This window comes from Candidatus Dadabacteria bacterium, from assembly GCA_026705445.1.
In the GTDB taxonomy this organism is placed as follows: Bacteria; Desulfobacterota_D; UBA1144; order Nemesobacterales; family Nemesobacteraceae; genus Nemesobacter.
Map to the genome: position 1 here is coordinate 1 of JAPPAR010000041.1, position 56,890 is coordinate 56,890.

Annotated in this window: 58 protein-coding genes (1 of these 58 cut by a window edge); 44 read left to right on the forward strand and 14 right to left on the reverse strand. The window is 49.3% G+C overall.

The window, feature by feature from the left end; translation table 11 throughout:
- Nucleotides 1–231 precede the first annotated feature (231 nt).
- Nucleotides 232–1,479: a replication-associated recombination protein A gene (locus OXG75_07695; GenBank protein ID MCY3625853.1), complete on the forward strand. Its 1,248-nt coding sequence runs from the start codon at nt 232–234 to the stop codon at nt 1,477–1,479.
- A gap of 8 nt (nt 1,480–1,487) precedes the next feature.
- Here the strand turns inward: OXG75_07695 and gloA are convergent, their stop codons facing one another.
- A complete protein-coding gene (gene gloA, locus OXG75_07700) occupies nt 1,488–1,871 on the reverse strand; it encodes a lactoylglutathione lyase (GenBank protein MCY3625854.1) in 384 nt (127 codons plus the stop codon).
- Nucleotides 1,872–1,960: 89 nt separating this feature from the next.
- Between gloA and OXG75_07705 the strand changes: the two genes are divergently transcribed.
- From OXG75_07705 to OXG75_07770, 14 genes are all read left to right on the forward strand, one after another.
- Nucleotides 1,961–2,101 (forward strand): hypothetical protein, encoded by a 141-nt coding sequence (locus tag OXG75_07705; protein MCY3625855.1) that lies wholly within the window; start codon nt 1,961–1,963, stop codon nt 2,099–2,101.
- Nucleotides 2,102–2,105: 4 nt separating this feature from the next.
- On the forward strand, nt 2,106–3,161 hold the full coding sequence (locus OXG75_07710) for an NAD-dependent epimerase/dehydratase family protein (GenBank protein ID MCY3625856.1): 1,056 nt from the start codon (nt 2,106–2,108) through the stop codon (nt 3,159–3,161).
- Between the two features lies 1 nt (nt 3,162).
- Nucleotides 3,163–3,885, forward strand: coding sequence for an ABC transporter ATP-binding protein (locus OXG75_07715; GenBank protein MCY3625857.1), 723 nt, complete (start codon nt 3,163–3,165; stop codon nt 3,883–3,885).
- Nucleotides 3,882–4,580: a heme exporter protein CcmB gene (locus OXG75_07720; GenBank protein ID MCY3625858.1), complete on the forward strand. Its 699-nt coding sequence runs from the start codon at nt 3,882–3,884 to the stop codon at nt 4,578–4,580. The genes OXG75_07715 and OXG75_07720 overlap by 4 nt, the downstream gene beginning before the upstream one ends.
- A gap of 18 nt (nt 4,581–4,598) precedes the next feature.
- A complete protein-coding gene (gene ccsA, locus OXG75_07725; protein ID MCY3625859.1) occupies nt 4,599–5,258 on the forward strand; it encodes a cytochrome c biogenesis protein CcsA in 660 nt (219 codons plus the stop codon).
- Between the two features lie 6 nt (nt 5,259–5,264).
- Nucleotides 5,265–5,399 (forward strand): hypothetical protein, encoded by a 135-nt coding sequence (locus OXG75_07730; protein ID MCY3625860.1) that lies wholly within the window; start codon nt 5,265–5,267, stop codon nt 5,397–5,399.
- Entirely contained in the window at nt 5,396–5,806 is a 411-nt protein-coding gene (locus OXG75_07735; protein ID MCY3625861.1) for a cytochrome c maturation protein CcmE, read from the forward strand. The genes OXG75_07730 and OXG75_07735 overlap by 4 nt, the downstream gene beginning before the upstream one ends.
- A 2-nt stretch (nt 5,807–5,808) precedes the next feature.
- Nucleotides 5,809–7,767, forward strand: coding sequence for a heme lyase CcmF/NrfE family subunit (locus tag OXG75_07740; protein MCY3625862.1), 1,959 nt, complete (start codon nt 5,809–5,811; stop codon nt 7,765–7,767).
- The gene (locus OXG75_07745; GenBank protein ID MCY3625863.1) at nt 7,764–8,057 is read left to right on the forward strand and encodes a hypothetical protein; all 294 of its coding nucleotides are present in this window, start codon (nt 7,764–7,766) and stop codon (nt 8,055–8,057) included. Before OXG75_07740 ends, OXG75_07745 begins: the two co-directional genes overlap by 4 nt.
- Nucleotides 8,058–8,188: 131 nt before the next feature.
- Entirely contained in the window at nt 8,189–8,419 is a 231-nt protein-coding gene (locus tag OXG75_07750) for a type II toxin-antitoxin system RelE/ParE family toxin (protein MCY3625864.1), read from the forward strand.
- Between the two features lie 4 nt (nt 8,420–8,423).
- Nucleotides 8,424–8,750 (forward strand): helix-turn-helix transcriptional regulator, encoded by a 327-nt coding sequence (locus OXG75_07755; GenBank protein MCY3625865.1) that lies wholly within the window; start codon nt 8,424–8,426, stop codon nt 8,748–8,750.
- 74 nt (nt 8,751–8,824) lie between these two features.
- Nucleotides 8,825–10,111: a cytochrome c gene (locus OXG75_07760; protein ID MCY3625866.1), complete on the forward strand. Its 1,287-nt coding sequence runs from the start codon at nt 8,825–8,827 to the stop codon at nt 10,109–10,111.
- 68 nt (nt 10,112–10,179) lie between these two features.
- The gene (locus OXG75_07765) at nt 10,180–11,325 is read left to right on the forward strand and encodes an MFS transporter (protein ID MCY3625867.1); all 1,146 of its coding nucleotides are present in this window, start codon (nt 10,180–10,182) and stop codon (nt 11,323–11,325) included.
- The gene (locus OXG75_07770; GenBank protein ID MCY3625868.1) at nt 11,322–11,714 is read left to right on the forward strand and encodes a PaaI family thioesterase; all 393 of its coding nucleotides are present in this window, start codon (nt 11,322–11,324) and stop codon (nt 11,712–11,714) included. The genes OXG75_07765 and OXG75_07770 overlap by 4 nt, the downstream gene beginning before the upstream one ends.
- A gap of 6 nt (nt 11,715–11,720) precedes the next feature.
- On the opposite strand, the gene OXG75_07775 is transcribed toward OXG75_07770, so the two are convergent.
- Both OXG75_07775 and cobA read right to left on the reverse strand, forming a co-directional pair.
- A complete protein-coding gene (locus OXG75_07775) occupies nt 11,721–12,455 on the reverse strand; it encodes a 16S rRNA (uracil(1498)-N(3))-methyltransferase (protein ID MCY3625869.1) in 735 nt (244 codons plus the stop codon).
- Nucleotides 12,456–12,473: 18 nt separating this feature from the next.
- Nucleotides 12,474–13,985, reverse strand: coding sequence for a uroporphyrinogen-III C-methyltransferase (gene cobA, locus OXG75_07780; protein MCY3625870.1), 1,512 nt, complete (start codon nt 13,983–13,985; stop codon nt 12,474–12,476).
- Nucleotides 13,986–14,223: 238 nt separating this feature from the next.
- Between cobA and uvrB the strand changes: the two genes are divergently transcribed.
- The 11 genes from uvrB (at nt 14,224) to miaA (ending at nt 26,706) form a co-directional block, all read left to right on the forward strand.
- The gene (gene uvrB / locus OXG75_07785; GenBank protein ID MCY3625871.1) at nt 14,224–16,242 is read left to right on the forward strand and encodes an excinuclease ABC subunit UvrB; all 2,019 of its coding nucleotides are present in this window, start codon (nt 14,224–14,226) and stop codon (nt 16,240–16,242) included.
- Between the two features lie 118 nt (nt 16,243–16,360).
- On the forward strand, nt 16,361–16,849 hold the full coding sequence (locus OXG75_07790) for a ribosome maturation factor RimP (GenBank protein ID MCY3625872.1): 489 nt from the start codon (nt 16,361–16,363) through the stop codon (nt 16,847–16,849).
- Nucleotides 16,846–18,201, forward strand: a complete 1,356-nt coding sequence (gene nusA / locus OXG75_07795) for a transcription termination factor NusA (GenBank protein MCY3625873.1) — start codon at nt 16,846–16,848, stop codon at nt 18,199–18,201. The genes OXG75_07790 and nusA overlap by 4 nt, the downstream gene beginning before the upstream one ends.
- A 48-nt stretch (nt 18,202–18,249) precedes the next feature.
- Entirely contained in the window at nt 18,250–20,796 is a 2,547-nt protein-coding gene (infB, locus tag OXG75_07800) for a translation initiation factor IF-2 (GenBank protein ID MCY3625874.1), read from the forward strand.
- A 14-nt stretch (nt 20,797–20,810) separates the two neighbouring features.
- Nucleotides 20,811–21,101, forward strand: a complete 291-nt coding sequence (locus OXG75_07805) for a DUF503 domain-containing protein (GenBank protein ID MCY3625875.1) — start codon at nt 20,811–20,813, stop codon at nt 21,099–21,101.
- Nucleotides 21,102–21,111: 10 nt separating this feature from the next.
- On the forward strand, nt 21,112–21,465 hold the full coding sequence (gene rbfA, locus OXG75_07810) for a 30S ribosome-binding factor RbfA (protein MCY3625876.1): 354 nt from the start codon (nt 21,112–21,114) through the stop codon (nt 21,463–21,465).
- Nucleotides 21,458–22,420 carry a bifunctional oligoribonuclease/PAP phosphatase NrnA gene (locus OXG75_07815; protein MCY3625877.1) on the forward strand — a complete coding sequence of 321 codons (963 nt, stop codon included), beginning with the start codon at nt 21,458–21,460 and terminating at the stop codon, nt 22,418–22,420. The genes rbfA and OXG75_07815 overlap by 8 nt, the downstream gene beginning before the upstream one ends.
- Complete coding sequence (gene truB / locus OXG75_07820) at nt 22,420–23,331, forward strand: tRNA pseudouridine(55) synthase TruB (GenBank protein MCY3625878.1); 912 nt, start codon at nt 22,420–22,422, stop codon at nt 23,329–23,331. The genes OXG75_07815 and truB overlap by 1 nt, the downstream gene beginning before the upstream one ends.
- A 29-nt stretch (nt 23,332–23,360) precedes the next feature.
- Entirely contained in the window at nt 23,361–23,630 is a 270-nt protein-coding gene (gene rpsO, locus OXG75_07825; protein MCY3625879.1) for a 30S ribosomal protein S15, read from the forward strand.
- A 46-nt stretch (nt 23,631–23,676) separates the two neighbouring features.
- Entirely contained in the window at nt 23,677–25,764 is a 2,088-nt protein-coding gene (gene pnp, locus OXG75_07830; GenBank protein MCY3625880.1) for a polyribonucleotide nucleotidyltransferase, read from the forward strand.
- Nucleotides 25,765–25,773: 9 nt separating this feature from the next.
- Nucleotides 25,774–26,706 carry a tRNA (adenosine(37)-N6)-dimethylallyltransferase MiaA gene (miaA, locus tag OXG75_07835; protein MCY3625881.1) on the forward strand — a complete coding sequence of 311 codons (933 nt, stop codon included), beginning with the start codon at nt 25,774–25,776 and terminating at the stop codon, nt 26,704–26,706.
- Nucleotides 26,707–26,709: 3 nt separating this feature from the next.
- Here the strand turns inward: miaA and OXG75_07840 are convergent, their stop codons facing one another.
- From OXG75_07840 to OXG75_07855, 4 genes are all read right to left on the reverse strand, one after another.
- Nucleotides 26,710–28,008: a type II toxin-antitoxin system HipA family toxin gene (locus OXG75_07840; protein ID MCY3625882.1), complete on the reverse strand. Its 1,299-nt coding sequence runs from the start codon at nt 28,006–28,008 to the stop codon at nt 26,710–26,712.
- Complete coding sequence (locus OXG75_07845; protein MCY3625883.1) at nt 28,005–28,352, reverse strand: XRE family transcriptional regulator; 348 nt, start codon at nt 28,350–28,352, stop codon at nt 28,005–28,007. Before OXG75_07845 ends, OXG75_07840 begins: the two co-directional genes overlap by 4 nt.
- A gap of 131 nt (nt 28,353–28,483) precedes the next feature.
- Nucleotides 28,484–28,882: a cytochrome c-type biogenesis protein CcmH gene (locus tag OXG75_07850; protein MCY3625884.1), complete on the reverse strand. Its 399-nt coding sequence runs from the start codon at nt 28,880–28,882 to the stop codon at nt 28,484–28,486.
- Nucleotides 28,879–29,442, reverse strand: coding sequence for a TlpA disulfide reductase family protein (locus OXG75_07855; protein ID MCY3625885.1), 564 nt, complete (start codon nt 29,440–29,442; stop codon nt 28,879–28,881). Before OXG75_07855 ends, OXG75_07850 begins: the two co-directional genes overlap by 4 nt.
- Before the next feature lie 82 nt (nt 29,443–29,524).
- Between OXG75_07855 and OXG75_07860 the strand changes: the two genes are divergently transcribed.
- Together OXG75_07860 and OXG75_07865 are read left to right on the forward strand one after the other, a co-directional pair.
- Nucleotides 29,525–31,759, forward strand: coding sequence for a bifunctional alpha,alpha-trehalose-phosphate synthase (UDP-forming)/trehalose-phosphatase (locus OXG75_07860; protein MCY3625886.1), 2,235 nt, complete (start codon nt 29,525–29,527; stop codon nt 31,757–31,759).
- The gene (locus OXG75_07865) at nt 31,759–32,751 is read left to right on the forward strand and encodes an aldo/keto reductase (GenBank protein MCY3625887.1); all 993 of its coding nucleotides are present in this window, start codon (nt 31,759–31,761) and stop codon (nt 32,749–32,751) included. Before OXG75_07860 ends, OXG75_07865 begins: the two co-directional genes overlap by 1 nt.
- Here the strand turns inward: OXG75_07865 and OXG75_07870 are convergent.
- The 3 genes from OXG75_07870 to OXG75_07880 all read right to left on the reverse strand — a co-directional run bounded on the left by OXG75_07870 (nt 32,748) and on the right by OXG75_07880 (nt 35,092).
- Nucleotides 32,748–33,449 carry an HAD family phosphatase gene (locus OXG75_07870; GenBank protein ID MCY3625888.1) on the reverse strand — a complete coding sequence of 234 codons (702 nt, stop codon included), beginning with the start codon at nt 33,447–33,449 and terminating at the stop codon, nt 32,748–32,750. The two genes, OXG75_07865 and OXG75_07870, sit on opposite strands and share 4 nt — an antisense overlap.
- A gap of 56 nt (nt 33,450–33,505) precedes the next feature.
- Nucleotides 33,506–34,795 (reverse strand): malate dehydrogenase, encoded by a 1,290-nt coding sequence (locus tag OXG75_07875; GenBank protein ID MCY3625889.1) that lies wholly within the window; start codon nt 34,793–34,795, stop codon nt 33,506–33,508.
- Between the two features lie 84 nt (nt 34,796–34,879).
- Nucleotides 34,880–35,092 (reverse strand): zinc ribbon domain-containing protein, encoded by a 213-nt coding sequence (locus OXG75_07880; GenBank protein ID MCY3625890.1) that lies wholly within the window; start codon nt 35,090–35,092, stop codon nt 34,880–34,882.
- A 291-nt stretch (nt 35,093–35,383) separates the two neighbouring features.
- Here OXG75_07880 and OXG75_07885 point away from each other — a divergent pair, with 291 nt between their 5' ends.
- Nucleotides 35,384–36,214 carry an SAM-dependent methyltransferase gene (locus tag OXG75_07885; protein ID MCY3625891.1) on the forward strand — a complete coding sequence of 277 codons (831 nt, stop codon included), beginning with the start codon at nt 35,384–35,386 and terminating at the stop codon, nt 36,212–36,214.
- A 220-nt stretch (nt 36,215–36,434) separates the two neighbouring features.
- Nucleotides 36,435–36,704 carry a type II toxin-antitoxin system PrlF family antitoxin gene (locus OXG75_07890; GenBank protein MCY3625892.1) on the forward strand — a complete coding sequence of 90 codons (270 nt, stop codon included), beginning with the start codon at nt 36,435–36,437 and terminating at the stop codon, nt 36,702–36,704.
- A 110-nt stretch (nt 36,705–36,814) separates the two neighbouring features.
- Here the strand turns inward: OXG75_07890 and OXG75_07895 are convergent, their stop codons facing one another.
- The 4 genes from OXG75_07895 to OXG75_07910 all read right to left on the reverse strand — a co-directional run bounded on the left by OXG75_07895 (nt 36,815) and on the right by OXG75_07910 (nt 39,698).
- Nucleotides 36,815–37,570: a cytochrome c biogenesis protein CcdA gene (locus OXG75_07895; protein ID MCY3625893.1), complete on the reverse strand. Its 756-nt coding sequence runs from the start codon at nt 37,568–37,570 to the stop codon at nt 36,815–36,817.
- On the reverse strand, nt 37,567–38,280 hold the full coding sequence (locus OXG75_07900) for a TIGR04282 family arsenosugar biosynthesis glycosyltransferase (protein ID MCY3625894.1): 714 nt from the start codon (nt 38,278–38,280) through the stop codon (nt 37,567–37,569). The genes OXG75_07895 and OXG75_07900 overlap by 4 nt, the downstream gene beginning before the upstream one ends.
- 17 nt (nt 38,281–38,297) lie before the next feature.
- Nucleotides 38,298–39,299, reverse strand: a complete 1,002-nt coding sequence (arsS, locus tag OXG75_07905) for an arsenosugar biosynthesis radical SAM protein ArsS (protein ID MCY3625895.1) — start codon at nt 39,297–39,299, stop codon at nt 38,298–38,300.
- A gap of 63 nt (nt 39,300–39,362) precedes the next feature.
- A complete protein-coding gene (locus OXG75_07910; GenBank protein ID MCY3625896.1) occupies nt 39,363–39,698 on the reverse strand; it encodes an arsenosugar biosynthesis-associated peroxidase-like protein in 336 nt (111 codons plus the stop codon).
- 95 nt (nt 39,699–39,793) lie between these two features.
- On the opposite strand from OXG75_07910, the gene OXG75_07915 reads away from it, so the two are divergent.
- From OXG75_07915 to OXG75_07980, 14 genes are all read left to right on the forward strand, one after another.
- Nucleotides 39,794–40,465 (forward strand): HAD family phosphatase, encoded by a 672-nt coding sequence (locus OXG75_07915; GenBank protein ID MCY3625897.1) that lies wholly within the window; start codon nt 39,794–39,796, stop codon nt 40,463–40,465.
- Between the two features lie 155 nt (nt 40,466–40,620).
- The gene (gene katG, locus OXG75_07920; GenBank protein ID MCY3625898.1) at nt 40,621–42,825 is read left to right on the forward strand and encodes a catalase/peroxidase HPI; all 2,205 of its coding nucleotides are present in this window, start codon (nt 40,621–40,623) and stop codon (nt 42,823–42,825) included.
- A 101-nt stretch (nt 42,826–42,926) separates the two neighbouring features.
- Entirely contained in the window at nt 42,927–43,568 is a 642-nt protein-coding gene (gene gmk / locus OXG75_07925) for a guanylate kinase (protein ID MCY3625899.1), read from the forward strand.
- Between the two features lie 15 nt (nt 43,569–43,583).
- A complete protein-coding gene (locus tag OXG75_07930) occupies nt 43,584–45,764 on the forward strand; it encodes a bifunctional (p)ppGpp synthetase/guanosine-3',5'-bis(diphosphate) 3'-pyrophosphohydrolase (GenBank protein MCY3625900.1) in 2,181 nt (726 codons plus the stop codon).
- A 33-nt stretch (nt 45,765–45,797) separates the two neighbouring features.
- The gene (gene lepB / locus OXG75_07935; GenBank protein ID MCY3625901.1) at nt 45,798–46,748 is read left to right on the forward strand and encodes a signal peptidase I; all 951 of its coding nucleotides are present in this window, start codon (nt 45,798–45,800) and stop codon (nt 46,746–46,748) included.
- 126 nt (nt 46,749–46,874) lie between these two features.
- On the forward strand, nt 46,875–47,417 hold the full coding sequence (gene pyrR / locus OXG75_07940) for a bifunctional pyr operon transcriptional regulator/uracil phosphoribosyltransferase PyrR (GenBank protein MCY3625902.1): 543 nt from the start codon (nt 46,875–46,877) through the stop codon (nt 47,415–47,417).
- On the forward strand, nt 47,407–48,333 hold the full coding sequence (locus OXG75_07945; protein MCY3625903.1) for an aspartate carbamoyltransferase catalytic subunit: 927 nt from the start codon (nt 47,407–47,409) through the stop codon (nt 48,331–48,333). Before pyrR ends, OXG75_07945 begins: the two co-directional genes overlap by 11 nt.
- Complete coding sequence (locus tag OXG75_07950) at nt 48,334–49,614, forward strand: dihydroorotase (protein MCY3625904.1); 1,281 nt, start codon at nt 48,334–48,336, stop codon at nt 49,612–49,614.
- 87 nt (nt 49,615–49,701) lie between these two features.
- Nucleotides 49,702–50,760, forward strand: coding sequence for a tetratricopeptide repeat-containing serine protease family protein (locus OXG75_07955; GenBank protein MCY3625905.1), 1,059 nt, complete (start codon nt 49,702–49,704; stop codon nt 50,758–50,760).
- Between the two features lie 130 nt (nt 50,761–50,890).
- Nucleotides 50,891–52,351: a lysine--tRNA ligase gene (gene lysS / locus OXG75_07960; GenBank protein ID MCY3625906.1), complete on the forward strand. Its 1,461-nt coding sequence runs from the start codon at nt 50,891–50,893 to the stop codon at nt 52,349–52,351.
- A gap of 1 nt (nt 52,352) precedes the next feature.
- Nucleotides 52,353–53,648: an FtsX-like permease family protein gene (locus OXG75_07965; GenBank protein MCY3625907.1), complete on the forward strand. Its 1,296-nt coding sequence runs from the start codon at nt 52,353–52,355 to the stop codon at nt 53,646–53,648.
- A complete protein-coding gene (locus tag OXG75_07970; protein MCY3625908.1) occupies nt 53,641–54,324 on the forward strand; it encodes an ABC transporter ATP-binding protein in 684 nt (227 codons plus the stop codon). Before OXG75_07965 ends, OXG75_07970 begins: the two co-directional genes overlap by 8 nt.
- Nucleotides 54,314–56,638 (forward strand): outer membrane protein assembly factor BamA, encoded by a 2,325-nt coding sequence (gene bamA / locus OXG75_07975; GenBank protein ID MCY3625909.1) that lies wholly within the window; start codon nt 54,314–54,316, stop codon nt 56,636–56,638. Before OXG75_07970 ends, bamA begins: the two co-directional genes overlap by 11 nt.
- Nucleotides 56,639–56,674: 36 nt before the next feature.
- Nucleotides 56,675–56,890: the beginning of an OmpH family outer membrane protein gene (locus tag OXG75_07980; protein MCY3625910.1), read on the forward strand. The gene runs 294 nt beyond the window's last position; only the first 216 of its 510 coding nucleotides appear in the window; the start codon lies at nt 56,675–56,677; its stop codon lies beyond the right edge, outside the window.

The window sequence follows — 56,890 nt, forward strand, 5'->3', positions numbered from 1 at the left end:
AAAAAAGAAATTCGCTATATACATAAAATTTAAGCTTGTAAAAGACAGGAAGTCCAAACGGCCTTTTTTTCCAAAACGGCGGAAAGAAGCACGAGCTTTCCAGATTGATTTATAAGTTTCAAAGCTTAATCTTTATACCAGAGTGCTAACTGAAAACAGGAGACGGACTTGAACCCTGATGACCCAGGTCTTTTCAGACCTAAAAAAGAATCTCTTCCTCTCCCCGAGAGAATGAGACCCGAGAGCATGCAAGAGATGGTAGGCCAAGAGCATCTGATAGGACCGCAGGGGCTTGTTACGAAAACGCTTGAGGCTGGGGGAGTGCATTCCATGATATTCTGGGGTCCCCCTGGGACGGGCAAAACGACTCTTTCAAGGCTTATCGCGGGCAGGGCTGGTGCCAGGTTCATACAGATAAATGCGATTTCTTCCGGAGTCAGGGAACTTAGGGATATTGTCGCGGACGCAAGAGACGCTCTTTACTCCGGGCGGAAAACCGTGCTTTTCATTGACGAGATACACAGATTCAACAAGGCACAGCAGGCGGCGCTTCTCAAGAGCGTCGAAGAAGGGGTCTTAGTGCTTATAGGTGCTACCACTGAAAATCCTTCGTTTGAAGTCATAAGCCCTCTTCTTTCCCGCTGTCAGGTTTATGTTCTTGATCCGCTTTCGGCACAGGATCTTGAACTCATACTCGAAAAAGCCTTCTCCGAGGAAAAACTTCTTGAGGATGCCGATATCTCGACTGAGGCTCGTGGCGAACTCATCGCTCTTTGCGGTGGAGACGCCAGGGTGATGCTGAACGCGCTTGAAATCGCCTCTTCCCTTGTTCGTTCAAAGAAACTCTCTCGGATTGACACTGATCTCGTGAGAGAGATTTTCCAGAAAACAGGCCTTCTCTATGACAGGGCGGGGGAGGAACATTACAATACGATTTCCGCTTTTATAAAAAGTGTGAGGGGAAGTGATCCCGACGCGGCGGTTTACTACTTGGCGAGAATGCTTGAAGCTGGGGAGGACCCGAAGTTCATCGCAAGACGTCTTGTGATACTTGCTTCAGAGGATATTGGAAACGCCGAACCTTACGCGCTTACCCTCGCGACCGACTGCTTCACGGCGGTTAATTACGTGGGGATGCCTGAGAGCAGAATAATCCTTTCTCAGGTTACGACCTATCTTGCCAGTTGTCCCAAGAGCAACGCTGCTTACAGGGCGATAAAGAAGGCTGAAAGCGATGTGAGAAAAAATCCGGGCCTCCAGATTCCGCTTCACCTGAGAAACGCCCCCACGAAACTTATGAAAGATCTCGGTTACAAAAAAGGCTACAAGTACGCCCACGACTACGAAGATCATTTTGTCGAAGACGATTTTCTTCCCGAGGAGATAAAAGACAGCGTTTACTACGAACCCACCGACAAGGGGAGAGAGGCAAATCTCAAGAAGTATCTGGAAGCGAGGTGGAAGAAGAGAAAAAAGTGATCGGGGGATCAGTCTTTTCTTTCTATGAGTTCGATTTTGTACGAATCGGGGTCCTCAACGAAAGCTATCACGGTGGTTCCGTGTTTCATGGGCCCCGGAGCTCTGGTTACCCGTCCGCCGGCCTGTTCTATCTTTTCGCATGTCGCATAAATGTCCTCTACTCCAAACGCCATGTGTCCGTAACCCCCTCCATGGTCGTATTGCGAAGTATCCCAGTTATGTGTGAGTTCTAGGAAAGGTTCCGTGTCGCCACCGTAACCCAGAAAAGCTAGCGTGAAGCGGCCTTCGGGATAATCGGTTTTCCTATGAAACTTAAGACCAATGACATCGGTATAAAACGCGACTGACTTTTCAAGATCGCCGACCCTTATCATTGTGTGAAGATATTTCATGCGTCTGCCCGCCTGGTTTGTCCGATTTTGCTTATCAATTATTATACTCTGTGATCTCCTGAGCGGTAAAGAGACTGCAGGGGTGTGATATGACCAAAAAGAAGCTAGAAAAACCGAAAACCAGAAAGCCTGTTTCAACGCGACCCGGCAAAGCCATACCTTCGAAAAAAGACGTCGAGGAGAAGAAAAGATTCAGGAAAGCGGACTGGGAAAAGGAAATCAAAAAATAAACTTATGGGAACCTCCGAAAACGTAAAAGCGGGGATAACCGGGGCGACGGGTTTTATCGGTGGCAAGCTTGCTGAAAAACTTGCAGACGAGGGTTTTTCGATAAAATGCCTGGTAAGAGAAACAAGCGATACCGAAAAGTTGCGTTCTCTGCGTGCGGAACTTATCCACGGGGACCTTTGCGACTCCAGTTCGCTTCAAGCTTTTCCGCAAGAGTGCGATTACGTTTTTCATCTTGCTTCCAAGGTTTCTGACTGGGGACCAAGGGATGATTTTTTCAGGCAGAACGTAGAGGCGACGAGAATCCTTCTTGACTCTTCACGCGAGGCGGGGGTTAAAAGGTTTGTTTATATGAGCTCCTCTACCGTAATCTGGAATGCCTCTTTTCTTGGGACTGTAGACCTCAAGGATATAGATGAAACCTATCCCTACCCAAAAAGCCACCATAATTTCTATAATGAAACCAAGGCCTTATCCGAAAAACTTGTGAGAGAATATAACGGACGGGGAGGCATGGAAACAGTTATATTAAGACCGTCAAACGTCTGGGGAGCCGGCGACACGGTCATACTTCCGAGAATAGCCGACGCCTGTCTCAAGGGGCTTCTGGTTAACATGGGTTTTAACAAAAAAATCGTCTCTCCATGCCATGTGCTTAATCTTGTTCACGCCGCGGTGCTCTCGGTCCTCTCTCCTGCCGGGGCGGGCAACATATACTTTGTAAACGACGGGGCGCGTATCGATAACCGCCGTTTTGTCTCCGATCAGCTCGCGTCAATAGGAATTGAGTGGAAGCCGGGGGTCACGGTACCGTACACTCTGGGGTATGCGGTTGCGTTCGTTCTTGAGAAAATCTTTGAACTCAGAAGATCGGAGACCCCGCCTGTCCTTACCCGCTTTGGCGTTTCCGCTCTATCGAAGAGCAGAACCTACAGCATAGAGAAGGCAAGAAGGGATCTGGGTTATGAGCCGGTGTGCGGTTACGAGACGGGAATGCAGGGGCTTGCGGAGTGGATTTCAGAGATCGGCGGTTATGAAAAAATCCTTGGAAAAGGAAAATGATATGCAACCCGCTGTATACGCGATAGAAACCAAGAGACTTGAAAAGCAGTTCGGGTTTTTCCCTGTGCTGATGGGAATTGATCTTACCGTTGAACAGGGCGGATTCCTCACCATTTTCGGTCCCAATGGCGCCGGTAAGTCCACCTTGCTTTCCATTCTTTCGACATTCATCAAACCCGGCGGGGGAGAGGCCTTTGTAGCCGGTTTTGACGTTTCCAAGGAAAAACAGCAGATAAGAAAACTTATAGGGTTCATCTCCCATAACACGATGCTTTATGAAAACCTTACCGCCTGGGAAAACCTCGAGTTTATAGGCGCGTTCTACGACGTGCCGGATCTTAAGAGCAGGTGCTCTGATATTCTCGAGAGGGTTGAGCTCTACGCTAAGAAAGACGCGCTCGTAAGCACCCTTTCTTTCGGAACGCGCCAGCGCCTCGCTATCGCCAGAACGCTTCTTCACGACCCGCAGATACTTTTTCTGGATGAGCCGTACAGCGGCCTTGATTACGGCGGAGCTGCCATCCTTACCTCGATTCTAGGTTCAATGAAAGCGGATAAAACCGTAGTTATGACAACCCATAATGTCTACGAGGGGCTTTTGCTGTGCGACAAGGTGGCAATTCTCGATCAGGGAGAGGTGGTCTATGTATCCGCGCAGAAACCCGCTCGCGAGGAATTTCAGGATATCTACATGTCTTGCGTCAGAAGTGGTGACGGGCAATGAGAAATATATTGCTTATATTCAGAAAGGATTTTCTGGTGGAGTGGCGTTCGAAGCAGATATTTCCGACGATGTTCGTATTTTCGCTTCTGCTTCTCCTGGTTTTTAACGTTGCTTTTGAATTCCGCTCGGATGTTGATTCCCGGGCAGTCTCGGCCGTTATATGGATAACTTTTATTTTTTCTGGACTCTTGGCCCTTGGAAGATCCTTTTCGCTTGAAAAGGAAAATAATGCCTTCGCGTTTCTTCTTCTGACTCCTGTAAGCAGAAGCTACATCTATCTCGGAAAACTGCTTTCAAACACGGTTATGGTTCTGCTCTCCGAGCTCTTCATACTTCCGCTTTTTCTTCTGTTTTTTCTTTTTGATGCAGGCGGGGTTTCGCTTTCATTTACAGACACCATACTCCCATTTCTCGGGGTTATGGTTCTTGGAACGATAGGGTTTGTGTCGCTTGGCACTTTTTTTTCTTCGATGGCCCTTAATACAAAGCTTCGCGACATGATGCTTCCCCTGCTGGTTTTTCCCCTCATCATACCTGTCGTGATAACCTCGGTCGGAATATGCTCTTCAATACTGGAGGGAAGGCCTCCGGATTACTACGCTTTTTCTTTGCAGGTACTGGTTTCCTTCGATATAATCTTCATCCTTTTATGCTCTATTCTGTTTGAGTATCTTATTGAGGATAGCGGGGACTGACCCGCTTTCTTTTTAAAAATGCGAAAAATACTGTTTTTCCTGACGTTTGCGCTGATGGCTCTCGCTACCTGGATGACGCTTTTTTACGCGCCTACGGAAGTGGTTATGGGCCATGTGCAGAGAATTTTCTATTTCCACATGGGGACGGTCTGGGCCGCCACGGTGGCTTTTACGGTGGTTTTCGTGGCGAGCATATATTATCTGGTAAAGGAGACAGCGAAATGGGATACGCTTGCCTACTGCTCGGCCGAGATAGGCATGCTGCTTCTTACTCTAACGATTATCACTGGGAGCATATGGGCAAAGCCGGTCTGGGGAACCTGGTGGACATGGGACCCGCAGTTAACGACCACGTTTATTCTCTGGGTTCTTTACGCCGTTTATCTGGTTCTGCGCTCCGGTGCCGGAGGGCGCGGAAAAAAGGCTAGATACTCGGCCATATTCGCCATAATTGCCTACGTGGACCTTCCAGTGGTTTATGTCTCGGCCCGTATAAAAAGAGGCATATCGCCCGTGGTCTTCGGACCTGGGGGAGGTGGCATAGATCCCGCCATGATGCACACTCTTTTGGTCACCCTGTTGGGATTTACGCTTCTTTTCGTTTTACTCCTAGGTGAGAGAACGAGGATAATGAACATGGAAAATCAGCTTTACGCCCGGGGCGGGCGAGTGGGGTAGTCTGCGATGGAATATTTCCTCTGGTCAAGCGTAGTGGTCTGGGGCTCTCTTATCGCCTATGTGCTCTACCTGCGCGCAAAGTCGGCTTCGGTAAGGAAAAAGCTGCTCTCGGGCGGTGACGGCCCTGAAGGTGAAGGTTGAAGGGTAAACTCAAATTCATTTTGCCTCTTTTGGTGATAGTTTCCTTGATTTCCTGGCTTGTCTTCGCGGGAGTCAAGGATTCCATGGTCTACTACATAACGGTTGACGAACTGTTAGAGGACGTCCCGGACATCTACGGGCAGAAGGTAAGGGTTTCTGGAACCGTGGTTCACGGTTCAATAAAGAACGAGCTAGATGATTCGCTTCGGTTTACCATAGCGGACGGCAAGGGTGAAATCGACGTCGAGTACGACGGCATAATTCCCGATATATTCACAGACGGGGTTGAGGCGGTCGTTGAGGGTAAGTTCTCCGCCGATAACGTCTTTGAGGCGGACCTGTTGCTTGCAAAGTGCCCCACCAAGTATGAATCCGAAGAAGCCCCCTACCAGAGAAAAGAAGGTTAACAATGTCTGATCTCGGAAGTATAGCCATACTTCTTTCCTTCTTTATCACTATCTACAGTCTTGCTGCCTGCGCTGTTGCCGCGAAAACGGGGAGCTGCGCATTCGCTCAAAGCGGCGGAAACGGTCTTGTCTCGGCAGCTTTTCTTCTTCTGGTAGCGGTGGGCTGTCTTGTTTATGAGCTTGTAACGCTTGATTTTTCGCTCAGATACGTAGCGCTTAACACGAGCACCGACCTTCCGGTGATATACAGGGTGACGGCCCTTTGGGCCGGTCAGGCGGGATCCTTGCTTCTGTGGAGTTTTGTTCTTTCACTGTATGCGGCTTTCGTGGTTCTTAGAAGCAGAGAAAAGGGTGGCGACCCTTATGTAAACGTCGTTTTATGCGCCGTTTCTCTTTTCTTTCTTTTCCTCATAGCCTACGTGGAAGACCCATTTGAGAAACTGGGTGTGGCAGTTGGGGAAGGAAGGGGACTTAATCCGATTCTTCAGAACGGATACATGGCCATCCACCCGGTCACTTTGTATGTGGGATACGTGGGTATTACGGTGCCTTTTGCCTTCGGCATAGCAGCCCTGCTCAGCGGTCGCCTAGGGGATGAGTGGATAAGGAACTGTAGAAAATACGCCCTTTTCTCCTGGATGTTTCTCTCCGCGGGGCTCCTTCTCGGGGCCAGATGGGCGTATCTTGAACTCGGCTGGGGAGGATACTGGGCATGGGATCCGGTTGAGAACGCCGCATTTATGCCATGGCTGGCAGGGACCGCGTTTCTTCACTCCGTCATGATTCAGGAGAGGAAGGCGATGCTTAAGAAATGGAACATGGTTCTGCTTATAATCACCTTTTTTCTCTCCATATTCGGCACCTTCATAACCAGAAGCGGCATAGTGTCCTCGGTTCACTCCTTTGCCCGCTCGGACATAGGTCCGCTTTTTCTTGGCTTCATGGTTTTCATACTGCTTTTTTCCTTTGCTCTTCTCATCTACAGGTCAAAAGAACTCAAAAGCGAGGAGAGGTTTGATTCCCCTCTTTCAAGGGAAAGCGCCTTTCTGTTTAACAATCTTCTTTTTCTGGCGGCGGCCTTCTCCGTTTTTCTGGGAACGATTTTCCCTGTACTCTCGGAGGCTTTCATTGGGAAGAAAATCCTTGTCGGCCCTCCTTACTTCAACGCCGTAGGGGTGCCTATCGGGCTTGTTCTTATCCTGCTGATGGGAATAGGTCCGCTTATATCCTGGAAAAAGGCTTCGACGGCAAACCTCAAGAGAAATTTCGTTTTCCCCGCGGTGGTTTTTCTGGTGGTTCTCCTGGCGCTTCTTGTCTTCGGTCTCAGGGAACCTGTGGCGCTTTTAAGTTTTGCACTCTGCGGGTTTGTTGCTGCGACGGTGTTTTTGGAATATTTCAGGGGTATCAGGGTGCGAAGCGGCAGGGGGGAGAACCCGGTTTCGGCCTTTTTTAATCTCATCTCAAGGAACCGCAGACGCTACGGCGGATATATCGTTCATCTGGGAGTTGTACTGCTGGTAGCGGGAATCACGGCTTCTTCGCTTTTCGTTACTCAGAAGGAGGTTGTCTTGGAAAAGGGAGATTCCTTTTCCCTAGGAAGGTACGATCTGGTTTTCCATGGGGTGCGCTTTATTTCAAATGACGCCAAGGATGGATTTTCAGCGGAACTTTCAATCCGCAACAACGGTAAAAGCGTCGCGACCATGTATCCAGAAAAAAACATCTACAAGTACGAGGGAAACAGGGAGATAAATCAGGAAACCGAGGTCGCGCTTCGCTCCACTTTCAGAGACGATCTTTATCTCATACTCTCAGAGGTCGATGGGAGCGGAAAGGCGAACATAAGGGCTTTGCTTAACCCGATGGTTAACTGGATATGGGCTGGAGGTTTTGTTATCGTCCTTGGAGCGATTGTCACCATGTGGCCTGAGAGGCAAAGAAAGAAGGAGTTCGGCGCGTGAGTGAATACATAATTTCTCTTCTGCTCGTGGTGCTGGTCTCGGTTTTTACCGTTTACCCTCTTTTTCTGGGTCGCAGGAAGCCGGGCGTAGCAGATAGTCCCGAGGTTAACCGACTTGAACAGCTTTACGAGAAAAGAGACCTTTATTACTCTTCTATAAAAGACATAGAGCTTGACCGTGATATGGGCAAGCTCAGCGAGCAGGACTACGCCGAGCTTACCTCAAGGTACAAGGAAAAAGCGGCGGCTGTTACAAAACAGATATCGGAACTCCAATCGAGAGTATTTTGAGAATATCGAAAATTACATACCTCGAGAGTGGGTTAGAGACTGGCGTCAGTTGGAAATAAGTGTAAGAAATGCCTGATTCGATAAGCAAGAGTCTGAGAGGAAACGCTAGTCAATTTTTTGTTGCTGGGGAACTGTGTCGAAGGGGTTTGGGGTCCAGAGTCTTGGAGGTTGTCTCACGACACGACGGTGATACCTATCGGGCGGTGTATACAGTACGGTTTAAGGTGGCGGTCTATGTCCTGCATGTCTTCCAAAAGAAGGCCAAGCGGGGTGCCGAGACGCCAAAACATGATATTGATTTGATCAAGAGCAGACTGAAGGTAGCGGAGCAGCATTACAAGGAAACATATGAAGGAGGCTAGACCGATGGAGACAGAAGAGAAGGTTGAACGTGGAAGCGGTAATGTATTTGCGGATCTGGGCCATCCAGAAGCCGAGGTTCATCTTCTAAAGGCAGAACTCGTTACCCGAATTGACGAGATTATTCGCCGTCGCAAACTGAAGCAGGTCGATGCAGCGAAATTGCTGGGGCTGTCTCAACCTGATGTCTCCCGGCTCCTGCGAGGGAACTTTCGCGATTACTCAGTGGAGCGGCTCTTACGCCTCTTGACAGTGCTGGGACGGGATGTGGAAATTGTCATTCGAGAACCCCGTTCAAAACGACAAGGCAGACTTAGCATTGGAGCATTCTAGATCCAATACTGTTTTGTGAGCGGAACTTTATTTATTCCCATTAAGTCCCAGAAACCAGAGTGAATAAAGCGACAATGAAAAAAGTGTTTACATTTTCCCTTTCCGTTTCCATATTTTTTCTTTTTTTCCTTGTTCTTCAGCAGATTTCCGTTTCCGCACAGGTGTTATCTTCCGGTGAGGAAATTTTCATCCAAGGGAAATGCGTAAGATGCCATACGATTGGAAAAGGAAGGTTCGTGGGTCCCGATCTTCTGGGTGTAGGGGAGAGGTACTCAAGAGATGATTTGATCAGATGGGCCAAGGATCCGGAGAGCCTTTACTCTGAAAAAAAGAAAAAACCGATAAACGAGGGCTACCCTCCGATGCCACCCATGAATCTCTCAGAAAGCGACGCACAGAGAGTTGCCGATTACCTGCTGGAGTACACGCCTCCCCCGGGCCTCTCTGAAAGTGGAACGATAATGGGTCAGGTAAGGAACATCACTACACAGAAGCCGCAAGAGGGCCAGGATGTCGTTTTGATCTCGTACATGGGAGACAGGAAGGAAGAGCGGCATTTCGCCAAATCGGATTCGCTGGGCAGATTTTCTTTTCCCTCGCTGCGGTGGGACAGAAGCTATGAGATCGCGCTTTTTCACCAGGGAGTTCAGTATGTTTCGGGGAAAATGGTTTTTCTTCCGGGGAAGGATGAAATCACACTCGATCTCCCTGTCTACGATACCACGAGTTCTGACGAGAACATCTCCCTACTGTCGTTAAACGTGATTATCTACCCGAATGACGAGGGCTCCAAGGTGAATGTAACTTCCCTTCACGCCTTTGAGAACTCGGGCGACACCGTTTTTACGGGGGAGCAGACGGATTCGGATACTACGACGCTTGTCTTTCCGATTCCCGAAAATGCGGTGGACGTTACTTTTTCAGACGGTGTCAATCCGGAGGCCGTTGTAAGGAAAGAAGAAAAGCTTTACAGCAGACTTCCTTTTCTTCCGGGGATGAAGAGGGTTGCCCTTGGTTATTCTCTCCCTCTTTCGCAAATCGGGGAGAATTTCTCGATAGGCTTTGACTATGAGGTCGGCGACCTTGCGGTGTTTGCAAGAAAAACGGAGCTTGGAATCCGACTTGAGCGGCCCCAAGCGGTTGCGGAAGAGGTCATGATTCATGACGAGGCGTTTTTGAAATACGTCCTGTCTGGCGTAAAACCTGGCGGCATAGTTTTAGTCGTTTCCAATACTTCCTTTCTTATGAGCAACCTGAGCAGATATCTGCCCGTGGCACTCTTCTTTGTTTTTGCCGCAGTGGGAATCATGTATTTTCTCTACGGCAAGAACAGGTTTTCAAGTATGAATTCAGAAAAATAAAGACGGTTTCAGACTGGAGGATTTCTTTCTTTTAAAAAATGAGCGACCCGCAGAAAAATCCACCGCCCTTGCTTAACAGAAGCTTTGTGCTTGTAACTTTTCTCGGGTGCCTGTATTTCTTTAACTTCCATTCGTTTCTCCTTCTTCCCATTAGAATTTCCGAGCTTGGAGGAACCGAGAAGATCGTGGGGTTCGTGATGGGCATCGCGGGGCTAAGCACCCTTTTTCTTACACCTTACGCCGGTCACATAACAGACAGGTATGGAAAAAAGCTGTTTGTGCTGCTGGGGTTCGCGCTGCTCGCCGCTTCGACGTTTCCGCTGGCCTTCCTAGACAGGGTCGATTACCTCTACTACGTTATTAGGATAGTTCACGGTTGCTCCTTCTCCCTTTTCTTTGTAGCGGCGGGGGCGCTTACGGTTGATGTCTCAAGCGAGCAGAGAAGGGCTCAGGCGCTCGGCATATACGGTGTCTTCACGATAATAAACTATGCTATTGCCCCTTACGTAGGCTCCATCCTGATAAAGAATTTCGGTTTTGATTTCTTTGTTTTTTTCCTTACAGTTACCGCGCTTTTGGGTTTTTTAGTCTCCTTTATGATCCGGGAGGGAAAGAAAGCGCCGACGCCAAAAGACGGGGGACGAAGCTATGCGGACTGTCTTCGGGACAGAGCTACCTTTGTGTCCTCCGCAACGCTCTTTATATGCGGGGCGGCGTTTATAACGACGTTTAACTTCGTCTCCATCTTCTCTCTTTCGATAAACATAGAGAACTTTCACGTTTATTTTCTTTCCTACACCCTCTCGGTGCTTGCGATCAGGGTGTTCCTCGGCTGGGTTCCCGACAGGTACGGGAAGTGGAGAGTAGCTTCTCCCTTTGTTTTCTTTCTGGGGCTGAGTGTCTTCATGCTGAGTTTTGCGCACGAGGTAAAGCTTCTTGCTCTCTGCGGAATCATATTCGGCTGCGCGCACGGATTTGTGTATCCTTCAATATATTCGATCATAATAGAATCGAATCCCAAGGAGGCCAGGGCAAAAGCTTTTGCCATAAGCAGTGTCTCGTTCACGGGCGGCGGAATGTTGGGGTCTTTTGTTTTCGGAGTCGTGGCGGAGCTTTTCGGATTCAGGACGATGTTTGTTTCAATAGCTCTTATGGTATTTCTAGGTTTCTTATTTTTCACCCGAAGCTCAGTCTTGAGGGAGCGCAAAATATGAGCAGACAACCAATCAGACTTCCTTCCGGTCACCCGGAGATCTTCGACACGATGAAAATAGATATCCTGCGCATGGAAAACGGGGAGTCAGAGCTTTCCATGCCGTTTCTTGAGGAATATACGCAGCACTACGGAATGCTTCATGGCGGTGTCATTTTCACCTTGGCGGACGCGGCCTGCGGAGTCGCGGTTGCCAGTGTTGCAAAAGAGGGGAAAAAGTTCCTCACGTCCGGAATGAACATAAACTACATCGAGCCCATCAGGGAGGGTGTTACGATTTGTCGCGCCAAGGTGCTCAGGCAAGGGAGAATAATGCCCGTTGAGAGCGAGGTCTGGAATTCGGGTGTTTGCGCGGCAAAGGCCACTGCCATTTATACCTTAGTTGATTGATCCCGGTTAGATATCTCCGTAGCGGGACTGCAAAAGTGCCAAGCTTACCACCGAAGCTGTTTCCGCCCTCAGTATTCTTTCTCCAAGCCCGAGCACCGTATAACCTTTTTCCTTTGCCAGGGCGATTTCCTGTTCCGAAAAACCTCCCTCGGGGCCTATGAAGAGATTTATCGTTCTTACGGATTTCCCGCGAGAACTCATGTGATCTCTGAGCAGTTCGCCTTGGTTTTCGTAAAGTATTATTTTCATCTCGCTTTCGTTTCTTATTTCAAGGGACCCCCGAAGATCAACCGGTTCTGAAACCGCAGGCGGTACAGTTCTTCCACATTGCTTTGTTGATTCCAGCGCTATCTTGTTCCATCTGTCCACCTTGGCGGTCGATCTCACTTGGGTTCTCTCGGAAATTACCGGGAAAATCCCCGATACCCCCAGCTGGGTCGCCTGACTGATTACCGTGTCCATCCTGTTCCCCTTGAGAATTGCCTGAAAGAGATTCAGTTCCAGCTTCGATTCCGTTTGCAGCCGGAGGGTGCTGTCAACTTTAACCGCGATGGTTCCAGAAGAGATATCCATTATCACTCCTTCATACTCAATGGATTCGGTGTCAAAGACCGTTATGCGGTCCCCGGCCGCCAGCCTCAGCACTTTCGTTATATGCGTGTAGTCGCTCTCGGATATTTTTCCGCGAAGGGTTCCGTCATCTTCTATGGATGGCTCTTTTCTGATCGGAAATCTCGGCATTTCAAGGTGCCTGCCTTCTTATGAGAGATAAAAGTCCAGGATTTTTTCTTTAAGGCCTAGGGTCGTATGGATGTCAGCGGTTACCACCGGGGTAAAACCGTGGCCGAGTAGCGTCGCGGCCGTTACGGGTCCTATGCAGGCAAACCCGGTTTTGGCGAAAAGTTCCGGGTTTTCTCCAAGAAGCGAGAAGAAATTCGTTACGGTCGAGGAGCTTGTGAACGTTACGAGGTCTATCTCCGCGCCGGAGAGTCTCATTTTCATCAGGTCAAGTTCTTCCTTTGTATAGTCTGGAACAAGAGTTTCATAAACGCAGAGCACCTCCACCGTGGCTCCCATCGCCCGTAGCGTTTCAGGGAGAAGCTCCCTTGCCACAAGTGCCCTTGGGATAAGTATTTTCTTGCCGTCGAGGTTTAGCTTCTCCGCAAGCGAAATTATTCCCTCGGCCTTATAGACCGCGGGCATGTAATCCGTCGTAAGGTTGTATTTTAGCAGTTCTTCCGACGTTTTCTCTCCTATGGCTATTGTCTTCTTGCCTTTTAGATCTCGCGAGTCCTTTCCATGAGAGGCAAGCACCTCAAAATAGTTGCTGACTCCGTTTACGCTTGTGAACACCAGAAAGTCGTAGTCTTCAAGGCTCCGTACCGAAAGTAGTTGCTCTCCGGTATCCCTTATGGGCTTTATTTCGATCGTGGGGAATTCAATGGTCTTTGCTCCGCAGGAGCCAAGAAGCTCTGCGAACTCGGATGAAGCTTCTTTTTCTCTTGTTACCATTACGGTTTTTCCGAAAAGAGGTTTCTTTTCATACCACCCTATTGCTTCTGCCAGCCCAGCTACTTCTCCGACCACTATGGTGGCCGGGGTCTGCACGTCAAGGACTCTGGTTTTTTCCGCTATGTCGGAAATGGTTCCCACGACGGATTTCTGTTCGGGCAGCGTGCCGCAGGATATGACTGCGACGGGAGTAGACGGTTCCTTTCCGAGCTCAAGCAGTTTTTTCATTATGCTCTCGATGTTGTTTAGTCCCATGAGAAATACCAGTGTTTCTATCTGAGCCGGATCGTAGTCAAAACCCTCTCCCTGATGATGTCCGGTGAAGACTGCGAAAGAAGAATTGAATTGCCTGTGAGTAATGGGAATTCCTCCGTAAGCCGGCACCGCGGTAACGGAGCTTACTCCCGGGACGATCTCGATATCGATGCCGTTCTGAACTATCGCCTCGGCTTCCTCTCCACCCCTTCCGAAAACAAAAGGGTCGCCCCCTTTTAGTCTGGCCACCGTCTTTCCCTCTTTTGCCTTGCTTACGAGAAGCTCATTTATCTCTTCTTGGGATATATGGGCCCGTCCCATTGTCTTGCCTGCAAAAAGAAGTTCCGCGTCGGGACGGCAGAATTTAAGAATCTGGGGATTTACCAGAGAGTCATAGATTACCACCTGTGCTTCCCCGAGCAGTTTCTTTCCCTTTAGGGTAAGAAGTCCCGCATCGCCGGGACCTGCACCGATCAGATAAACCCTGCCTTTTTTTTCGCTCATGGAACCGTGGATTGCTGGGTAGAGACCCCGGAGAAATTCACCTGTCCGTTTCTTTGTACATTACACCTGAGGTGAAAAACGGTGTCGCAACGCCGCTTTTCGCCTGTTCTCTGCTCCAAAATTATATTATTTCTCATGGGTTGGCTCCTGTAAAATCACCGAAAGACTGTTTCTGCGACTATGGTTGAGCCTTTGCGTGTTTATGATGGCCGTACGGGTGGTTAAAATAGTCTCCGAAATGGATTCCGGGAAATCTCTGTTTAACCTCAAAAGCCCCTTTGAACCCAAGGGAGATCAGCCCCGGGCCATCTCCGCATTGGGTAAAGGGCTGAAGCTAGGATGCAAGGATCAGGTTCTCCTTGGAGTTACCGGAAGCGGCAAGACCTTTACCGTAGCCCAGGTTATCCGTGACGCCGGACGTCCCACGCTGATACTTGTTCACAACAAGACACTGGCTGCGCAGATATACGCCGAACTGCGCGATTTTTTCCCCGAAAACGAAGTTCACTATTTCGTGAGCTACTACGACTACTATCAGCCCGAAGCCTATATCCCCGAGACCGATACGTACATAGAGAAAGACGCATCGATAAACGAATACATAGACCGCATGCGCCACGCCGCCACCAAGGCCCTTTTCAGACGAAGGGATGTGATAATCGTTTCAAGCGTTTCGGCTATCTACGGAATCGGGGCTCCCAAGGTTTATTACGGCATGCTTACCGAGATCGAAGTGGGGATGGAGCTTTCAAGAAATGGTTTTGCCCTCAGGCTTGAGGAGGTGCGTTACGAAAGAAAGATCGACGAGCTTGACAGGGGCACCTACAGGGTTAGGGGGGACGTAGTGGACGTGTTTCCCTCGCATGAGGAATCGACCGCGCTCAGAGTCGAGTTTTTCGGAGACTCAATAGAGACGATACGCGCTATAGACCCTCTAAGCGGCAAGGCCGCCGGGGAGGTCCGGGAAGTCTCCATTTTCCCGGGTTCTCATTACGTGGCCCCCAAGAGTGTTGTTGAGCAGGCGGTCGAGAACATAGACAGGGAGCTTGAGGCCAGGCTTGCTGAACTCAAGGAGAGGGGAATGGAACTTGAGGCCGGCCGGCTTGAGGAAAGGACCAGGTTTGATCTTGAGTTGCTGGATACGATGGGTTTTTGTCCCGGCATCGAGAATTATTCAAGATACATTTCCGGACGGCGCCCCGGAGAGCCTCCCTACACGCTTCTTGATTATTTCCCCGAAGATTTTCTATGCGTGATTGATGAAAGTCACCAGATGATTCCGCAGCTTCGGGGCATGTACCTCGGTGACAGAAGCAGGAAGCTCTCTCTGGTTGAAAATGGTTTCCGGCTTCCTTCGGCGTTTGATAATCGCCCGCTTAATTTTGAGGAGTTCGAAGCCAAGATTGGACAGGTGATATACGTTTCGGCTACCCCAGGGCCTTACGAACTCGCAGCGGCCCGCAGTAACGTCGTTGAGCAGATCATACGGCCGACGGGCCTTGCCGATCCCTTAATTGAAACCCGCACCGCCCAGAACCAGGTGGACGATCTGTTTGATGAACTAAGAAAAGTGGCTGCCGGAGGGCAGAGGGCCCTCGTTACGACGCTTACAAAGAAGATGGCAGAAGACCTTACGGACTATTATCGGGAGCTCGGCCTGCGGATTGAATACCTGCATTCGGAGATTGACACGCTCGAGAGAATAAAGATCGTAAGGGACTTAAGAGCCGCAAGATTTGACGTTCTGATCGGAATAAATCTTCTTCGGGAAGGACTCGACATACCCGAGGTTTCCCTTGTTGCAGTGCTTGATGCCGACAAAGAAGGATACCTTCGCTCGGAAACGTCGCTTGTTCAGGTTTTCGGCCGGGCAGCGAGAAATGTTTCTGGCAGGGTGATTCTCTACGCAGACACCATGACGGGGTCTATGCGCGCCGCCATGGCGGAAACCCGCAGAAGAAGAAATATCCAGATGGAGTACAACGCTGAAAACAATATAGTTCCGAGAAGCATCGAAAAAAACATAACCGACGTACTGGGTTCCATATACGAGTCTGACTACCTCGAGATTTCCGGTACGGAGGAGGAAGATCTCCTCGATATCCCCCCGAACAAGATCCCGGGAACTATAGCCAAGCTCTCGAGGGAGATGAAGTCCGCCGCGAAGAAGCTTGAATTCGAGAAGGCGGCCGAATTCAGAAACAGGATAAGAAAACTCCAGGAGCTTGAGCTCAAATACGCCGAAGGGGTCGCGTGACAATCGGGTATTTTCTTGCCGATTTTTTTGTTTTATGTAGAATTTAAACCGCTTTGGAAAGAGTGGGTCTTTACCCGCTCTTTTTTGTTGAAGGGTATGAAAGACACGGAGAAATTTTGTGGAAAAGGCTAACGGTAAGCTTGAAAAAGCGGTTCTGGAGGTTCTTCACCCGATTGTCGAGGAAAACTCCTGCGAGCTTGTGGATATAAAGTATCTGAGGGAAAGAGGTGGCAGGGTCTTGAGGGTATTTCTTGACAAGGAGGGCGGGGTCACCGTTGATGACTGCGCTAACGTGAGCAGAGAGCTCGGTGTGGTTCTGGATGCCTACGACATAATGCCGCAGCATTCTTACACGCTTGAGGTATCTTCTCCCGGTCTCAGGAGGCCTCTTAACAGGCAAAGCGACTACGAGAGGTTCAAGGGAAGGAAAGTGAAGATAAAGACCACGGATCCGGTCGATGACAGAAAGATTTTTTCTGGAACGCTTCTCGGAATGGAAGGGGAAATGATTCTGGTGGAAGTTGATGGCCGTTCCTACAGCGTGCCTTTCGGCTCCGTCAGCAGGGCGAACTTGGAAATTGATTTTGGGAAAGGAGCGAGAAAATGATTACGGAACTGACGAGAGTTATAGATTCCGTAGGGAAAGACAAGGGCATTGACAGGGAACGCATAATAAGTGCGGTTGAGGAAGCGGTTCTGTCCGCTGCCGAGAAGCTTCTCAAGTCAAAGAATCAGGACAAGGAACTCGACGTTTACTATAACCCCGATGAGGGAGAGGTAGAGCTTTTCGAGTACAAGGAGGTTGTGGAAACCGTAACCGACCCCGAAATTGAGATTTCCCTCGCGGAAGCGTCCGAACTCGATCCCGAAACTGAACTTGGAGACATGATAGGCGTTAAGATAAGCCCCGAATACACTAGAATTGCCATTCACAACGCCAAGCAGAAGGTCCTTCAGAAACTCAAGGAGGCCGAAGGCAAGGTTATATACGAGGAATTTATCGGCAGGAAAGGAACCATAATCGGCGGCATAGTGAGAAGGGTTGACAGAAGGCACATAATAGTTGATCTCGGAAGGGTTGAGGCTGTTCTGCCCCCGGAACAGCAGGTACCGAGAGAATACTACAAGATGAAGGAGAGAATACGAGCGGTGCTTCTGGATATAAAGGAGTCGCCTAGGGGCGAACCTAGACTTATCCTTTCAAGAGCTCATGTGAGTTTCGTAATGAGGCTTTTTGAGTCGGAAGTCCCTGAAATCGCCGAGAATATAGTGGAGATAAAAGCTATCTCGAGAGACCCCGGGGGAAGAACGAAAATAGCCGTGACGTCAAACGATTCGGATGTGGACGCGGTTGGTGCCTGCGTGGGAATGAGGGGTTCTAGGGTTCAGAGCATCATCCAGGAACTCAGGGGCGAGAAGGTAGATATAGTTCCCTGGTCAGAAGATCCCGCCCGCTACGTCTGCAACGCTCTCTCTCCGGCTGTTGTCAACAAGGTTGTAATTGACGAGAACAGCCGCTCTATGGAGGTCATAGTTGATGATGACCAGCTTTCTCTCGCTATCGGGAGGAAGGGACAGAACGTAAGGCTGGCGTCGCAGCTTACCGAGTGGAAGATAGATATAAAAACTGAGTCCAGAGTCAAGCAGGAACAGCAGGAAGTGCTCTCCCTTCTTACAAGCTTACCGTCTGTAAGCGAGGTTACAGCAAGTCTGCTTTATAATGACGGATTTTACTCCCTTGAACACATAGCTTTTTGCGAACCGGATGTGCTCATGAAGGTTGGAAGTCTCAACGAGGACGAGGTTTCCACGCTTCAGAAAGCGGCCCGCGTGGCGCTTATGGAAAAACTTGAGGAGATGCCTGTTGAGAGCGGAACCGAAGAGGCTTCAGACGCGGAAGAGGTTAATATATCATCGCCGACCGGCACAGAGGTACAGGATTCGCGAACAGACAAGTAGCAAAAACCGCCAACCCGCATCTATGGGAGGGCGGGTTTTTTGGGAAATATGCCTAAAGTCAGGATACATCAGATAGCCAAAGAGCTGGGAATAACCAGCAAAGAGGTAGTGGAGCAGAGCGTAAAGCTTGGAATGAAAGTTACAAGTCACCAAAACGTAGTCTCGGAAACAGATGCCGAGAGAATAAAAAAGGCGCTTATTAGCGTCCCGGAGGAGAATTCTTCAGAAACGGCGGAAAAGCAGAAGGAAACCGTAAAGGTTTTCAAGTCTGAGACGGGCGACTTTGTCGAAAGAAGAAGCGGCTCGAGAGTTATCAGGAGAAGAAAGAAGGTTGTAAAACCGGAGCCAGAGCCCGTGGAAGCAGAAGCCGTTCCGGCTGCCGGGGAACCTGCGGAAATCAAGCCGGAGCCCGAAATTCCTGTCCCGTCCGAGCCCGCAGAAGCGGAAGCAGTCCAGGTTCCAAGCGCCGAGAGCGAAGCGATACCCGAGGAGGCGCCCGAAGCCGAGGTCGAGGTTCCACAGGTAGATGATCTTGAACTTAAGCCGGAACCATCTTCCGAACCTGGAAAGGTCATTAAGGGAGTGGAAGATGAGGAAAAACCAAAGCAGAAGAAAAAAGCTAAAAAGAGCAAGCCCCTAAAAGAGGAAATACATGATGAAGAGACCTTGGAGCAGCTCAAAAGAGCGTTTCGGACCAAGGTTCCCAGCAGAAAGGAATATGTAATACAGAACAAAAAGCCCAAACTGAGGCAGAATTTTGACGGACCCGGGAAAAACAGGGGAGCCTACCCGGCAGATGGACAGGACGGAAGAGTTGTTCCGATTTCCCCCGCCCACACATCGAAAAGAAACATCAAGGTCGGCGAAACGATAGTGGTTTCCGAACTTGCGAAGATGATGAGCGTAAAAGCGGCGGAAGTCGTTAAAAAACTTATGACCATGGGTACGGGCGCTACGATCAACCAGTCAATTGACAGCGATACCGCCGAACTTCTTGCCGATGAGTTCGGTTTTAACCTAACCGTTGAGAGATTTGTCGAAGAGGACCTGCTTTTTGATCAGGATGAGTCGCAAGATGCGGAGAAAATGCCGCGCCCGCCGGTCGTTACGGTCATGGGACATGTTGATCACGGAAAGACCACACTCCTTGACTCTATAAGGGAAACCAATGTTGTCGCGGGAGAGGCCGGTGGAATAACGCAGCACATAGGCGCCTACGCAGTGAACATAAAGGATTCAACCATAGTTTTCGTGGATACGCCCGGGCACGAGGCGTTTACTTCAATGAGGGCTCGCGGCGCGAGTATAACGGACATAGTGATCCTGGTAGTGGCGGCGGATGACGGAGTAATGCCCCAGACGGTTGAAGCGGTTAACCATGCGAAAGCGGCCGGAGTTCCGATTATAGTAGCCATAAATAAAGTCGACAAGGAAGGTGCCGATGTCGAAAAAATCAGGAGAGAGCTCTCCGAGATAGATCTCATATCGGAACAGTGGGGAGGAGACACTCTTTTTGCCGAGGTTTCAGCGAAAAAGAAAAAGGGTCTAAGTGAACTCCTCGAGCTTGTCCTGCTCCAGGCCGATATACTTGAACTCAAGGCGTCGCCCGATAAAAAAGCAAATGGTGTGGTGGTAGAAGCGGAGCTTGACAAGGGCAGGGGAGCGGTCTCCACTGTCATAGTCAAGGAGGGGACTCTTCGGGTCGGAGATTGCGTTGTATCAGGCGTTCACAGCGGAAAAATAAGGGCCCTTACCGATGACAGGGGCAAAGCGGTAAAAAGCGTCGGTCCTTCAATGCCCGTTAAGATCATGGGTCTCTCGGGAGTTGCCGAAGCCGGGGAAAAATTCCATGCAGTGAAGGATGAGAAGACGGCCAAGGAGATAACTTCTCACCGTCTGGAAAAGATCAGGTCCCGCAAGGTGATCACCACTCCGAAACTTTCGCTCGAAGACCTTTTCAGCTCTATTGAAAACGAGGAAGCGAAGGAACTTTCGCTCATCATAAAGGCAGATACCCAGGGATCGGTTGAGGCTCTCAGGGAATCTTTGGAAAAACTCTCTACGGAGAAGTGCAGGGTAAAGATCGTTCACTCCGGAGCCGGAGGCATAAACGAAACGGATGTGGTTCTTGCAAGCGCCTCAAACGCGGTGGTGATAGGGTTTAACGTCCGCCCGGATGCGAACGCGCTTAGGATTTCTGAGAAGGAAGGTGTCTCTCTTGAACTTCATTCAATAATTTACGATGTGGTAAGCCGCGTAAAAAGTGCGATGGAGGGACTTCTGGAGCCCATTCGCAAGGAAGTCGTGGTGGCCCACATGGACGTAAAGGAGCTTTTCCACGTGTCAAGGGTGGGGACTATCGCGGGATGCATGGTTTCTGACGGCAGGGTAAGCAGGGACAACAGCATCAGAGTGGTTCGGGACGGCACGGTTGTCTTTGACGGCAAAGTAAGTTCTCTTAGACGCTTTAAAGAGGACGTCAAGGAGGTCCAATCGGGCTACGAATGCGGTATAACGATAGAGAATTTCAACGACGTGAAACAGGGAGATGTCTTCGAACTCTACAAGCTTGAGGAGATAAAGCAGGAGCTTTGATATCTGGATTTTAAATGGTAGTGGGCATAGCCAGGTTTGAACTCTACATGTCGGGCAACAGGTCTTTGAAAGATAAAAGACGCCTGGTAAAAAGCCTTGTGGAAAGGACGAGGTCGAAGTTCCCGAGCCTCTCGCTGACTGAAGTTGATTCGCTGGACCTAAAGGACAAGGCCACCATAGGGCTTGGTTATGTTTCCAACGATGCTTCCTTGGTAAATTCCGTTCTGGACAAGGTGACTTCTTATATAGAGAGCACGGGGAATTTCCGCATGGGTGAAAAAGAAATGGAGATCATCCATTTCTAAATTAACGAAGATGTCTCACAGCTACAAAAGATCCGCGAGGATATCCGATCTTCTCATAAAGGAAATATCTGAGATGCTGGTACGCGGCAAGATCAAGGACCCCAGGGTATCGTCGGCAAGCATAACTGCCGTGAGAGTCACAGACGACATGGGCTACGCGAAGGTCTTTTTTACCTCTTTTGATGAACGCTCCGACACCCAGGAGATGCTTGAGGGATTAAGGAACGCTACAGGCTACATAAGAAGCACCCTTTCCAGGAGATTGAGAATAAAGAAGATTCCCAACATAGAATTCGAGTACGACACTTTGGTGGAAAAGCGGGCGAGAATTGACGAACTCATAAAGGACCTCTCGGATGGATGAGCTCGATAACATCCTTAACCTAATAAGGGAAAACCAAAGCTTTCTTGTCGTTTCCCACGAGAATCCGGATTGCGACGCTCTGGGTTCAACCATAGCCATGGCGCTGGTTCTTCACGAGCTTGAAAAGGATGTGATCATGTACAACGCAGACGGGGTTCCTGAATACCTGCGATTTCTTCCCGAATGCTCCGGCATTATCGATTCTCTTGAAGGCGTCACCAGCCCAGTGGATGTAGTTATGCTCCTTGACTGTGCTGATGTTTCGCGCCCCGGAAAAGAATTTGAAAATTTTATCCTGGAAAACGGTTTCACGTTTGCGTTTGTGGACCACCACGCAACCAACAGCACGGGTTCCGAGTACTGCTTTGTGGATGAAACCGCATCTTCTACTGGGGTTATTCTCTACAGGATGATAAAGCGGCTCGGGATTCCCATCAGCCCGAACGTTGCGGAATGCCTTTTTTCCACCATAGTCGGGGACACCGGTTCGTTCCGGTATTCAAACACCTGTTCTGAGACGTTCACGATCGCCGCTGATCTGGTCAACTGCGGAGCCGATCCCGAAAAGATCTCAAGATTCATTTATGATAACGAACCTCTTAGAAAGGTCATGCTTAGAACCTTGGCAATGAACACCCTTGAGGTAACCGGGAAAATCGCTTTTCTTCACGTATCGAGCGAGATGTTCCAGCAGACCGGCACCGAAAAGGAGCATACAGAGGGCCTTGTAAGCATGGCGAGGGCAATTGAAGGGATTGAGGTCGCGGTTTTTCTGAGGCAGGAATCCGCCATCGGCTGGAAAGTGAGCCTCAGGTCCAAGGAGTATGTGGACGTGGCGCAGATCGCCAGACGTTACGGCGGGGGAGGGCACCGCAAGGCGGCCGGATGCGTGGTTTCCGCGCCCCTCGCTACCGTTAAACGCAGACTTCGAAGTTCAATCCAGGAAGCGATGTGATGAATGGAGTTATGATTCTCGATAAGCCCAAGGGTTATACCTCCGCTCAGGTTCTTAACAGGGTGAAAAAAGTTCTGGGGGCAAAAAAGGCGGGTCATACGGGTACCCTGGATCCGTTCGCGACGGGGGTATTGCCCGTGTGTTTTAATCAGGCGACAAAAGCCATTCCTTACCTCGGAGATGATATAAAGGAATACGAGGCCGAGATGATCCTGGGCGTGTCAACCGATACCATGGACGAGACCGGTGCTGTTACCGGCCGGGCGGATGCGGAACATCTGGACAGGGATGATATTGAAGAGGTCATTGAAGGATTTGCGGGGGAGATAATGCAGGTCCCCCCAATGTATTCCGCCGCCAAGGTCTCAGGTACGAAGCTCTACGCCCTTGCAAGAGCCGGGAAGGAAGTTGAAAGGAAACCGAAAAGAGTCACCATAGAGGAAATAAGGCTTCTTAATTTTTCTTACCCTAAAGCGACTTTTTACGTGAAGTGTTCTCGAGGAACCTACGTAAGGGTGATTGCTTCCGATGCCGGGAGGAAACTGGGCTGCGGAGCTCATCTTTCCGAACTGAGAAGACTCAGAAGCGGTCCATTCACGCTCGGCGAGGCCAGCAGTATTGAAGATGTGGAATCCGGAAATTACAGCATTCTTCCCTTGGAGGATGTTCTCGGTGGCTATCCGAGAGTTCATTTGGAAGAGGATCTGTGCGAGAGCGTGCGCAACGGAATTCCTCTTTGCCGGGGAGTTCTTTCGGGCGTGGAATTGCCCGAATTCAAAAATGGGGATATAATCACCGTATTTTGCCGGAGAAAGATTCTTTCCATCTGCGAGGCGAGAACTGACTCGGATGAATTTGAGTATATGGGAGATAAGGATATAGTGTTCCGGCATTTAAGAGTGTTTAACTGATCAGGCAAGGGTCTAGGAGGAAGTAATTTATGTCTTTGCAGAAAGAAGAAAAGGCGCGGATCATAAAGGAGTTTCAAACGCATGAGAACGACGTTGGTTCGGCCGAGGTTCAGATAGGGATTCTGAACGGAAAGATACAGGAACTGTCCGAACACGTGAAAAGGGCGCCCAAGGATAACCATTCAAGAAAAGGACTGGTTTCAATGGTTGCCAAGAGAAGGAAGCTGCTCAACTACGTAAAGAGGGTGAGACCGGAGGAGTACGGTAAGCTGATTGAGACCCTTGGACTAAGAAGATAAGGAAGTAATATTTGGAGGAAATGAATTGACTGAACAATTAAGAGAGATGGAAGCGGAGCTGTTCGGAGCTAAGCTGCGCCTTGAAACAGGAAGGCTTGCCAAGCAGGCAAGCGGGGCGGTGCTCGCTTCCTGCGGAGGAACTACGGTGCTTGCCACGGTTGTTGCTTCGGAAGAAAAAATAGAAGATGATTTTTTGCCGCTTACGGTTAACTATCAGGAAAAATCATTCGCAGCCGGGAAAATTCCCGGAGGTTATTTTAAGAGGGAAGGGCGTCCCAGTGAAAAGGAAATCCTTACGTCAAGGCTTATTGACAGGCCTGTAAGGCCGCTTATACCCAAGGGCTTTTCTTATTCCACCCAAGTTATAGTTACGGTTATTTCCGCTGACGGTAAAAACGCTACGGACGTTCTGTCGGTAATAGCGTCTTCAGCGGCGCTCATGGTCTCAGATATTCCGTTTGCGGGGCCCATAGCGGCTCTCACAGTCGGGAAAGTAGACGGCGAGCTTGTTATAAACCCCTCTCCCGAGCAGCTTGAGACCAGCACTATGGAGATAACTGTCGCGGGCACAGAAGATGCTATTGTGATGGTAGAGGGTGGCGCGAAGGAAGTAAGCGAGGCCGAGGTGGTCGAAGCTCTTATGGTTGCCCATGACGGGATTAAGGAAATCGCTTCTTTCCAGAACCGTTTCGTTGAAGGAATCGGGAAGGAAAAAAGAGAGGTTCCCGCTGTCGAAACGGATAATGCGCTTGAAAGCGAGGTTCGTTCATCTGCGCTCCCTTCTATTGAGCAGGGGATAGTGGCTGATTCAAAGGACGGTAGAAAGAAACTTATAAACCAATCTTATGAAGAAACGGTAAAAAAACTGATTGAGGAACGCCCGGAAGACAAATCCAAGATTGACAAGGCGTTTGATGAGTTGATCAAAGACTCAGTGAGAAGCAAGATAGTAGATGGCACGAGACCTGACGGAAGGGACTACACGACGGTAAGGCCCATATGGGGTGAAGTGGGTCTTCTTGAAAGAACCCATGGTTCGGCGCTCTTTACCCGCGGGGAAACCCAGGCCATAGTCGTCACGACCTTGGGAAGTTCATACGACGAGCAGAGAATAGACGCGCTTGAAGGCGACCAGACAAGAAGTTTCATGCTGCATTACAACTTTCCTCCCTACTCCGTCGGAGAGACGAGCTTCCGGCTGGGTCCCGGCAGAAGAGAAATAGGGCACGGTGCACTTGCCGCAAGGGCGATAAAACCCGTTTTGCCGGATAAAGAGGATTTTCCCTACACTATCAGGATCGTCTCCGAAATACTTGAATCAAACGGTTCTTCGTCGATGGCGACCGTGTGCGGTTCCTCGATGTCTCTTATGGACGCGGGCGTGCCTATAAGTGCCCCCGTGGCCGGCATAGCCATGGGACTTATAAAGGAAGGGGACAATTTCGTCGTTCTCTCTGATATTCTTGGTGATGAGGACCACCTTGGGGACATGGATTTTAAGGTGGCTGGCACCCAAGGCGGTATTACCGCCTTGCAGATGGATATTAAGATAACTGGCATAAACGAAGATGTTCTCACAACTGCACTTGCTCAGGCAAAAGATGGCAGAATGCATATTCTCGGGAAGATGGAAGAGGTAATTAGCGGACCCAAAGAAGAGCTTTCCGAATACGCTCCGAGAATCCTTACGATCCAGGTAAAGCCGGATAAGGTCAAGGTTGTTATAGGCTCTGGAGGCAAGACTATAAAGCAGATAGTTGAGGACACGGGAGCGCAGATAGATATACAGGATGATGGTCTGGTCAAGATTTTCTCCCCGGACTACGAAGCCTGCAAGAAGGCCGAGGGCATCATAAAAAGAATCGTTGAGGATATAGTCGCCGGCAAGTTATACGTCGGAGTGGTTAAGCGCATTCTGGATTTCGGAGCGATAGTCGAGCTTGGTCCGGGAAAAGACGGGCTTTTGCATATCTCCGAACTTGAAAACCGCAGGGTCGAAAAAGTAACCGATATCCTGAACGAAAAGGACGAGGTTCTTGTAAAATGCCTCGCGGTTGAGCGTGACGGCAGGGTGAGGCTCAGCAGAAAGGCCGTGCTTGACCAGAACATAGAAGACTACAGAGTTTCCGACTAACCCGCACAGTTGAGTCTTTCCCGGGAAAAACCGAAGCTGGTCGTTGTTTTGGGGCCGACTGCTTCGGGCAAGACTGAAATGGCGCTTGAAATAGCCGCCAGAACAGGCGCTTGCATACTAAGCGCCGATTCCGTTCAGGTCTACAGGCATTTCGATATAGGAAGCGCCAAACCCACCGAGGAGCAAAGGCGGGGGATTCCCCATTTCTTAATAGATGTCGCAGAGCCCGATGAGGATTTTAACGCCGGCACGTACATGAGACTTGCTCTTGACCAGATCAGGAGGCTTGTCGGGGACGGCAGGAAAATAGTTGTCGTCGGAGGAACTTTTCTTTACGTAAAGGCTCTTCTTTACGGGCTTCTCGAAGGTGTTAAGGTTGACCGGGAGTTCAGAGAGCACCTCGCGCGCGAGAGGGACGCGAAGGGAGTAGCGTCGCTTCACAAAAAACTTGAGGCGGTAGACCCGGTATCCGCCGGACGGATAAATCCGAACGATTACGTGAGAATTGAGCGGGCGCTTGAGGTTTACCACACAACAGGAGAGTGCATGTCGGATCATCACCGTCGGCACGGCTTTTCAGAACAAAGGTTCAACGCCCTTAAAATAGGCCTCCTTGGAGATCGCGAGCGACTGCGCAGCGCCATAGACGAAAGGGTTGACGCAATGATTGACCGCGGCTGGGTCGAAGAAGTAAAAGCTATAAGGGCCATGGGATACGGATCGCACTTAAAGCCTATGAAGTCCATAGGTTACAAGCGGATAAACGAATTCCTGGACGGTCGGCTTGATTTAAAGACGGCGGTTGAAAAAATAAAGACGGATACGAAAAGGTTTTCCAAAAGGCAGTCCACTTGGCTTCGCACGGATGAAGACATAAAGTGGCTTGACTCCGAAAGAGGAAATGGACCGATACTTGAGGCATGTAGAGGGTTTTTCGACTGATTTTCAGAAACTCAGCCGGTGCGTTTTCTCAATCTGCTTGGCGAAATCCGGAAAAACTCCCGCCTCTTTCGCGTACTTTGGCCATTGCGATACGATCTCTCTGACTTCATCAATAATCTCCTCCGCTTTTTTTCTGAATTTTTCGGCGGGGGCGAGCAGATCCTCGCGCGTAAAATCGTCTCGCTTTCCGTTTAGCGACATCTGGTGCGAGTTAAGCCATTTTGAGCCCGGTTTATAGCTGTAGGCAATATCAAATGCCGGGGATATCTCCCATCTGTACTTTTCGTTCAGGATAAAACCGAAATTTTTTGTATGGTCATCGTGATTCCGGGCGACGATGTTAAACACCATTCTTCTGTACATTTCCAGCGCCTGTGTCCTGTTCAGTCTCAGCGAGCGCATCAGCGAGAACAGCTCTTCGTAACTGTAATGCCCCGGCAAGTTGTAGTCAGCGTGGTCCATGGCGCACAGTGACTGATAATGAACTTTTCTGTTTCCGACCCTGTCAAACCGTTTGGTAATAAAATGAGCTCTGGGGCCGTCCATAAGCAACTCGCAGTGAGAGATTCTGATTCCGGCATCTTTTGCCATCAGGTAGTAAGCGTACTCCATGCGGCCGAACCCCTGGGGGTCGCCGAATGTTTCCCTCTTCTCTGAATGTTCGGGCACACCGTCAAATTTCAGGATGTAATGTTCAAATCCCTCAGGAAGGTCTACCTGCCCGCTCCGGATCTCCGTGCGCGCCTTATTGATTCCTATGATGGCCTTGGGCTTTGCTCCTCCAGCGGACGTGCATATTCGAAAAAGCGTGTAAAGCGCTTTGTCTGCTGCATCGTCGTTCAGCTTCCCTGATAATCCCGCTCTGCGGTCAAGTAAGTACTGGGCTGTATCAAACAGGCTGTCGAGTTCGATAACTTCAGGTGACTCCAGCCCCGTGTCTATGGACGGGAAATACTCAAACGCTCCCATGCCTCTTCTGCCCGTATAGAGCAGACGCTCCAATCCGGAGAAAGAATCTTTGTCACGACCCGCTCGGGCGAGCCACGCATCCACCAACGCATTACCGAAATCATCCGGGAGTGAATCGGCAAATGCGCCCGGCAGTCCCCTGTATGTCTCTCCGGACAAGGTGGGGAATTGATAGATTCGATCGGATAACGGCAGCTTTACGGGACTTAACTCTATTGCGGTTCTGATCCATGACGGATCATATTGAAAAGCGCACAGACCCGTATCTTTATCGTATGAAAGAGCCCCTACAGCTTGTCCCCATATTTCCACTCGTGCTACGTTGTGAGTCACCAATTCCTATCCCCTTTGAAAGTCCGGGTATTGCCAGATCTTTTCGATGCCGCTCTCTGCCTTTTTTTTCCTTGAAGTTTTAGCATCTCAATTGGACTGAAAGGCCTGTCGGGCAGCAAGTTCTCCAGGTTCTCAAGCTGTTCCAGTATCCTCATGATGCCTATAATAACCTCGAATCTGGCCTTGCCCGTAACCGCCTTGCGATAAGTTCCTTCGGAGATACCAAGTTCATAGGCGATTTCTTTTTGCGGCCTGTTAGCCTCAAGACGAATCTGCTCCAGCCTGCGTCCGAGTTCTTCGGCTATGGCGGAGTCGGTCATGGCGTAGAAATTCTTTTTGCTCATAATTCCCTGCTTCTCCTATAAACAGCAATAATATGATGTTAAAATCTATATAAAAGCTATAAACCTTATTTTACTGATGGTTAGAATTAAAGCAAGGGAGGTATCAAAAGGCAATTTGATACTGACTTTGGCTATTTCTTCTCCTCAACCCTGTATGCGCGAATGGTTCTCAGGATTATTGCCGCGCCGATAAGTACGGAAAGTACGGGCAGGAGCCATAATATGACGCTGAATCCTCTGGGCGGGGGGGACGCGAGGATGGTTTCTCCGTAGCTTGAGACGAAGTAGTCTATTATCTCTTCCTTTGAGTGGCCTTCAAGCAGCTTTGTTTTTATGACGGCCCTCATGTCTCTGGCAAGCTGTGCGTTTGATTCCGCAACGCTCTGTCCCTCGCATACTGGGCACATGAGTTCTCCCGATATTTCCGCTATTTGGTCTTCAAGCGTGTCCGCATCCGCCTGGAAGGCGATAAGAAGGGCCAGGAACAAAAAAAGCCCCGCGCTCAGGATCTTGCGAAAAAAACTGTTCACGGTTTTTCACTCCCCCGGCTCTGCCCGTTGTAAATAGTCGCGTTCTCCATATAGCTCATGATCATCTTTTCAGTAAGCGGTCCTCTGTGCTTGCCGGTTATGATTCCCTCGGGGCTTACGAAGAAAGTCTCCGGGACCCCTCCCACTCCGTAATCCAGGTGTACCCTGTTTTCCGGGTCATAAACGTTGACGAAGCTTCCCCCGAACGATTTTACGTATTCCTCGGCGCTTTTCCTGTCGTCCATTACGTTTATTCCTATGAACTCAACCTGATTGCCCGAGAGAGACATGTAAGCCCTCTCAAGTGCGGGAGCCTCCTCTCTGCATGGATGACACCAGGACGCCCAGAAATTAACAAGCAGGGTCTTTCCCCGGAAATCAGAGAGTCTTACCTTCTCGCCGCTAAACGATTTCAGCGCGAACTCGGGCGCGGGTCTTCCCACAAGCTGTGAGGGCGTTTCAATACCTCCCTTCCCCGAAAGCCCGCTCCAAAGGGTGTACGCAAGCAGGGCTATAATAAGGACGGTAAGAATCTTCGGTACCGCATTTGATATTTTCATAGAGAGAGCCTGTTCTTTCTAGCCTTAAGTTTTCTTTTGGTTATTATTCCTGCGACTGACCCGTTTATTATAATAAGTTTTCATGAAAAAACTCATAATTGTATCCAACAGATTGCCGACGACCGTTCGGGAGGAAAACGGAATGCTTTTTTTTGATCCGAGCGTGGGAGGTGTGGCTACGGGCCTCAGTTCCCTTGATACCGATTACGAAAAATGCTGGATAGGATGGCCGGGGATAGATTACGGGAGTCTGTCCGGGGAGCAGGTTTCGGAAATGGAGCGGCGGCTCGCGGAGGAAAATTTCTATCCCGTGGGTCTAAGCGCGGAAGAGGTAAAAGACTATTATCAAGGGTTTTGCAACGAAGTAATATGGCCTATCTTCCATTATTTCGTTCAATACGGAACCTATAAAAAAGAGTTCTGGGAATCATACATCAACGTGAACACCAAGTTCGCCGCTGCCATTCTCGACGTGGCCCGCGAAGGGGACTACATATGGGTCCATGATTACCATCTGATGCTTGTCCCAGACCTTGTAAAAAAGCAGCTGCCCAAATCAAGCATCGGTTTTTTTCTGCACATACCTTTTCCGTCTTCTGAGATTTTCAGGCTTATCCCGTGGTGCAGGGAAATCATACAGGGACTTACAGGGGCTGATCTCATAGGTTTTCACACTTTTGACTACGTAAGGCATTTTGCCGAAAGCGTAAGAAGGATACTTGGACACGAGCATTCTCTCGGAAGGTTTATAATCGGGGAAAGAGAGATAAGAACCGATACTTTTCCTATGGGGATCGACTACGAGAAATTCTCCTCCGCGCCGAAAAAACGAAGCATTCAGAAAAAAAAGGACGAGTTCATAGATCTTCTGGGAATCGATCAGAAGGTCATTCTCTCAATAGACCGTCTTGATTACTCAAAGGGAATTCCGGAGAGACTCAGGGCATTTGATCTTTTCCTTGAGAGAAACCCGAAGATGAGGGGCAAGGTGGTTCTTTTGCTTGTCGCGGTGCCTTCGAGAACAGAAGTTGTTCACTACAAGATACTGAAAAACGAAGTCGATAATCTGGTCGGCGCGATAAACGGTAGCTACGGAACAATCGGCTGGAACCCGATTCACTACATGTACAGATCTTTCGGTTTTGAGGATTTGATTTCCCTTTATCTGGCGGCGGACATCCTTTTCATTACTCCCCTTCGCGATGGCATGAACCTGATTGCTAAAGAGTATGTCGCGGCAAGGCAGAATAAAGCCGGTGTGCTCATACTCGGTGAGATGGCAGGAACCGCGCAGGAGTTGAGCGAAGCTATAATCATAAACCCCAATGACTTGGAGTACACTTCACGGGCACTCGAAACCGCCCTTGCCATGACTAAAACAGAGCAGAAAAGACGGATGAAGGCGATGCAGAACCGTCTCAGCAGATACGATATCAGGACATGGACGGCGGACTTCATGGAGAGACTTGATGAAACAAAGGAAAGGCAACTTAAGATGTTTGCCCGAAGATTCAGTCGGGAAATGACAGGCGAACTGATTGAAAAATACAGGGCGAGCAAAAAGTGTCTTTTCCTGCTTGATTACGACGGTTCTCTCGTTTCCTTCAAGAATAATCCGCAGGATGCGAAACCTGACCCGGAAATCTACTCCGCGCTTAAGGAACTTTCCTCGATGGAGAAAAACGAGCTTGTCATCATAAGCGGCAGAGACAGAAGGACTCTTGCCAACTGGCTCGGGGGTGTGACAGACGGTCTTGCGGCCGAACACGGTCTTTGGATAAGACGCGGAAAGTGGAAGATGTCCGATATTGCTCCGGAGGGATGGAAGGAAGAAATAAGACCCATACTGGAAATCTTCGTCGACAGGACTCCGGGGTCGCTTATCGAGGAGAAAAATTTTTCCTTGGCTTGGCACTACAGGAAGGTTGACCCGGCACTCTCAATCGTGAGAGTGGGGGAGCTTAAGGATATGCTCTCGCACATAACGGCGAATCTTGAGATCGGCGTGTTGGAAGGAAATAAGGTCGTGGAGATCAAAGGTTCTTTTATAAACAAAGGTAAGGCGGCTACTCAGTGGATAAAAGCGAAAAAATGGGACCTTATAATATCTATAGGAGACGACTGGACGGATGAGGACATTTTTGAGCAGCTTCCCGAAGATGCCTATTCCATAAAGGTTGGTTTCGGACCGTCAAAAGCCAAGTACAGGGTCCGCTCGACCACCGAGGCGAGAAACCTTCTGTTTTCGTTGATAGAGGCTACCCGAGAGATGGAGGGTTTACCTTCTGAAACCATAAAGAGCAGGAGGCGGAAATAATGGAGTTTATAGAGATTGCCGGCACGGAAATCAATTCGTCGAGAATAGGTCTTGGTACTTGGGCGATGGGAGGGTGGCTCTGGGGAGGAAGCGACAGGAAAGAATGCGTGAGAACGATATACAAGGCGTTTGACAACGGGGTGAATCTGATTGACACAGCTCCTATCTATGGCTTCGGTCTTTCAGAAGAAATTGTGGGGGAAGCGGTTTCTCAAAGCGGAATGAGAGATGAACTGATAATCGCGACGAAAGTAGGGCTTGAGTGGGATAGGGGAGGAATATTCAGAAATTCCCTCCCGGAGAGGATACGCAAGGAGATTGACGATTCCCTTAGAAGACTGCGCACCGACCGGATAGATCTTTACCAGATTCACTGGCCCGATCCCCTTGTCCCTGTTGAGGAAACCGCGCAAGCCATAGCGGAACTCATTGAAAGTGGAAAGGTAAGAGCTGTCGGAGTAAGCAACTATTCGGTTGAGCAGATGGAGATTTTCCGTTCCGTCTGCCCGCTTAACTCGAGTCAGCCTCCTTACAATCTTTTCGAAAGAGGGATCGAGGAAGACGTACTTCCCTGGTGTGAGGAGCACGGAGTTACCATGCTTCTCTACGGGGCTTTGTGCAGAGGACTTCTGGGTGGAAAGCTAAAAAGTGACTCGGAGTTTCCGGGAGACGACATAAGAAATTTTGACCCCAAGTTTCGAAAGCCGGTCTATGATAATTATCTTGGCGCTGTTGAAAAGCTGGGAGAGCTTGCCTCCGAGCGTTTCGGAAAGAACGTGCTTGAACTTTCAGTAAGGTGGGTTCTCGATAAATGCGAAAACGACATCACTCTCTGGGGAGCTAGACGCCCAAGGCAGCTCGATGATCTCGCGGGCACCGTAGGGTGGATCATAGACGATAATTCTATGAATGAAATAGACGCAATACTTGATACTTTCGTCCCGAATCCCATAGGTCCGGAATTCATGGCTCCCGGTCCAAGACCTTTTTAAGCAAAGCTCTTTATGTCTTCAAGGCGGATTTCTGAGACACTTTTTCTAAATATGTCGGCCTGAGGGTAGTCTTCTGGGACTATTCTCGGGTCGGGCACTGCGATACAGCGCATGCCGGCCTCTTTTGCTGACACAATGCCGTTTATGGAATCTTCAATCGCAACGCATTCTTCGGGACTGACCCCGAGACATCTTGCGGTTTCAAGGTATATGTCGGGGTGAGGTTTTCCTCTTTCCACGCAGTCTCCCGAAACTTTTATTCTGAAAGTGTCCGAAAGAGAGAATTTTTTAAGAACAAACTCTATTACTTTCATCGGGGAGCCCGAAGCGAGAGCCATTTTTACGTGTCTCTCCGCGCTTAGAGTTTCAAGGATTTCGGGAATTCCCTCGACGAGTTTGAGTTCCTTTTCGTAAAGTTCGAGAAGGATATTAAGACGGGTGCGGAGAATTTCCTCTGGGGATTCATCAAGGCCAAAAGTTTCTTTTAGAAGTTTTACGGAGTCTTTCTGATTAAGACCCATTATCTTCTTTCTGTATTCTTTTCTGTAATCTTTATTGCCCGCAAACCCCTTTTGCTTGAGCATAATAGACTCGCTTTTCTCCCAGAGGGGTTCGCTGTCTATTATGACTCCATCCATATCAAATATGACTGCTTTTATCAATGGACCGGATAGGTGTTGGAGAACTGCCTTCCTCATTGCGGAAGGCAGTTAACCGGAGGATTGAGGCAATCTCACAAAATGCTGGTTTTTTCCTAGAGCAGATCTTTTATCTTCTCTTCCAGAGACTTCTTGTAAGCATCAAGATCGATCTGGATTCTGGAAACGCCGGTTTCCATCGCGGCCTGCGCGACCGCGGCTGACTCCCATACCAAAACCCTGGGATCAAATGGCTTCGGGACTATGTAGTCCGGACCGAACTCAAATTTCTGGTCTCCGTAGGCCCTGGCTACTTTATCCGGTACGGGTTCTTTTGCGAGTGCCGCGAGAGAATATGCTGCTGCAACCTTCATTTCGTCGTTTATTTTTGTTGCTCTTACGTCAAGCGCTCCTCTGAAAATAAAAGGAAATCCCAAAACATTATTCACCTGGTTTGCAAAGTCGGAACGTCCGGTGGCCGTTATTACGTCGCTTCTGGCTTCCTTCGCTTCTACGGGGAGTATCTCGGGATCGGGATTAGCCATGGCGAATATTATAGGATTTTTCGCCATGTTCTTGACGTCTTGCTGATTTATGGCTCCGCCATTTGAAAGTCCGACAAACACATCGGCCCCGACCAGCGCGTCCCCTATGGTCCTTTTGTCCGTATCGACAAGAAATCTTTCTTTCTGGGGATTAAGCCCAGCGTTTCTTCCCTCGTAAATTACGCCCCTGCTGTCGCACATTATTATGTTTTCCCTTTTTGCTCCGAGGGCTATGAAGAACTCTGCGCATGCGATTGCGGACGCTCCGGCGCCGTTAAAGGCCATTTTGAGCTCGCTCATCTTTTTCCCGGTAATCTCACAGGCGTTAAGAAGTCCAGCACCCGATATTATAGCGGTTCCGTGCTGATCGTCGTGAAAGACGGGTATGTCCATCTCTTCTTTCAGCTTATCTTCTATGTAGAAGCATTCGGGGGCTTTTATATCCTCAAGGTTAATACCGCCGAAAGTGGGCTCAAGGTATTTTACGGTCTTTATGAATTCGTCGGGGTCATCGGTATCTATTTCAATGTCGTAGGCATCAACATCCGCGAACTTCTTGAAAAGCACCCCTTTTCCTTCCATTACGGGTTTTCCCGCCAGGGCGCCCAGGTTTCCGAGTCCCAGTATCGCAGTGCCGTTTGAAGCTACCGCGACCAGATTTCCCCTGTTGGTGTATTCATAAGAGAGATCTTTGTCCTTGTCTATTTCCCTGCAGGGTTCGGCGACTCCTGGAGAGTACGCGAGGGAAAGCTCCCATGCCGTGTCACAGGGCTTTGTTGGTACGACTTCAAGTTTTCCTTTTCTGCCGCTTCTATGATATTCAAGAGCGGCTTCCTTCATATTCTTATCGCCTTCGCACATTTCTTGACCGATCCTCCGTCGGGTGTTTTAAAATGAAGAGTTAATTATATACAGAGATAAGTTTTGTGCAATTATGTTTCCAAATCAGCAGCAAGAGCAGGACGGTTGCAAACAGTATCCTGAATCCCCGCTCTCGGAAACCTCGGAACTCCCGTTGCTGGTTACTCCGAAAGTCGAGAACTGTTTTCCGATATTCTCCGAGTCGCAACTCACGCACTTTATGATTTCACCAGAATCAAGTACCAGGACTTCAAATTCATCTCCGCAGTCGTAACATTCGTACTCATATAAAGGCATTCGTACCTCCAGTTAACCGTAAAGAATATGAGACTTCCTGATTTTCATCAAACATAAACTTATATGACAATTTTATTTTTGAAAAATTTTTCTGAAGTTTCTGCATACAGTTTTTTCTGTTATCAGCTTGCAATCGCTCACAGTTTTCTACAAGCAGCTTTTCCAGCAAAGTTCACAAAAATTTTTTTACTTGCCAACGCTGTAATAGGGCATATTTTAATAGCGGGAACTCCGCGTCCCTCATGCCGTTTCCGCTGAGTGCGCATCTGCGTAATTTTATATGGATCTGCCATGTCAGACATAAATGAAGTTGGAACAACCGCATTTGCCGTAGCCTGCTACAGGGAAATGGAACAAAACCGTGAACACCGCGTGTTCAACGACCCGTACGCCCACTGGTTTGTCACGGACGAGATAAGAGAGAAGGTTGACAGGGTAACGAAGATTCTTCCGGAATCGGTTGAAATTCTCCGTTACCGCTTCTGCATACTGGATGAGATCACGAGACGGGAGATTCAAGCCGGCATGAAACAGATTGTCATACTCGGCTGCGGGTTTGACATGCGCTCCCTGGTCTTTGAGACCGAGGGAGTGCGTTTCTGCGATGTTGACCAGCCGTCCCTTCTGGAATTCAAGCGCAAGGTGCTTGAAAGCCGCGGCGTTAAGCCATGCGCAAGCATACCATGCAACTATCTTGAAGCTGACCTGCCGGAAGAACTCATCAAGGCGGGCTTTGACATCAACTCCCCGATATTTTTTCTCTGGGAAGGAAACAGCATGTATCTTCCCCTTGAACTGATCCACAGTTTCTTTGACAGCCTGTGCGCCAGAATTCCTTCGTTCAAAATCGCTTTTGACTACTATCCGTTGAGTGTCATTAACAGGACCCACGAAAACCCTGATGTTGTCAGGGCGACTGACATGTTCCAGAAAACTTTCAACGTGACCTGGGTGACCGGGTTTGATGACCTAAGCGTCTTTGAAAAGCGCCACGGCATGAAGGTAGAGGAGTCAACGGAACTGCTTGAGGTCGGGAAACAGGTCGCTCCGGAAGCCGTAGATTCGGTCGCCCCCCTTGTCGGCGCGTACAGCTACGGAATCCTGAGCTACGGAGGCGCGTAATCCGAGATGTATACGATTCTGGGAGTTCACGTTGTTTTTCCTCTGACTGCGCAACGCGGGTCCGAAACATGCTGCGCCTCGGGTTCTTCCACCATTTTTTCGTCAATTGTATTGGAAAATGTAATGCTTCTAGAATAAAAGTACTACAAAACAGCTAAAGCACTTTCATTTCTGACTATAGCAAGGTTAAACTGCATACTGCAATGTAACGGGAGGCGATATGATGACAGAATCTTCCATAGCGAAAAAGGGACAGACGACTTTGCCGAAACCTGTTCGTGAATTTCTTGGTCTGCGGGCCGGAGACAAGATCCGTTATTTCATTGCTGACGGTGGAGTGCGTATTATGCCCGTGCGGAGCGTTAAACGACTGTGCGGAGCACTGCAATACGATGGTCCTGCGGTTACCCTTGAGGAGATGGAGCAGGCTATCGCGGATGGAGCGTGTGAGGGAAATGGCGCGGATGCTCCTGGAATCGCTCACGACTGAGAGCCCCGGTTATATTTCGGAAATTGTCACGGCTTGAGGGTGTTTCCCTGTTAGACGACTGTGTAGCCTGAGCGGCCCCACAGAGTTTTCTCAGGAGAATTTATCGTCGGCTAAAACCTTTTCCAGAAATCTATCCCCACCGCGTCAAGTATTTTCTGACCATAGATATTTAAGTAGTGAATCTCGTTTGAAAACATCATTATTCCTATGATTACAAGTCCCGAGCCTATTGCGTACTTATAATACGGGTAATACCTTCTGACGCCGCTAAAAGATATCATGGCGCTGTTAAACGCAAGACCGACCAGCATGAACGGTATGCCGATCCCGAGTGAATAAACCGCGAGCAGCCCAACCGCGTTTAGCGTTCCTTCCACTGTGCTTGCGTAGAGGAGTATGGATCCGAGAATAGGTCCTACGCAAGGCGTCCAGCCAAAACCGAACGCCAAACCGAGAATATAAGTTCCGAGAAGATTTCCCCTTTCCCGCGGAAGGGAGATTTTATGTTCTCTCTCAAGAAATGGGACCTTTACGATCTCCATTACGAATATTCCGAAAAGGATTATGAATATTCCGGCTATTCTGAGCAAAAAAGTCTTGTTGCCGGAGATCATCCCCCCAAGCTGGGAAGAGAATGCGCCCAGGGAGATAAAGACAGTTGAGAATCCCAGGATGAAGACAAGACTTGGTACGATCACCCTTGAGAATTTGGGCAGGTTTCGAGTGTCTGAGAGATCTTCGTATGAAAGATGCGTTACTACCGATAGGTAACCCGGCATAAGCGGAAGAATGCAAGGAGAAAGAAACGCGATCACCCCGGCGAAAAAAGAAGCAACTATTCCCACATCCAGAATTTCGGGATTCATACCGGTTTTCTCTCCTCGTTTTTCTCAGTACGGTTTTTTTGGCCTTTCAAAAGAATTTGCTCCAGTCTGCGCGCGAGTTTCATATCCCTTGTCATTATATCCTTTATGCTTATATCTTTTTCCTCGTCAATATCCGAAAGTTCTCTCATGACGGCGTGGCGCAGACCGCTTCCCCTAATCCGTCTTTCGGTCTCCTTAAATACGCGGGAAGTGCTCCATTGGATATCCTGAAAAACCGCGTCCGTTTTCCTGCATAGCCCGAGGAGATAGTATCCCCCGTCGGTTGCCGGACCCAGGACCGCCTCAAATTTCTCTCCCGAAAGCAACGAGAACGCTCTTTGCAGGTCTTCTTCGGTCATCATCACGCAGTCTGTGCCTATGATGACGACATTTCTGAATCCCAGTGAAAAACATTTTTCAAACGCACGGGACATTCTCTGTCCGAGAGAACCTGTCCCCTGCGCGAAAAAAAAACCTTCTTTGTCTCCCAGCCACTCAAAAACCTCTTTTTTTCTTTCTCTTGGAGTATAGAAGAAGAAAGCCGTCCAGTTCTTTGAACCCGAGAAGGAGTCGGCGACGAAACTTGCCGTTTCACGATAGAGTTCCATGGCCCTCTGCTTCCCTATGTCTTTTCCCAGGCGCGTCTTTACTTTTTCTGTTTCCGGATACTTAAGAAAAACGATCAGGGCGTTATCGTTTTTTTGCGACATTCCGCAAAGCCTCGGAATCAGGATGCCGTCTGGCCGCCGCAGCTGCTTCCGGCCCCCGCGGTGCATCCGAAACAGTGAACGCCGAACCTTATCTTTCTGTTGATCACCTGGCGAAGGTCGAAGTTGAATATGGTCAGCTCCCCGTTCCCGTTTCGGCACTGCATCTCAAGCATCTGGTTAAAGTCGCAGTCGTAGATTTTTCCGTCGTGGCTTACGCTGATCAGGTTCCGGCACATTATGCCGTTTACGGTTTCGGGATTGAAAGCGTTTACAAGCTTTTCGATGTATTCCTCGTAGGCGTTCTGTTTTCTCAGTTCCTTCTCAAACCTGTTAATCGGCATATTGGTCAGTGTGTATAGGTTATCGAACCGTATCCCGTAGTTCTTTTTGAGTTTTGCCTTAAAGTCTGCTTCAAGGCTCACCTGGTCCGGGGGAAGAAAAGTCCCGACGGGGTTATATACCAGATTAAGTTTCAGTTCTCCGCCCCCGTAGCCTTCGCTGTTAAGCATTCTTAGGGATTCTATGCTTTTTTCAAAAACCCCTTTCCCCCTCTGCTTGTCCGTGAAGTAGCTGCTGTAATATGGAAGCGAGGATATCACTTCAACGCGGTTTTCGGCGAAAAACCTTGGTATGTACGTTTTTTCCTCTCCCGTCCGGGGGTTCCCGTCGAGAGTAACCGTCAGGTTGTGTCTTACCATTACGTGTTTGCCAAGACTTCCGGCCTCCCTTACGAAGTAGTCAAAATGGGAGTTTAACTCTGGAGCTCCTCCAGTCAGGTCAAGGTTTTTGATGCAGTCGTTTTCACTAAGTATTTCAAGACATCTTTCTACGCCCTCAATGCTCATCTGCTCACTTCTCCAGGGCGAGGCATCCACGTGACAGTGAGTGCAGGCCTGGTTGCAAAGTTTTGTTATGTTCACCTGCAGGGTTTCAACCGTAATAGGGTTGATATCGAGACCTTGGTCGATCAGTTTGCGGGAAAAATTATGATTCTCTGTCTTCGTTTTTTCTTGGATCATGACGTATCCTTCGAGAGCTTCCGTTAACTTGTTCCGTGGCAGGTTTTCTTCCTGTTTTTGTTTCTAGAGGGCACGGTTTTTTTTCAGCGTGTTATGCATCTGGATTGCATGGATGAGCTTTATGCCCGCCGACATTGATGCGGCGACATGTACGGCTTCAGTCATCTGCTCCGGGTCCGCTCCAGTCTCAAGGCACTGCGTAGTGTATGCGTCTATGCAGTAGGGACATTTTTCGGTATGAGCCACGGCCAGGGCTATGAGCGCTTTTTCCCTTTTCGTAAGTGCCCCTTCCTCGGCGGTTGCGGAGTTGTAGTACTCGAAAAACTTGTCCATGAGGTCTTCACTGAACTCTCCGATCTCGGGAAATCTCTTGAGATCCTCGGGGTTGTAGTAATCCATTTTTCTTTTTCTCCCGTCTGTGTGTTATTCGCAGACTCTTTGTATAGGCTTCTCCCGGCAGTAAAATACCATATCTCACAAATCGGGGAAACGGAATGATAAAGGCGGTCATATTCGATTTTGACGGCGTGATAGTCGACAGCGAGCCTCTGCACCTCAGAGCTTTTCAGAGAATTGTAGAAACTCTGGGACTAAAGCTCTCGCCCACCGACTATTACTTACGGTACCTTGCCTGCGACGACAAGAGCTTTTTCAAGAGGTTCCTTGAGGATAACGGACAACAGTACACGGAACGGGAGATTGCACGGCTTGTCAAAGAAAAAGGCATCTGTTTTGAAGAAATGATAGGGGAGGACATAAGAATTTTTCCGGGGATCGTTGAGTTTCTTGAGACCATTCGGGGCAGATTTCATGTGGCGATAGGTTCCGGCGCGTTAACCGGAGAGATTAACCTCATACTGAGGCACAAAGGGCTTTCCGAGTTCTTCGGCTTTGTAATAGGGGCTGATGATACGGAAAACCCGAAACCATCCCCCGAGGTCTACCTTAAATGCCTTGAGAGGTTCAGAAGAGATTACGACGGCACCATAACGGCCGCCCAGTGTGTTGTGTTTGAAGATTCCCCCCACGGTGTTTTGGCGGCCAAAAGGGCAGGGATGAGATGCGTCGGTATTTCTAACTCGTGTTCCGGTGACGAGCTTGGGCTTGCCGACCGGGTTACGGAAAGCTTTTCCGAGATCATTGACGATTTCCCCGAGATGTTCTAAACAGGAATCTGTTTTAATATCGATACACCAACTTGAGCCTGTATGACGGTAGTGGTATATTTTCTGCCCGAGTGCGTGGGGCACACCCGGTATTGAGTTCACTGCGTCTCCATGCGTTCATATACATCCCGACGTGTTAATTTTGGAGAGAAAATATGGATAAAAACCAAGACACCGTAAAGTGCCCGGTAACCCACGGCACAACCCGTTCAAAGTTGACCGGCAGCATAGCTAACCAGAACTGGTGGCCGAATCAGCTCAATCTGAAGATCCTTCACCAGAACTCTTCTCTTGTGGACCCTATGGGCGAGAAGTTTGATTACGCGGCCGAGTTCCAGACCCTTGATCTTGAAGCGGTGAGACAGGATCTCTACGCGCTTATGACGGACAGCCAGGATTGGTGGCCCGCGGATTACGGTCATTACGGGCCGCTTTTTATTCGTATGGCGTGGCACAGTGCGGGAACCTACCGAATCCACGACGGACGCGGTGGAGCACGATCCGGTACGCAACGGTTTGCGCCTCTTAACAGTTGGCCCGACAATGGGAATCTCGACAAGGCCCGCAGGCTTCTATGGCCGATAAAGAAGAAATACGGCCGCAAAATCTCCTGGGCGGACCTTATGATTCTCGCTGGCAACTGCGCTCTTGAGTCCATGGGGTTTGAGACGTTCGGTTTTGCCGGCGGGCGCGAGGACGTATGGGAACCGGAAGAGGACATCTACTGGGGCCCTGAGACCGAATGGCTGGGCGATGAACGTTACAGCGGCGATCGCGAGCTTGACAATCCTTTGGGCGCTGTGCAGATGGGACTTATCTACGTTAATCCCGAAGGACCCAACGCCAAGCCCGACCCGCTTGCCGCGGCGCACGATATCCGCGAAACCTTCGGGCGTATGGCTATGGACGATGAAGAAACTGTCGCCCTGATTGCAGGGGGACACACATTCGGCAAGTGTCATGGTGCTGGAGACGTGGCCTGCGTTGGTCCCGAGCCGGAGGCTGCCGGCATTGAGGAGCAGGGTCTCGGATGGAAGAGCAAGCATGCGAGCGGACGCGGCGCTGACGCCATAACAAGCGGTCTTGAGGGTGCATGGACGCCCAATCCGACGGCATGGGACAATGGATTTTTCGACATGCTTTTCGGTTACGAGTGGGAACTTACCAAAAGCCCTGCGGGCGCCTGGCAATGGATGCCAAAGAATGTGGCTGACAAGGATCTTGTCCCCGAATCAGACGGGTCCGGAAAACGGGTTCCGACAATAATGGCGACCACTGATCTATCGCTGCGTATGGATCCCGTGTATGAACCGATCTCACGCCGCTTTCACGAAAACCCGGATGAACTGGCCGAGGCGTTTGCAAAGGCGTGGTACAAGCTTACCCATCGCGACATGGGTCCTTACCCCTGCTGCCTCGGACCGCTGGTTCCGGACGAACCTCAGATCTGGCAGGATCCGGTGCCGGCTGTTGATCATGAACTTGTTGAGGCAGAGGACATCGCGCTTCTGAAAAAAGAGATACTTGACCAGGGATTTTCGATCCAGGAACTGGTTCGGGTGGCATGGGCTTCAGCTTCCACCTTCAGGGGCACCGACCGCAGGGGAGGCGCCAACGGCGCGCGTATCAGACTTTCTCCCCAGAAGGACTGGGATGCCAACGACCCAGAAGAGCTGGGCAAGGTGTTGTCTTTACTGCTGGCCGTCAGGGAGCGTTTTAACAATGCGCAGACAAACGGAAAATGCGTTTCGCTTGCGGATCTCATAGTGCTCGGCGGCTGTGCTGCAGTTGAAAAGGCGGCAGAGGCCGCGGGGTATCCGGTGAATCTTCCCTTTACGCCTGGCCGCACGGATGCCACTGAAGAGCAGACGGACGCGGCCGCCTTTGATGTGCTTGAACCGAAGGCGGACGGCTTCCGCAATTATATTGCAGCCGGTCAGCAGCACTCGCCAGCCGAACTTCTGATCGATAAGGCGCACCTGCTTACGCTTACCGCGCCAGAGATGACCGTGCTGCTAGGCGGCATGCGGGCACTCGGCGCAAACGCCGGAGGTTCGCAGCATGGACTGTTTACGGACAGGGTCGGGACGCTCAGCAATGATTTCTTTGTTAACCTGCTTGACATGTCGACTGAATGGGGACACTCCGCTGATTCTGAAGGGGTCTATGAAGGCCGTGACAGAGCGACTGGCGAGATCAGATGGACCGCTACCGAAGTTGATCTCGTATTCGGGTCCAACTCGCAGTTGCGGGCGCTTGGGGAAGTCCATGCGTGCGATGACTCGGAGGAAGCTTTTGTGCGGGATTTTGCTGCTGCCTGGACCAAGGTTATGAACCTTGATCGCTTTGATATCTCCTGATTCTGGATCAGCGAAGAATCACAAATTGCGGGGGAACAGGTGCCGTTTTAATATCGGGGTTTTTCCATTTATAATCTGATATCATGAGTGGGAAGTTGTTTGTGATATCCGGTCCGTCGGGAAGCGGAAAAACAACGATCGTCACCCGTGTTCTGTCAAACTTGGAGAACCTCCGTTTCTCTATTTCCTACACAACAAGATCAATGCGCGCGGGAGAAGTCCGCGGAGAGCACTACGAGTTTGTTTCCGGAGAAGAATTCCAGAGCATGATCAAGCAGGGTTTCTTTGCCGAGTGGGCTGAGGTGCACGGAAATTTCTACGGCACGCCGAAGGCTGAAATAGAAAAATGGATAAAAACGGGTGTTGACGTCATTCTGGATATAGATGTTCAGGGGGCAAAAAGGCTGAGGGGCGTGTTTGACGATACAGTCTTCATATTTATTGTCCCGCCGTCTCTAGAGGTTCTCGAGCAAAGACTAAGAGACAGAAAATCAGAGGAAGAGGGGGACATCTCCACTCGTCTCGGAATTGTCAAGGAGGAGGTGGCCTGCTCGAAGTGCTATGATTATATTATAATTAATGATGAGGCGGATATTGCGGCTAGGAGAATTGAGGCCGTCATTCTTTCGCAAAGACGAGGGGATAGCGAAGATTCCCGCCGGCGGATGCTCGCCGCTACTCGGGACTCGAAGACGGAAAATGTGTACGGCCCCGTTTTTCTTAGGAGATTCGGTCTTAAGTGAGGTGTTCGCACTGCTGTGATCAGGCTAAACGACATCATTGACAAGGTTGCTTCCTACTCGGATATCGAGAACGAAGATCTTGACTGCATAAAAAAAGCCTATGTGTATTCGGCCAAGGTTCACTCCGGTCAGAAAAGAGTTTCCGGGGAACCGTACCTGAGTCATCCCCTTGAGGTTTCTTCCATACTCGCGAACTTAAAACTTGACGTCCCCTCCATAGTTACCGGGCTTCTTCACGACACGATAGAGGACACTCTTGCGACCCGCGAGGAAATCGAACGGAATTTCGGAAGCGAGATAGCTTTTCTCGTCGACGCTACCACGAAAATAAGCCGTCTTCCCCATGTTTCCGATGTGGAAAAACAGGCCGAAAGCTTCCGCAAGCTGATACTCGCCACGGCTGAGGACATAAGGGTTGTGCTGATAAAACTCGCCGACAGGCTGCACAACATGAGAACGCTCCAGTATCTGCCTGAGGACAGACGGAAAAGGATTGCTGTTGAAACCATGGAAATTTACGCGCCGCTTGCTCACCGCCTCGGAATGAACTGGATATCGGTTGAGCTGGAGGACTTGGCGTTTAAGTTCTCCGAGCCTGGTGAATACGAGCGTATCAGCCAAACCGTGTCTGCAAAGAAAAAAGATTGGGAGAAGTACACGACTGAAATCGTCTCGCTCATAAACGCCAAGATGGAAGAATTTAAAATTCGCGGAGATGTCTCGTGGAGATTCAAGCATTTATACGGTATCTACAGCAAGATGAAGAAGGGCAATATAAGCCTGCGCAATATTTATGACATACTGGGTTTCCGGATCGTTACTGCGAGTGAAAATGAATGCTATCAGGTCCTGGGAGCGGTGCATTCCTTGTGGAAACCGATTCCGGGGAGAATAAAAGACTACATAGCCCTTCCGAAGGCCAACAACTACCAGTCCATTCATACTGCCGTGATAGGGCCCTTTGGAGAACAGATGGAAATCCAGATACGAACTGAGCGGATGCACCGAATTGCGGAATACGGTGTTGCCGCTCACTGGAGGTACAAGGAGGGAAATTCTATTGAGAACGGGAACGACAAGATCTACTCGAATCTCCGTCATCTCGTCGAGTTAAAAGACATAAAGGACTCGACGGAGTACATAGAAGCCATAAAAGGAGAGCTCATACTGGATGTCGTGTATGTCTACACTCCCAACGCGGACCTCCTTGAGTTTCCCGTGGGTGCAACTCCGGTTGACTTTGCATATTCAATTCACACCGACATAGGCAATCACTGCTCCCAGGCTTTTGTTAACCATAAACTTGTTCCTCTTAACTACAAGCTTCAAACTGGAGACATGGTGGAAGTTGTGACTTCCAGGAACAGGGCTCCTAACAGGCAGTGGCTTGATTTTGTTGTTACCTCAAAGGCTAAAAACAGAATAAGGAGCTGGCTGAGGCAGGAGGAAAACCGCAATGCCGAGCAGATTGGAGAGGCAATAACTCACAGGAAACTTGCGGCTAAAGGATTTAACCTGCGCCACTTGCGAGAGAAGAAAAAGTTTGAGGAATCTCTGGCGAAGCTTCAATTCTCGGAAGTAAAGGATTTTTACAGGGCGGTCGGATTCGGCAATGCCGCGGTAAACGATCTTCTCAAGGCGATGCATCCCAGGAAATTCGCCGAAGGCACCGAGAAAAGCGAAAGAATAAAAAACATAGTGAACAGGATATCCAAGGACGAGTACAAAGACGCCGTGCTCGTCAGGAGATATGACAACATACTCATAAAGTTCGGCAAGTGCTGCAACCCGGTTCCCGGGGAGCAGATAATAGGCTTCATAACCAGAGGCAGAGGGATAACCGTGCATGTCTACAATTGCCCCAAGTTGCTTGAGGTGGACCCTGAAAGAAGAATAGAGGTTGCTTGGAACGACGAGTATTCGGGGCGGATACCAATTGGTCTTTCGATTAGGTGCGAGAACAGAAAAGGCATTCTCTCTGAACTGACAAGCACGGTTTCGGGACTCAATGTCGACATTGTCAGTGCCGATGTGAGCGAAGATGAAACCGGACAGGGAGATGCGAGGTTTGAGGTAGCGGTGGAGAACATCAAGCAACTTGAAAAACTCATTGAATCGCTTAAGAATCTTGGGGGAGTGATCTCGGTTGAGAGATTAACGGAAACCTCACACTACCAGCCGAATGACCTGAACTAAAACGGCATTCGCGTGCATTCGGACATTTTTGCCATGATCATAACCTGGATCAGAAAAAAGCTTGCCATAATAAGTTCAAGGAAGCTTGTGCGCACGGTAAGAGGCATCATCCGGAAAAAAGGGAGATTCATGGCTCCCAGGGAAGCCGATCACGCCGAAGCAAGGATACTTGCCTGTGAAGAGGCAATAGAAAGGGGTTCCCTTCACGAGATAAGGGCGTCAAGGAAAGCCCTTCGGATTTTCTTTGAAGACAACCTCAGGTCCTACGGCAAATCCGCTCTGCGACAGAACGTAGAAGCTATAGTGATAGCGGTGGCTCTCGCTCTGGCGATAAGAGCCTTCGTGTTTCAGCCTTTCAAGATTCCTTCGGGTTCAATGCTTCCGACGCTTCTTGTGGGTGATCATATACTGATAAACAAGTTTGTCTACGGAACAAGAATTCCTTTTACCAACAAGATGTTTTTTCCTTTCTCCGAAATTGACCGTGGCGACATCATAGTCTTCAAACTCAGCGGGGATAATACGACAGATTTCCCCATGCCCGGTAAAGGGGCTTTCTACGTAAAAAGAGCCGTGGGCATTGCCGGGGATGAAATAGACATAAGCGGAAGGGACGTCCTTATAAACGGCAGAGCTGTGGAGCAGACCTACACCGGGAACTACGAGTATCCGGACCAGAAATTCTTTTCTGTTGCCGACAGGTACGAGCAGTCGCTCTCCGGGGGAAATTTCAGCGTTATATATAAAAAGGGGAACAGTTCCACGACGAGCGGAAAAATGAGCTTTCCCCTTGTTGTTCCCAAGGGCAGGATTTTCGTCATGGGCGATAACAGGGACAACAGTTACGACAGCAGGTTCTGGGGATTCGTGCCGGTGGAAAATGTTTACGGCAAGGCATTTATGATTCACTGGTCGTGGAATCTCTCTAACCCGGGTTTTGCGGATAAGGTAAGGTGGAATAGAATTTTTTCGGGAATAGAATGATCTTGCCGATTGTTTTCTGGAAAAACGGTGTTGAGGCATTTTCAGCGGTCACCGTTACGGGCAATTCCCTCTGCGCGAAAAACCTGTTTTCAATAACCGCTCTACGGTGTATCCTCTTTGCGGATTATGGAGACTAAGAAAAAAATACAACCGATTGAGGACAGGGCCGAAATTTTTTTCTCCGGGATCATAGACGACATACCGCCCGAGAGACTAAGCAGCCTTATTGTCATAGGGATAAAGACAAGAGGGGAATATCTGGGCAAGAGGCTCGTTGAGCGTATAAGCGAGCGGACTGGAAAGGATGTTACCTTTGGAACGATCGATATTACTCTCTACAGGGATGATTTCGAGAATAGAAAAAACTGGCCGCGACTGCGCAAAACCAGTATCCCCAACGATGTACAGGGGAAAAACATAATACTTGTTGACGATGTCCTCTACACTGGCCGTACTGTGCGGGCCGCAATAAATTCAATCATGGATTATGGAAGGCCGGCCTCGGTCAAGCTGGCGGTGCTCGTGGACAGGGGAGGAAGGGAACTCCCCGTGCAGCCCGACTATGCGGGAATCAGCATCGAAACCTTAGACGACGAGATGGTCAACGTTTACCTGGAAGAAGTGGACGGCAGGGAGGAAATCGAGATAATCAGAAAAAATGGCGTTTAACAAAAAGCACATACTGGGTCTTGGAGAACTCTCGGCCGAGGAAATTAAGATTATTCTCGACACCGCGGAGTCCATGAAGGAGATTTCCACCAGGGACGTAAAGAAGGTTCCGACTCTTAAGGGAAGAACCGTAGTGAATCTCTTTTTCGAACCCAGTACCAGGACCCGATCGTCATTTGAAATCGCTGAGAAAAGACTCAGTGCTGATGTTCTCAATTTTTCCGCTTCGCAAAGCAGCGTTGTAAAAGGGGAGAGCCTTTTGGACACTGCCAGAAATTTCGAGGCCATGGGCGCGAGCATAATGGTTATAAGGCATGGAATGTCCGGTGCGCCCTTTGTCCTGGCCCGCGAGATAAACGCCTCGGTAATAAACGCCGGAGACGGCTCCCACGAGCATCCAAGCCAGGCTCTTATTGATATTTTCACCATAAGGGAGAAAAAAGGAAGAATCGAAGACCTTGATGTGCTTATCGTTGGGGATATTCTCAACAGCAGGGTGGCCAGATCCAATATATTCGGCCTCCGCAAACTCGGAGCGAGAGTGAGGATAGTCGGGCCGGCAACTATAGTTCCCGAATATTTCAGAGATATGGGGGTGGAGATCTTTTATTCGCTTGAACATGCTCTTGAGAATGTGGATGTGGTGATAATGCTGAGGGTTCAGAGCGAGCGGAAGACCCTTGAGTATTTCCCCTCGCTTCGGGAATACTCGGGGCTTTACGGACTTACGAGGGAGAAACTCAGCCTCGCGAAAAAAGACGTGATAGTGATGCATCCGGGTCCGATTAATCGGGGGGTTGAGCTTACTTCGGAGATAGCTGATGACCCGGGGGCCGTTATACTTGAGCAGGTGGCAAACGGAATTGCCGTGAGAATGGCCATGATATATCTTGTTGCCTTGGGAGAGAGCTTATAGATGGGAGTGCTCATTAAAAACGGCCGCGTTATTGACCCTTCACAGTCTCTCGACATGGTCTCGGACATATATGTCCAGGGAGACAGAGTGAGGGAAATATCGGAGCGTATAGACACCCCGCGCAAGTCAGACACAGTAATAGACGCCAGCGGGCAGATCGTGGCCCCCGGATTCGTGGATATTCACGTACATCTAAGAGAACCGGGCTACGAACATAAGGAGACGATAAAGACGGGTTGTCTTGCCGCCGCCGCGGGTGGCTTTACCTCCATAGTGTGTATGCCCAACACAAATCCCATAAACGACAATGCCTCGGTGACAGAGTACATACTCTTGAAAGCCAGAACTGAAGGCATAGTCAATGTGTTTCCCATAGGAGCGATAACCAAGGGGGAGAAAGGAAAGGAACTTGCCGACATAGGCGAGATGTGCGAAGCCGGGTGCGTGGGCATTTCCGATGACGGGATGCCGGTTGCGGACTCGGGACTTATGCGAAAGGCCATGGAGTATGTAAAACCCTTTGGGATTCCGGTTATCACGCATGCCGAAGACACCGGGCTTTCCGCGGGTGGCGTTATGAACGAGGGTTTCGTTTCAACCGAACTTGGCCTTCGGGGAATTCCCGCCGCTTCTGAGGAGGTTGGGGTAGTCAGGGACATAATTCTCTGCGAACTCACTGGCACTCCTCTTCACATCTGCCATGTTTCTACCAAGGGTTCGGTAAGGCTTGTGCGGGAAGCGAAAAAAAGAGGCGCGAAGGTTACGGCGGAGGCGACTCCTCACCATTTCACTCTTACGGACAAGTTGGTATATGGTTACAACACCGATGCCAAGATGAATCCGCCGCTCAGGACCCAGGAAGACGTGGATGCTATACTGGAAGGCATTGCCGATGGAACAATTGAGGTGATAGCCACGGATCATGCCCCTCACAGTCAGGATGAGAAAAACGTCGAATTTGACTTGGCACCTTTCGGCATAGTTGGTCTTGAGACTGCTCTTTCACTTTCGCTTGAGCTGGTGGAAAAAGGAATTATCAGCCTTGATGATATGATAAGGAAACTTACGGTTGCTCCCTCCGAGATAGTGGGCATAGAAAGAGGGACGCTCACTCCCGGTTCAATTGCCGATCTTGTGGTGTTCGATCCTGGTAAGAGCCGTACGATAAACCCTGAGGAGTTTTCCTCAAAGAGCAGAAACACTCCGTTTTCCGGGTGGGAACTAAAAGGTGTGGTGAGCAGTACGATAGTTTCGGGAAAGGTTGTTTTCAGCTATGTTTGAGCTTCGGTGTTCTCTCAAGCTGTTGAAACATGAGTAGAGATATATCAGATATTGCAAAAGCTATTACCTTAAAGTGTAGTTTAGTCGATGATCAGAAGTCATACTCCTAGCTTAGAGAGTGGAAACCCTGTTGCTCAACCTTCGGTGGGCAGAATGTACTCCCTGTGTTTTGTTGTAATAATCGCGTCCTTATTTTGTCATAGGTATGTGTTTAGTGAGATTTTACCAGAAAAACTGCAACAAGCCGCTGAACAGGGTAGTGACGTTGCTCAATTAAAATTGGGGGCTATGTACTACTATGGTGAGGGTGTGCCGAAGGACTATTTGCTTTCCTATGCTTGGAGCAGTCTTGCGGCTGCGCAAGGCTGGAAATATGCAAAAGATATTCGAGATTCATTGGAAAGAATCATGACTCCAAATCAGATTGCGGAGGCGCAAAGAATCAGCAGAAAAATCGACGCACAAATTGCCAGTGGTGAAAAACCCGAGATGTTTTTTCATCTGAGTAGAGTCAAACAACAACCTGTTAGCAGTGGCAGCGGGTTCTTGGTTGGTACCAGAGGAGAAATACTGACGAATTATCACGTAATTGATAAATGTAATCGTCTGACCGTAAATCATCGCGGAACCGAGCACGGTGCGACTGTAAAAGCGGGAGACGAAACCAATGACTTGGCTTTACTTATTGCGCAGAGCGTGAAAGGCTTTGTGTCAACCTTGAGCGTTTCTCCTCAAACCAGACTCGGTGAGATAGTACAGGTAGCGGGCTATCCGCTTAGCGGTATTCTTTCAAATAATCTTAACATAACAAGTGGTAACGTGAGCGCACTTGCTGGCCTTGCTAACAATGTCACACATCTTCAGATAACAGCACCTGTCCAACCAGGAAACAGCGGAGGTCCGCTTTTGGATGAAACCGGGAATGTTGTCGGTATCGTAGTATCGCAGCTGAATGCGATTGAAACGGCCAGATATACAGGGTCACTTCCACAGAACGTCAATTTTGCTATCAAGGTTTCTGTGGTTCGTATGTTTCTCGAAAATCATGGTGTAACTTATCGTCGCGGAACATCGGGCAGTAAGATGTCCCCAGAAAAAATTGCGGACTTAGCTCGAGGTTTCACAGTAGCAGTACAGTGTTGGTAGCGAAGGGGCTAACAGACGGTTTCGCTGTTTCACAAAAGTACAAGACTTGATTTTCGGAATAAGAACTTGCATATGTCAAAGGTTGTCAAGGTGATAATTTCCTTTATTGTGTTTGCGATGTGTAGAAGAGATGGAAGACAAACAGTTTGAACTAAGAAAATCAAAGCTAGAAGAACTAAGGGCAATGGGCATTGACCCTTATGCAAACGGTTTTACACCGGAGCATACAGCCGGAGAACTGGTTTCTCTGCACGCTTCGAAGTCTCCTGAAGAACTTGAACAGATGGAAGGGATCTTCAGCTTGGCCGGAAGAATTGTTTCAAAGAGGGACTTTGGAAAAAGCGCTTTCTTTCATCTGTCGGACCGCACGGGAAGGATTCAGGGGTTTGTACAGAAAAATTCCATTGACGAGAAAACCTTTACGCTGTTTCGCAAGCTGCTTGACGTAGGGGATTTCGCCGGCGTCCGCGGAGAGCTTTTTAAAACCAGAACAGGGGAGGTTACATTAAGGGTCCGGGAACTTTTTCTCCTCACAAAGGCCCTCAGGCCGCTTCCTGAAAAATGGCATGGTCTCCAGGATGTGGAGACAAGATACCGCCAGCGTTATCTGGACCTGATTGCAAACGAGAAGACCAGAGAGATTTTCAAGACAAGGTCAAAGGTGATAAACCTCATCAGAAGGTTTCTTGACGAAAGAGATTTCCTTGAAGTGGAGACCCCGGTGCTACATCCCATTGCCGGAGGCGCGACCGCAAAACCTTTCGTTACCCACCACAACGCCCTCGACATGGACCTTTACCTGAGAATAGCGCCTGAGCTTTACCTGAAGCGACTTGTAGTCGGAGGACTTGAAAGGGTCTACGAACTCGGAAGAACGTTCAGAAATGAGGGAGTGTCCACCAAGCACAACCCGGAATTCACCATGATTGAGTTCTATCAGGCTTACGCGACTTACGAGGACCTTATGAATCTCATAGAGGAGCTTGTTTGCTGGGTGGTGGAAAATACGGCAGGAGACATGCAGGTTGAGTACGAAGATAAGAAGATAGACTGCAAGAGACCTTGGAAAAGAATTAACATTTATGAGGCCCTACGGGAGAAATTCGGTTCCGAAATAACTGAAGATGACCAGTTTCTTTTTGCAAAAGCGGATTCCATGGGAATAAACCATAACGGGATTAAAGGGAAAGCTCTCACGGAGATTTTCGAGGCGCTTTTCGAGGATACTCTTCTTAACCCGACTTTTGTTTACGGTTTCCCGCTTGATGTCTCCCCGCTTGCCAGAAAAAACGATGATGATCCTGAAGTGGTTGACAGATTCGAGCTTTACGTCTACGGAAGGGAGATAGCCAACGCTTTTTCTGAGCTTAACGACCCGATTGATCAGAAAAAACGGTTCACGGATCAGGTCGAGATGAAGAAAAAGGGCGAGGATGAATATCACGAAATGGATAATGATTACGTGTCGGCCCTTGAGTACGGAATGCCCCCGACGGCCGGAGCCGGTATAGGGATCGACCGTCTTGTGATGCTGCTTACCAATTCCTCTTCCATAAGAGAAGTTATTTTCTTCCCTCACCTCAGACCTTAGCATGAGTTACGAATCGTTAATCTCCCTTAGGTACCTGAAATCGGGAACTGGGCGTGGTTTCCTCTCTCTGATCGGTCTTATCTCCATTCTGGGTGTTTTTCTGGGAGTAGCCTCGCTTGACGTGGTGCTTTCGGTCATGAAGGGGTTTGAGGATGAACTCAGGGACAAGATAATAGGCGCGAGTTCCCACGTAGTCGTAATGAGCTACGAAGGAGAATTCGAGGATTTTGCGGAGGTGGAGAAGAAGCTTGAGGACTTTCCCGGTGTAACCTCGACAAGCCCCTTTATTTACAATCACGGCATGCTTGTCACTGAGTACGCTGTCTCAGGTTCCGTGATAAGGGGGATAGACCCGAACAATTCAGCCTCGGTCGCTGCCGTGGCTGAAGCGGTGGGGAAGGGCAGCTTGCCGGGGACGGGCAAGGACCGTGAGCTCCTCTTTGAAGAAGGCGCCCGGATTGTTTCGGGGCTTTTACATAAGACTGCTTCCGGGCACCCTCCGATCATAATAGGCAGGGAGCTTTCCAACCTGATTGGCGCGACAACCGGGGATACCGTCAATCTTGTCTCTCCTTACGGAAAGATCGGTCCTTTCGGCCCGACTGCCAAGATAAGAAAATTCGGTGTAATAGGAGTTTTTGATTACGGCATGATTGAATACGATTCGTCTACCGCCTACGTGTCGCTTGGGGATGCCATGAATTTCTTTGAAACCCGAAGCAAGATAACAGGCATAGAAGTCAGGGTGGATGACATATACCAGGCGCGCGAAACGGGGAATAAGATAGCTGAAACTCTCGGCTTTCCTTTCTACGCGAAGAACTGGGAGGACTCGAACAGAAGCCTTTTCAGGGCGCTTCGGCTTGAGAGAATGGCGATAGGAATATTCCTTGGGTTTATAGTTCTTGTTGCCGCCTTGAATATAGTCAGCACGCTTACGATGCTCGTTATGGAGAAAAAAAGGGACATAGCCGTGCTCATATCCATGGGAGCTCGCAAAAACGGCATCAGAAGGATATTTGTCTACGACGGAATGATAATAGGGACCGTCGGAACACTTCTCGGCACGCTCTTTGGATACCTGATCTGCCGCTTCCTTGAGACCAGCAATTTTATAAAGGAAGCGATTCCGTTTGATGACAACGTCTACCCTATTTCCGAATTCCCTGTTAGGATAGAGCCGGTTTATTTTCTCGTTGTAGCGGCATCAAGCCTGCTTATATGTTTTCTTGCGACTCTGTACCCGTCTTACAGGGCTTCGAGAGAAAACCCCGTGGAGTCATTGAGATATGAGTGAAATGCTGTACAAGGTCAGGGGGCTTGGAAAGGTTTTCAATAAATTGGGCAGCAGCGTGTGCGCTCTCGGCGGAGTGAATATGGATATTTCTGCCGGAGAAACCCTCGGAGTCGTGGGAGTGTCGGGTTCGGGGAAAAGCACCCTTCTTCACATACTTGGCACTCTTGAGCCCCCGACAGAAGGTTCGGTTTTCTACAGGGGGAAGGATCTTTTCAGCCAAGATGAAGAAGAGCTCTCGGTTTTCAGAAACTCGGAAATTGGATTTATTTTTCAATTTCATTACCTTCTTATGGAATTCACGGCGCTTGAAAACGTCATGATGCCGTGTCTTATAGCAAGACAGAGCCTTGCTGTGGCGAGACAAAAGGCTTGCGATGTGCTTGAGAAGGTGGGACTTTCCGAGCGTCTCAACCATCTTCCGGGAGAGCTTTCCGGGGGAGAGCAGCAGAGAGTGGCGATCGCCAGATCGATTGTCAGAGGGCCGAAGGTGATACTTGCCGACGAGCCCACGGGGAATCTTGACAAAAAAACGGGATTCTCGGTTCTTGATCTGTTCTGCAGGCTTAACGAGGATTACGGGGTTACGGTTGTAATGGTTACGCATAACGACGAATTTGCGAAGAGAATGAAAAAAACTGTTAAAATATCGGACGGGATGGTTGCCGATGCGAACTAAAAGTCTTGTATTTTTCTTGGCTGTCTTTCTTTTCATGGCGACGTTTCCAACCGCGGGTTCCATGGCGCAGAACCTCCCTGCCGAAGAAGAACTTGAAAAGCATCAGTCCTTCAAGGGCACAGTTGCCGAGGTGGTAATTTCAGGCAACCGCAGAACCGAAACCTCCCTTATAGATCTCAATATAGAGACCAAGCAGGGCGATGAATATTCCCCGCAGATCGTAAAAGAGGATCTGAAGAGAATATTCAAGCTTGATTTCTTCCAGCAGGTCCTTGTTGACGTTAAGCCAGTTGAAGATGGTCTCAGGGTTGAGTTTGTCGTTGAGGAGAACCCGGTACTCGCGGACCTTAAGCTTTCCGGAAACGACAAGCTAAAGGAAGATGACATAAAGGAAGCTGTGGCATTTAGAGAAGGACGCATCGTAAGCCTGAGGAAGATAACGGAAGGCAGGGAAATAATACTTGCCCTTGCTTCCGAGAAGGGTTTGGTTGGAACTGAGGTCGAATATGAGATCGAACCGAGGGGAGATGGAGTCGTTGATGTCGTTTACCGGATTGACGAGGGAGAAAGAAAGTACATAAAGGAAGTCGAGCTTATCGGAAACAGCGAAATCGAGACGAAGAAGATCAGAAAAAACATGTATTCAAAGCCCAAATATATTCTCTCTTTTATAACGAAGAGGGGGCTTTTCAAAATTGAAGAGATAAAGAGGGATTCCGACAGAATAAAAGCGGTTTACATTGATAACGGATATCTTGACGTAAAGGTTTCTGAACCTGGAATTCGCTACGATGAGGAAAAAGACGGCTATGTGGTGAGTTTCTCAATAGAAGAAGGGGTTCAGTACAGGGTATCCACGATAACTTTCTCCGGGGAACTGGCGGGAGATCAGGAAGAAATCCGCCCGAATCTCGAACTCTTGCCGGACTCTGTTTTCAGCAGTTTCGTTCTTCAGTCCGACATCGGGAAAATAACCGATTTCTACGGGGACAAGGGATATGCTTTTGCTAACGTAACACCTGATGTGCGGCTTGATAAGGGAAACAACCTAGTAAGCGTCGATTACTCGATTGAAAAAGGCAAGGAAGTATACGTAAGAAACATAAATATTCTGGACAACACCAGGACTAGAGATCATGTTGTAAGAAGGGAACTTTCACTTCAGGAACAAAGCCTGTACAGCGTTTCCAAACTGAGGGCCGCCCGCTACGAGGCCGCTCGCCTTGGTTATTTCGAGGAGAACATTGAAGTTCTAACCCATAGGGTTGAAGGAACGGATGATCTTCTGGATGTCGACGTGAAGGTTGAAGAACGTCCTACCGGATTTTTCAGCTTCGGCGGGGGGGTGAGTTCCGTTGAGAATTTTCTTTTCTCCGGACAGATACAGGAATCCAACCTTTTCGGATACGGCAAGACACTTTCTCTGGATGCCCAGGTCGGAGGCGTAACCAAGGCATTGAGTCTTAACTACCGGGATCCGTATTTCTTTGGTACCAACTGGCTCCTGGATATCAGTTTGTATGCTCATGACAGGGATTACAGGGATTTTGAGAGAGCGGCCAAGGGTATTTCTCTGGGGGTGGGAAGAAGGATAAAGAGAAATTTCCAAGTCCGGGTCTTCCAGGAATTCTCGCAACAGGACGTGCACAATGTCCGGGGAGATGCACTGTTCGTCCTGTCCGAAACGGAGAGAACTATAGTTTCGACCGGGGTAGGGCTATCTTGGGATACAAGAAACAATTATCTCGATCCCACGAAGGGTTTTCTTCTGAGTACGGCGGTTGAGTATGCCGGACTTTTTGCGGGCAACACCGATTTTATAAAGTACAATGCCACGGCCAAATCTTGGATTCCGTTCTGGAAAGGTACATATTTCGCCGCAAAGGCGAATTATGGGCTCCTGCATCTCATAGATGCCGGCGATGATCTCGTCGTGGAGGAGAGGTTCTTTCTAGGCGGTCCGAACACACTCAGAGGCTTCCGTTACAGAAGGGTGGGTCCCAGGAGGTCTACGGACACGGGGGGCTATGTAATAATTGGTGGCGTTCAGCAGGTTCTGGCATCACTTGACTTTGTTGTTCCGTTAAGCAAAACTGTCGGGCTTAAGGCCGTAGCTTTCTTTGATATAGGTAATGCTTTTGACCAAGATGAGTTCAGCCTTAATCCTTCGAATCTTAGAAAGGATGCCGGTTTTGGTATCAGGTGGATATCTCCCCTGGGACCAATGAAGCTTGATATCGGGTTCCCGATAGGCGAAAGGCTTCGAGATGAAGAAAAGTATGAAGTACAGTTTACCATTGGAAATTTGTTCTGATCAGGCAATTTATTTCTTAAGGAGGCATTAGGTTAAATGAGAAAATGTTTGTTGCTTGCCGCTGGGTTTTTCATGTTATTCACGTTTTCTGCTTATGCTCAGCAGAAAATAGCTTACATAGACATCAAGCAGGTTATCAGGGATTCAAAAGCCGGAAAGGCCGCCACTACTTCTTTCCAGAAAGAGGTTGAAGCCAAGAGGGCCGTAATAGAGCAGAAAAGGAAAGCTCTTGAAGACATGAGACAGGACGTC

Excerpts from the sequence above, each read along its gene's own strand:
- katG (MCY3625898.1), top strand. The coding sequence starts at position 40,621 with ATGGATAAAAACCAAGACACCGTAAAGTGCCCGGTAACCCACGGCACA.
- rpsO (MCY3625879.1), top strand. The coding sequence starts at position 23,361 with ATGTCTTTGCAGAAAGAAGAAAAGGCGCGGATCATAAAGGAGTTTCAA.
- bamA (MCY3625909.1), top strand. The coding sequence starts at position 54,314 with ATGCGAACTAAAAGTCTTGTATTTTTCTTGGCTGTCTTTCTTTTCATG.
- OXG75_07775 (MCY3625869.1), bottom strand. The coding sequence starts at position 12,455 with ATGCCGAGATTTCCGATCAGAAAAGAGCCATCCATAGAAGATGACGGA.
- cobA (MCY3625870.1), bottom strand. The coding sequence starts at position 13,985 with ATGAGCGAAAAAAAAGGCAGGGTTTATCTGATCGGTGCAGGTCCCGGC.
- OXG75_07715 (MCY3625857.1), top strand. The coding sequence starts at position 3,163 with ATGCAACCCGCTGTATACGCGATAGAAACCAAGAGACTTGAAAAGCAG.
- OXG75_07885 (MCY3625891.1), top strand. The coding sequence starts at position 35,384 with ATGTCAGACATAAATGAAGTTGGAACAACCGCATTTGCCGTAGCCTGC.
- OXG75_07955 (MCY3625905.1), top strand. The coding sequence starts at position 49,702 with ATGATCAGAAGTCATACTCCTAGCTTAGAGAGTGGAAACCCTGTTGCT.
- rbfA (MCY3625876.1), top strand. The coding sequence starts at position 21,112 with ATGTCTCACAGCTACAAAAGATCCGCGAGGATATCCGATCTTCTCATA.
- pnp (MCY3625880.1), top strand. The coding sequence starts at position 23,677 with ATGGAAGCGGAGCTGTTCGGAGCTAAGCTGCGCCTTGAAACAGGAAGG.
- uvrB (MCY3625871.1), top strand. The coding sequence starts at position 14,224 with ATGGATTCCGGGAAATCTCTGTTTAACCTCAAAAGCCCCTTTGAACCC.
- OXG75_07755 (MCY3625865.1), top strand. The coding sequence starts at position 8,424 with ATGGAGACAGAAGAGAAGGTTGAACGTGGAAGCGGTAATGTATTTGCG.
- OXG75_07915 (MCY3625897.1), top strand. The coding sequence starts at position 39,794 with ATGATAAAGGCGGTCATATTCGATTTTGACGGCGTGATAGTCGACAGC.
- OXG75_07970 (MCY3625908.1), top strand. The coding sequence starts at position 53,641 with ATGAGTGAAATGCTGTACAAGGTCAGGGGGCTTGGAAAGGTTTTCAAT.
- OXG75_07890 (MCY3625892.1), top strand. The coding sequence starts at position 36,435 with ATGATGACAGAATCTTCCATAGCGAAAAAGGGACAGACGACTTTGCCG.
- OXG75_07740 (MCY3625862.1), top strand. The coding sequence starts at position 5,809 with ATGTCTGATCTCGGAAGTATAGCCATACTTCTTTCCTTCTTTATCACT.
- OXG75_07900 (MCY3625894.1), bottom strand. The coding sequence starts at position 38,280 with ATGTCGCAAAAAAACGATAACGCCCTGATCGTTTTTCTTAAGTATCCG.
- OXG75_07845 (MCY3625883.1), bottom strand. The coding sequence starts at position 28,352 with ATGAGCAAAAAGAATTTCTACGCCATGACCGACTCCGCCATAGCCGAA.
- OXG75_07945 (MCY3625903.1), top strand. The coding sequence starts at position 47,407 with ATGGCGTTTAACAAAAAGCACATACTGGGTCTTGGAGAACTCTCGGCC.
- OXG75_07760 (MCY3625866.1), top strand. The coding sequence starts at position 8,825 with ATGAAAAAAGTGTTTACATTTTCCCTTTCCGTTTCCATATTTTTTCTT.
- gloA (MCY3625854.1), bottom strand. The coding sequence starts at position 1,871 with ATGAAATATCTTCACACAATGATAAGGGTCGGCGATCTTGAAAAGTCA.
- OXG75_07965 (MCY3625907.1), top strand. The coding sequence starts at position 52,353 with ATGAGTTACGAATCGTTAATCTCCCTTAGGTACCTGAAATCGGGAACT.
- infB (MCY3625874.1), top strand. The coding sequence starts at position 18,250 with ATGCCTAAAGTCAGGATACATCAGATAGCCAAAGAGCTGGGAATAACC.
- OXG75_07855 (MCY3625885.1), bottom strand. The coding sequence starts at position 29,442 with ATGAAAATATCAAATGCGGTACCGAAGATTCTTACCGTCCTTATTATA.
- OXG75_07865 (MCY3625887.1), top strand. The coding sequence starts at position 31,759 with ATGGAGTTTATAGAGATTGCCGGCACGGAAATCAATTCGTCGAGAATA.
- OXG75_07870 (MCY3625888.1), bottom strand. The coding sequence starts at position 33,449 with ATGAGGAAGGCAGTTCTCCAACACCTATCCGGTCCATTGATAAAAGCA.
- OXG75_07770 (MCY3625868.1), top strand. The coding sequence starts at position 11,322 with ATGAGCAGACAACCAATCAGACTTCCTTCCGGTCACCCGGAGATCTTC.
- OXG75_07815 (MCY3625877.1), top strand. The coding sequence starts at position 21,458 with ATGGATGAGCTCGATAACATCCTTAACCTAATAAGGGAAAACCAAAGC.
- ccsA (MCY3625859.1), top strand. The coding sequence starts at position 4,599 with ATGCGAAAAATACTGTTTTTCCTGACGTTTGCGCTGATGGCTCTCGCT.
- OXG75_07950 (MCY3625904.1), top strand. The coding sequence starts at position 48,334 with ATGGGAGTGCTCATTAAAAACGGCCGCGTTATTGACCCTTCACAGTCT.
- OXG75_07895 (MCY3625893.1), bottom strand. The coding sequence starts at position 37,570 with ATGAATCCCGAAATTCTGGATGTGGGAATAGTTGCTTCTTTTTTCGCC.
- arsS (MCY3625895.1), bottom strand. The coding sequence starts at position 39,299 with ATGATCCAAGAAAAAACGAAGACAGAGAATCATAATTTTTCCCGCAAA.
- OXG75_07705 (MCY3625855.1), top strand. The coding sequence starts at position 1,961 with ATGACCAAAAAGAAGCTAGAAAAACCGAAAACCAGAAAGCCTGTTTCA.
- OXG75_07805 (MCY3625875.1), top strand. The coding sequence starts at position 20,811 with ATGGTAGTGGGCATAGCCAGGTTTGAACTCTACATGTCGGGCAACAGG.
- nusA (MCY3625873.1), top strand. The coding sequence starts at position 16,846 with ATGATTACGGAACTGACGAGAGTTATAGATTCCGTAGGGAAAGACAAG.
- OXG75_07880 (MCY3625890.1), bottom strand. The coding sequence starts at position 35,092 with ATGCCTTTATATGAGTACGAATGTTACGACTGCGGAGATGAATTTGAA.
- truB (MCY3625878.1), top strand. The coding sequence starts at position 22,420 with ATGAATGGAGTTATGATTCTCGATAAGCCCAAGGGTTATACCTCCGCT.
- OXG75_07910 (MCY3625896.1), bottom strand. The coding sequence starts at position 39,698 with ATGGATTACTACAACCCCGAGGATCTCAAGAGATTTCCCGAGATCGGA.
- lysS (MCY3625906.1), top strand. The coding sequence starts at position 50,891 with ATGGAAGACAAACAGTTTGAACTAAGAAAATCAAAGCTAGAAGAACTA.
- OXG75_07695 (MCY3625853.1), top strand. The coding sequence starts at position 232 with ATGAGACCCGAGAGCATGCAAGAGATGGTAGGCCAAGAGCATCTGATA.
- OXG75_07875 (MCY3625889.1), bottom strand. The coding sequence starts at position 34,795 with ATGTGCGAAGGCGATAAGAATATGAAGGAAGCCGCTCTTGAATATCAT.
- lepB (MCY3625901.1), top strand. The coding sequence starts at position 45,798 with ATGATCATAACCTGGATCAGAAAAAAGCTTGCCATAATAAGTTCAAGG.
- pyrR (MCY3625902.1), top strand. The coding sequence starts at position 46,875 with ATGGAGACTAAGAAAAAAATACAACCGATTGAGGACAGGGCCGAAATT.
- OXG75_07720 (MCY3625858.1), top strand. The coding sequence starts at position 3,882 with ATGAGAAATATATTGCTTATATTCAGAAAGGATTTTCTGGTGGAGTGG.
- OXG75_07730 (MCY3625860.1), top strand. The coding sequence starts at position 5,265 with ATGGAATATTTCCTCTGGTCAAGCGTAGTGGTCTGGGGCTCTCTTATC.
- OXG75_07860 (MCY3625886.1), top strand. The coding sequence starts at position 29,525 with ATGAAAAAACTCATAATTGTATCCAACAGATTGCCGACGACCGTTCGG.
- OXG75_07710 (MCY3625856.1), top strand. The coding sequence starts at position 2,106 with ATGGGAACCTCCGAAAACGTAAAAGCGGGGATAACCGGGGCGACGGGT.